We start from the raw sequence: 54,116 nt of genomic DNA on the forward strand, positions 1-54,116 counted from the left end.
GCTAAACGCTTCGTTGAGCTGGCCCGTACGCTGGAGGCCAAGCACGGCCCCCGCTTTGCGCCGCCGGACAACCTCGTCGCCATGGCCGAGAGTGGCGGCCGCTTCTATGACGCGTTGAAGAAGAAAGCGGCTTGAGTTCGGGCCGGCTCAGCCGGTTTTCTGCAACTGATCCCGGGCGGCCGTGAAGCGCACCACGCGCTGCGCGGTCGCGACCGAAAGCGCCTGGAAGGCCTCGAAATGGCCACGCATCTCTTCCGGCGGCGGCTCCTTGTCTGTCTTCGAGACCAAGAAAGCCTTGAACGTTCCCCAGCCGAACCGCAGCGAACGGATCAGGAAGAGTAGCGGGTCGGAATGCGCGCCCTGATAGGCGCTCAACACCATCTCCGCCGGCATCCCCGCCGCCCGGGCAAGGCCGACGATCGCCTCCATCACCCGGCCCTCGGAGATCCACGCGACGAGATCCGTCTCCTCCGGCTGACGCGCGCCCTTGCCGGCGAGCCAACCATCGACGGCGATGGCTGCCTCCTGCAGCGAGATCGACTCGCCGGCGACGGCCCTGGCGGCATGCGATACCGCGCGCGTGACGGCCTCGCCTCCGAACTCTTCGCCGAGCTTGCGCGAGACGCGTGCCTTGGCGGTCTCCACGAGGTGATCGATGTGAATCGCCGGGATGTCGCGGCGAAGGAGCAGGATGTTCTTCAGATCGGGATCGGCCGCGCTTTGGCTCGCGAGCGTGTCGAAGCTCTGGGGCGAGAAGCGCGCACCCTCGTTGCCCGCAACCGTTCGCAGCACTTCGCCACCGCCGCGTGCCACCAGCACGTTGGTGACCCGTTCCGAGAGCGAGCGTCGCCGCGAGATCGCCTGGAGATGGTCCTGGCTGTGCTCCTCGGCGATCCGGATGAGATCGCCCTCCGCGACCTGCACGGATCGCGACAGGATCGGACCGGCAACCGAGACGTCCGAATCGAAGGCGAGGTCACGCACCACCGAGCGCGGCGCATTGGTGATGCCGGCGACGGACTCGGACAGGGACGCCCTTGCCGCGGTCTCGACGCTCTGGGCCAGCTTGAGGATCACGGTCTCGAAGGCGGAGACCTGGCTGTCGCCGAGCCGCTCCGCCGTGTCGACGAAGAGGTCGGTCATCCTGAGGAGCATCACCCGCCGCGCCGCCGGATCGCCGTTGGCCACGGCGTATTCGACATCCTTGGCCAGGGAGATCATCATCGCATTGCGGGTACCGGCGAACCTCGTCGAGTTTTGATCGCCAGACCTTTACAAATCATCGCCGCCGGAACTCGAATGCTCACGCTTGCGTTCTGAGGACGTCCAAATCGACGGAGTTCTCGTGTCGACCCTCATACAGATCCTGATCGCGTTCTTTCTGCCACCGATCTCCGTCCTGATGACGAATGGATTCGGTCTGCAGTTCCTGCTGAACGTGCTGCTCTGTCTGCTGTTTTATCTCCCGGGCTCGTTCCACGCCCTGTACCTTCTTCTACGCGATCGGTGAGTTGGGAACTCGATCCGAAGCGCCTTCACCGAAGCGGTGAGGGGGCGCGGCTCGCCCTCAATTCTCGACCTTACGGAGGATCAGCGTGGTCCCGGTATCGGGATCACGCCGCCAGGCCCCATCGGCGGTGCGGACCAGGTTGATCGCATGGCCGCGCCTCGCCTTCAGGGTGAGGTGACCGGCGGCGTAGCGCCAGGAGGTCGGATCGAAGGTGGCGATCCCGCTGTCGCGGCAGCCTGGAAGGAGCCGGGCGGGCGAGAGGTCCTTGAGCGGCTCCCGCTCTGCCTTGGCTGCGATCGTCCGCGACTCCAGGGCGATGCGGCAGACATCCTTCTCGTTGAACCGGTCGAGGGCGTAGGTCCCGACCGACGGGCTGCCCGTCGGGACCGGCCGGAGGGGCGCAGGGGTCTCGACAGGCGCCGCCGCCTGCGGCCTCGTCAGCACGCCCGATTGCAGGACCGGCTGAGAGCCGGGAATGCCCTGGGTCGGGGCGACATCGGGAAGCCCGGAGGAGGACGGTGGAGACTCCTCTGCGATCGGGGGGGGCGGCGGCGGCAGCGTCGCCATCGTCTGCAGCGGGACGAGGCTGTAGCTGCCGCCCTTCTCATCCTTGCCGGCGAGGCTCTGCTGATCGGGGCGCGGCACGAACGAGACCAGCGGCCGCACATTGCGATCGACGATCCGGATGCCCTTCTCCGCAAAAAGCCAGCCGGCGGCCTCGGCGAGAACGGGGAGAGCGCGCCGGCAGCCGGCAGGAAAGCGCAGCACGCGGCCGTTCGGACCACTGTCGCCAGACAGCGACAGCTCACAGCGCCGGTTGCCCCCGTCGAGCGACATGTCCCAGGTGCCGACGGCATCGCCGAGGGTCTCGGGCAGGGTCTTCATGACCGGCCCCGGGGGAGGCGGCGCGGTCGCCCCTGGCGGCGCCGGCATCTCGTCCATTCTTGGGGCCGCATCCTGCGCCCGCGCGGGTGCATCCACTGCGATCAGCAGCGCACAGCCCGCCAGCGCGCCGCGGATCATGCCCGCCGGCTCCAGGGGGTTTCGGCGACAGGAGTCAGCGGACCCTTACCGTCGAACCAGGAGACGAGGTTGTCGACGACAAGCCGACCCATCGCCCGGCGCGTATGGACTGAGGCCGATCCGACATGCGGCAGAAGCACGGCGCGCTCGACGTCGATCAGCTCCTGCGGAACCTGCGGTTCCTTGGCGAAGACGTCGAGACCGGCGCTGTGGATGGTTCCGGAGCGCAATGCGTCGATCAGCGCGGGTTCGTCGATGACGGTCCCGCGGGCCACGTTGATCACGATGCCGTCGGGCCCGAGCGCGGCAAGCACCTCCGCATTCACCATGCCTTCGGTGCCGGCCCCACCGGGAGCCACCACCATCAGCACGTCGACAGCCCGGGCCAGATCCAAGAGGGTCGCATGGTAGGCGTAGGCCACGTCGCTCTGGCGCGAGCGCCCATGATAATGGATCGCCACGTCGAAGCCCTGGAGACGCCGAGCGATGGCATGCCCGATCCGCCCGAGGCCGAGGATGCCCACCTTGCGCTCGCGCAGTGTCGAGGTGAGCGGATAGGGCTTCGTGGGCCATTTGCCGGCGCGAAGGTAGCGATCGGCCTGCGGGATCTGGCGCACGGTTGAGAGGAGCAGGCCGAGAGCGAGGTCGGCGACCTCGTCGGTCAGGACGTCGGGCGTATTGGTGACGATGATGCCGCGTCGCCCGGCTTCCTTCGCGTCGATCGTGTCGTAGCCGACGCCGAAATTCGAGACGATCTCAAGCCGCGGCAGCCGGTCGAAGATCTTGGCGTCCACCGGCGTCTGGGCACCGACGGCGAGGCCGCGGACATGCGGGCCGACCTCGCTGAGGAGCGCTTCCTTGTCGGCTACCTGGTCGAGGCGATGCAGCCTGAACCGGGAGGCCAGAGCCTCCACAACCTCTGGCTGCATCGGACGGAGGGTGAGAATGTCGGGAATCGAGGTCTCGGGCACCGGTTCGCAAGTCCCGCACTGGATCTTGCTGCCGACTTACCGCTGGCCCGCAGGGCGGTCCAGCGGTCTCATCGACGCGATCCCTCAGCCCGCGTTCTCCGTGAAGGCGTCGAAGGCGCGAGCCGTGTAGACCAGGGCCGCTCCGGCATTGAGGGCAATGGCCACGCCCAGAGCCTCTGTCAGCTCCTCCTTCGTCGCGCCGGCCTTGCGTGCCGCATCGGAATGCACCGCGATACATCCGTCGCACCGTGTGGTGACGGCGACCGCGAGCGCGATGAGCTCACGGGTCTTGGCATCCAGCGTCGGCTCGGCCGGCGCAGCATTCGAAATCTGAGTGTAGCCCTTCAGGACATCAGGGTTGATCCGGCCGACCTGACCGAGGGTCTTGGTCAGGTCGCTGCGATAGGCGCTCCAATCGTTCATCGTGCGAACTCCATTCTAGCCGAGGCTGCCTGCCTACTAGTAGGTAGATAGATACGCCGGAACGCGTTTGCAAGCGCAATCGCCCGTGCGGGACGGCCTTGCCCCGGTTGCGCCAGGGGTGCGCCGGCAGGCTCTTCCGAAATGCCGCTCGGAGCACTACTAGAGGGATCTGGAATGATCCCAACTCGCGCGCCGCAACCGGCCACCACGAGGCAGGCTCTTCCAGACCCTGACCACCCTTACGTGTTCGACAGAGCCATGACCGCTCCCCGCACCCTGTACGACAAGATCTGGGACGACCACGTCGTCGAGACTCTGCCGGACGGAAACACGCTTCTCTACATCGACCGCCACCTCGTTCACGAGGTGACGAGCCCGCAGGCCTTCGAGGGGCTCCGCGTGGCCGGTCGCAAGGTGCGGGCTCCCGAGAAGACGCTCGCGGTGGTCGACCACAACGTCCAGACCTCGGACCGCTCCAAGGGCATCGAGGATCCCGAGAGCCGCACGCAGCTCGAGGCTCTGGCCGAGAACGTGCGCGACTTCGGCGTCGAGTTCTACGACGCGCTCGATCGCCGCCAGGGCATCGTTCACATCATCGGGCCGGAGCAGGGTTTTACCCTGCCGGGCCAGACCATCGTCTGCGGAGACAGCCACACCTCGACGCATGGTGCCTTCGGCTCGCTCGCCCACGGCATCGGCACCTCCGAGGTCGAGCACGTGCTCGCCACGCAGACGCTGATCCAGCGCAAAGCGAAGAACATGCGCTTGACCGTCGACGGCACCCTGCCGGCCGGCGTCAGCGCCAAGGACATCGCGCTCGCGATCATCGGCGAGATCGGTACGGCGGGCGGCACCGGCCACGTCATCGAATATGCCGGCGAAGCCATCCGCGGCCTGTCGATGGAAGGCCGGATGACGCTCTGCAACATGTCGATCGAGGGCGGCGCTCGCGCAGGCCTCGTCGCGCCGGACGCCACCACCTTCGCCTATGTCGACGGCCGCCCGAAGGCGCCGAAAGGCGAGGCCCTGGCCAAGGCGCGTGCCTATTGGGAGAGCCTCGTCTCCGACGAAGGCGCGCATTTCGACCGAGAGGTGCGGCTCGATGCGGCCAACCTCCCGCCGATCGTCTCCTGGGGCACCAGCCCGGAGGACGTGGTCTCGATCCTCGGCGTGGTGCCGGACCCGGCCGCCATCGCCGACGAGAACAAGCGGCAGTCCAAGGAGCAGGCGCTCGCCTATATGGGCCTGACGCCGGGCACGCGGATGACCGACATCACGGTCGACCGCATCTTCATCGGTTCCTGCACCAACGGGCGCATCGAGGACCTGCGCATCGTCGCCCAGATGGTCGAGGGCCGGAAGGTCCATGACGGCGTCTCGGCCATGGTGGTGCCGGGCTCGGGCCTCGTGAAGGCCCAGGCTGAGGCCGAGGGGATCGACCGCATCCTCAAGGCCGCGGGCTTCGACTGGCGCGAACCGGGCTGCTCGATGTGCCTCGGCATGAACGCGGATCGCCTCAGCCCGCTGGAGCGCTGCGCCTCGACCTCGAACCGCAACTTCGAGGGCCGCCAGGGCCATCGGGGCCGCACCCACCTCGTCTCGCCGGCCATGGCGGCGGCGGCGGCGGTGGCCGGGCGCTTCGTCGACATCCGGGAGTGGCGCGGCCAGGCCTGACACCGGATTGGCGGGTTGTGTCGTCATTTCCGGGGCGCCATAGGCGAACCCGGAATCCACCCGCGATGCATCACGGCGGGAGACGTCGAGGGCAGTTGCGGTTTCACGACGAAGCGATCGAGCAGGGTCTCCGTGTCTCGATCGGAACCCTGCATGCCCCGGCAGAGGAATGGGTCCGAGATACTCGTGAGCGACCCTAGCCCTCCCGCTACCACGCCCCGCCGGAACGAGGTGGTGGCCTATCTCATCCTGACCTTCACCGCCCTGCTCTGGGGCGGCAATGCCGTCGCCGGCAAATGGGCGGTGGGCGAAGTCTCGCCTCAGGTGCTGACGACCCTGCGCTGGGTCATCGCTTTCGGCGCACTGGTCGCTTTCGCCGGACGCAGCTCGGTCGCGGACCTGCCGAGGCTGAAGCCGCACTGGCTCTATGTGCTGCTGATGGGCGCGACCGGCTTCACGGCCTTCGCAAGCCTGTTCTACATCGCCGGCGAGACGACGAGCGCCCTCAACCTTGCCCTGATTCAGGGGCTGATCCCGGCGCTCGTGGTGCTGATCAACCTCTTCATCTACCGGATCGGCGTCACCGGCGGGCAGGCGGTCGGGCTCGTGGTCACGCTGCTCGGGGCCGTCGTCGCCACCACCCATGGCGACTGGGCGGTGCTGAAGACGCTCTCGTTCAAGTTCGGCGACGCGTTGATGGTCGTCGCCAGCGTGCTCTATGCCGGCTACGCCGTCGCCCTCGCACGCCGGCCGAAGGTCGCCGGCCTGACCTTCTTCACCGCTTTGTCGGCTGCGGCCGCGCTGACCTCCTTTTTGCCGCTGGCGGCCGAATGGGCGGCCGGCCACCTGCAATGGCCGACCCCGCGCGGCTGGCTGATCGTCGCCTATGTCGCGCTGGGCCCAACGCTGGTGGGCCAGCTCCTCTTCATCCGCGGCGTCGAGATGATCGGTCCGAACCGGGCCGGCCTGTTCGTGAACCTGGTGCCGGTCTTCGGAGCGATGCTCGCCGTGCTCGTCGCCCGCGAGGTTTTTGGGCCGACCGAGGCCCTGGCGCTGATCCTGGTGCTCGGCGGCATCGCCATCGCGGAGCGGTTCCGGGCGCGACCGCCGGGGTAAACAAACGAAGAGCGGCGAAGACCTGGTCTCCGCCGCCCCGAGAGAGGCCAGCGCCTCGTAATGTGAAGCCGCTTACGCCGTAGCCAGCCCAGCGCCCGGTTCTGCAGCCGCCGCGAGTTGCGGGCTCGACTGGGCTTCGACCACGGCCGCTGCGGTGACGTTGACGATGCCGCGGGCGGTCACCGAAGGCGTCAGGATGTGAGCCGGCTTGGCCGGACCGATCAGCAGGGGGCCGACCGGCAGGGCATCGGCCAGCACCTTCGCGAACTGGAAGGCGATGTTGGCCGCATCGAGGTTCGGGAAGACCAGCACGTTGGCCGCGCCCTTGAGGTTCGAGCCGGGCAGCACCCTGTCGCGGATCAGCTCGGAGAGCGCCGAATCCGCCTGCATCTCGCCATCGACCTGAAGCCCAGCGTCGCGGGCCTGGATCAGTTCGAGGGCGCGGCGCATCTTCATCGAGGAATCGCTGTCCGACTGGCCGAAATCGGAATGGCTGAGCAGCGCGATCTTCGGCGTCAGCCCGAAGCGGCCGACATGGCCGGCACAGGCCAGCGTCATGTCGGCGATCTCCTCCGCGCTCGGATCCTTGCGGACATGCGTGTCGGCGAGGAAGAACGCGCCCTTCTTCGTGACGATCAGGCTCATCGCCGCTAGATCACGCACGCCCGGNGCATTGCCACCAGAAATCCTTCGGGGCGATGGGGGCCGTCGAGACCGTCCTGCGCTCCGTGCCTGGGCTCGACGTGCGGGTGATCGAGTCGAGCTGCTGCGGCATGGCCGGGGCCTTCGGCTACCGGGCGGAGACCATCGACGTGTCCTTCGCCATGGCCGAGCTCTCGCTGTTCCCGGCGCTCCGCAAGGCCGGCCCCGACGACCTCGTCGTCGCCGACGGCACCAGCTGCCGCCACCAGATCCACGACGGCGTCCAACGCGACGCCGAGCACGTCGCAAGGGTGCTCGACAGGGCGCTGCTACCGGCGGCCGCGACCAAGCTGCGGACCCTGCCGGCGAGGCCACCCGTCAGGCTGGCCGCCCGCCTCCCCGAGGCCGTCTCACGGGTGCTGCTCGCCTGCCTCATGCCGTGGGGGCGTCGGCAGGCTCGCCGCCCGTAACTGCGCGATGAAGGCGCGTGTCGCCGGTCCGGCCTCGCTGCGCCGGAACGCCACCGCGATCTCTGACAGGATCTGCGAGTCCATCAGCGGCCGGTAGACGACGCCCGCGATGTGCAGCGCCTTCGACACGGAACTCGGCAGGATCGATACGCCCGCTCCCAGCGAGACATGCACCACGACGGAGGTGAGATTGCCCGGCTGCTCGGCGAGCTTCGGCACGAACTGGCCGAGCCGTCCCACTTCCAGCACGCCGGCGATCTGCTCGGGCAGGACGAAGGTCTCGTTCGCCAGGTCTGCGGGAGCGATCTCCGCCTTCGCGCTCAACGCGCTGTTCTCGTGGCAGGCGACGATGAAGGGGTCGCGCACGAGCGTCGCGGAGACGATGCCGGGCGGGTAATCCATGGGCGGCCGCAGGAAGGCGACGTCGAGCCGCCGCGTGTCCAGCATCTCCGGAAGCAGGTCCATCGCGACTTCGCGGCAGCGCATGTCCACGCCCGGATGCGCCGTCTTGAAGGCGGTGATCTGCTGCTGCAGCACGCCCGAATAGGCGGTCGAGGCTACGTAACCGATCTCGATCCGGCCCAGCTCGCCCCGGCCCGCGAGCCTCGCTGTCTCCACCGCGCGCTCCGCCTGGTGGACCGCGCGGCGGGCATCGTCCAGCAGCATTGCGCCGGCCGCCGTCAGGCCGACGGAGCGCTTCGTGCGGTTGAAGAGGCGCACGCCGAGCTCGCGTTCGATCTCCTGGATCTGCTTCGTCAGCGACGGTGGGGTGATGCCCAGCAGGTCGGCCGCCTTGGCGAAATGAAGCTGCTCCGCGACCGCGATGAAGTAGCGAAACTGGCGGATGTCCATGCGTTCACATCCGGTGCGAGGGCGATGCGCCTGCAGCTTCGCAAATGTCGTGATCCCTCGGCAACCGCGTCCGACCCGGTCGAACAACAGTCCGTTTCAAAGATCGACCGAGATCGCTCTCCCCCTCTCAGCAACCGCGGTGACGACCGCCGTCGACGCTATGGCAAAATCCCGCAGACCGCCCCCCAAGCAAATCGATAAGCACAGTTCTACTGCCAGCCTCGGCAGTTACGCTGCCGCGAGCTGCGGGCTCGACTGGGCTTCGACCACGGCCGCCGCGGTGACGTTGACGATGCCGCGGGCGGTCACCGAGGGGGTCAGGATGTGGGCGGGCTTCGCCGGGCCGATCAGCAGGGGGCCGACCGGCAGGGCATCGGCCAGCACCTTCGCGAACTGGAAGGCGATGTTGGCCGCATCGAGGTTCGGGAAGGCCAGCGTCATGTCGGCGATCTCCTCCGCGCTCGGATCCTTGCGGACATGCGTGTCGGCGAGGAAGAACGCGCCCTTCTTCGTGACGATCAGGCTCATCGCCGCTAGATCACGCACGCCCGGCGCCAGGCCGATGATGTCGCGAATCACGCGAAGCCGCGTGTCGAAGCGGCCTTCGAGGCCGCAGATCAGCGCGTCGGCCTCGCCGCGGCGCACGGCGAGCGCGCCGATCACCGTGGAGTTCGTGCGCACCAGCGTGCGGGCGAGATCGGGCGTGATGCCCTTGCGGCCGGCCACGTCGAGATAGGTGGCGACGTAATCGCGGTAGCGCGGATCGTCATCGGGATCGATCAGGTCGAAATGCTCGCCCTGGCGCAGCGACAGGCCGAAGCGCTTGACGCGCACTTCGATCACCCGCGGGCGGCCCACCAGGATCGGACGCGCGACGCCGTCCTCGACGATGGCCTGCGCGGCGCGCAGCACGCGCTCGTCCTCGCCCTCGGCATAGATCACGCGCTTCGGATCGGCCTTCGCCTTCGAGAAGAGCGGCTTCATGATGAAGCCCGAGCGGTGCACGAACCGGTCGAGCGACTCGGCATAGGCCTCGATGTTCTCCACCGGGCGGCCGGCCACGCCGGAATCCATTGCCGCCTTGGCCACCGCCGGGGCGATGCGCAGGATCAGGCGCGGATCGAACGGGCTCGGGATCAGCGATTTCGGTCCGAAGGGACGCACCTCGCCGCCATAGGCGCGGGCGACGACGTCGGAGGTGGTCTCGTGCGCGAGCGCCGCGATGGCCTTCACCGCCGCCTTCTTCATCTCCTCGTTGATCGCCGTGGCGCCGACATCGAGGGCGCCGCGGAAGATGTAGGGGAAGCAGAGGACGTTGTTGACCTGGTTCGGGAAGTCCGAGCGCCCGGTGCAGATCATCGCGTCGGGACGCTTCTCCTCGGCGAGGTCCGGCATGATCTCAGGGTACGGGTTGGCGAGCGCCATGATCAGCGGCTTCTCAGCCATCTTCTCCAGGTATTCGGGCTTCAGCACGCCACCGGCGGAGAGGCCAATGAACACGTCGGCGCCGGGGATGACGTCGGCGAGGGTCCGCGCCGCGGTCTCCTGGGCGTAGACGTCCTTCCAGCGGTCCATCAGCTCGGTGCGGCCCTTGTAGACCACGCCCTTGATGTCGGTGACGGTGATGTTCTCGACCCGCACGCCGAGGGCGACCAGCAGGTTGAGGCAGGCGATGGCCGCGGCACCCGCGCCCGAGGTCACGATGCGGACGTCCTCGAGCTTCTTGCCCGCGAGCTCCATGCCGTTGAGCACCGCCGCCGCGACGATGATCGCCGTGCCGTGCTGGTCGTCATGGAAGACCGGGATGTTCATCCGCGCCCGGCACTGCTCCTCGACCTCGAAGCACTCGGGCGACTTGATGTCCTCGAGGTTGATGCCGCCGAAGGTCGGCTCCAGGGCGCAGACCACGTCGACGAGCTTGGAGACGTCCTTCTCACCGACCTCGATGTCAAAGACGTCGATACCGGCGAATTTCTTGAACAGGACGGCCTTGCCCTCCATCACCGGCTTCGAGGCCAGCGGGCCGATATCGCCGAGGCCGAGCACGGCCGTGCCGTTCGAGAGCACGGCGACGAGGTTCTGGCGGATGGTGAGGGTGGCGGCTTCCTGCGGATCCTCGTGGATCGCCATGCAGGCGGCGGCGACGCCGGGGGAATACGCCAGCGCCAGATCGCGCTGGTTGCCAAGCGGCTTCGTCGCCTGGATCTCAAGCTTCCCTGGTCGCGGCAGGCGGTGATAGACGAGCGCTCCGGCCTTCAGATCTTCGGACATAGTATCGGCCATGGCTTTCCTTCCCACTGCCTTGCGGTCTTGCCGCGCCACGCGTGCCTGAGCCGCGTCGTTCTCGTCTTGCCGATGTGGTGCACCGCCTGCGGCAAGGGCGCAACCCGCACAACGAAACGAGACTTCACCTGCAGAAGCTGGCGAGGCGTTGGCATTACTCGATCGGCGCGTATTCCTACGGCCGGCCCCGGGTGCGCTACCCGGAATCGGGTCACCCGCTGACAATCGGTCGATACTGTTCCATCGCCAGCAACGTCCAGCTTCTGATGGGTGGCAATCACAGACATGATTGGGTGACCACCTATCCCTTCGCCGCCATGCGGGGGCTCTGGCCGGATGCAGAAGCGCCCGAGGATTACGAGCATTCGCGCGGCGGCATCACCATCGGGCACGACGTGTGGCTGGGAACCGGCTGCCTGATCCTGCCGGGGATCACCATCGGGCACGGCGCGGTGATCGGGGCCAACGCCGTCGTCACCCGCGACGTGCCGCCCTACGCGATCGTCGCAGGCAATCCGGCGCGGGTCCTGCGCAGACGCTTCGACGATGCGACCGTGGACGCGCTGCTCGACGCGGCCTGGTGGGATCTCCCGCACGAAGACGTGAATCGGCTGGTGCCGCTTCTCTCCAGTGGACGGGTCGCGGAGCTGGTCGCGGCGGCTCGGGCGGCGCGCGGCGTTGCGGTCGGGGGCTGAATCTCCTACGCCGGGCCGAGACGATCAATTCGAGCCCTCCGATGTCCGACACGCCTCCCGTGACCTTGCCCGACCGCCTCTCGGTCAATCCGAACAGCCCCTACTACGACGAGGCCTTGCTGGAGCGCGGGATCGGCATCCGCTTCAAGGGCGTCGAGAAGACCAATGTCGAGGAATACTGCGTGAGCGAGGGTTGGGTGCGGCTCTCCGCCGGCAAGACCCTCGACCGTGCCGGGAACCCGATGACCGTGAAGCTGAAAGGCCCGGTCGAGCCCTATCTGCGCGACGCGGAATAGGGCTTCATGCCGACGCCCGAGGAGCGGGCCGGGCTGCCGATCCTCGCCTTCGCCTCGCTCGCCGAGTGGGAGATCTGGCTCGCGCAAGCGCCGCGCACCATGACGGGCATCTGGCTCAAGCTCGCCAAGAAGGGCTCCGGGCTCGCCGGCCTGACCCAGCCGGAAGCCGTCGAGGGCGCGCTCTGTCATGGCTGGATCGACGGCCAGTCCGCTCCCTTCGACGAGAGCTGCTGGCTGATCCGCTTCACGCCACGCCGTGCGCGCTCGAAATGGTCCCTGGTCAACCGCGAGAAGGCCGAGGCGTTGATGGCTGCCGGCCGGGTAGGGAGGGCAGGTCTCGCCGAGATCGAGGCGGCCCGCGGTGACGGACGCTGGGACGCCGCCTATGCGCCGTCGAGCCGCATCGAGGTGCCCGCCGACCTCACCGCTGCCCTCGATGCTGTGCCGGACGCGAAACGCCAGTTCGAGAACCTCGACCGGCAGAACCGCTACGCGATCCTCTACCGCATCCACGACGCGAAAAGGCCGGAGACCCGCGCCAAGCGCGTCGCCGGCTTCGTCGCCATGCTGGAGCGGGGCGAGACGCCCTATCCGAAGAAGGCGTAGCGCCCGTCACGCCGACGCATTGGCGCGCCGCTCGCGCTCGATCCTGAACACCCGCAGGCTTCGCGTCACCATGGCCTCGATCTGGGCCGGCGTCGTCGAGCCGTGGAGCACGAGGCTGGTCAGCACCTCCGGATGCTTCGCGCGCTGCTTCGGTGTTCGGGCATGGTTGGAGACGCGGAGCGCAAACGTGTCGCGCGGAGGCGAGAGGTACACACTGTCGCCGCGCTCGTTCCGCGCCGTGACGACGAAGCCCTCGGCCTCCAGAAGCCGAACGGCCAAGGCGATGGCCGCAGGAGACGGGAGCCCGCTCACGGCCCCGCCGGCTCGATGGTGCCGATGGCGCGCCGCCCCATGGCGCGCGCCTTCAGCCTCAGGGCAGGCTTCTCGATCGCGTACCAGGACACGGCAGCGACGGCGAGCGAAAGCACGAGCGAGGCCGCCAGCAGCACCGGCAGCGAGGTGTGAGGCCAGAGCGTGTAGAGTGTCTGCTGGATCGGCCAGCCGTAGAGATAGACTCCGTAAGAGAGGTCGGCCGGCAGGTCGAGGGCAGGGCGCGCGAGCGCAGGCGCGACGGCGACCCAGATCGCCGCGTAGCATTCGGCCAGGAACAGGACGGTGCGATAGAGCAGCGTTTCCCGGAGCAGCACCGCCAGGGCGAGACCCAGGAGCGGCCAGGCTGAGAGCCGGATCCGATCACGCCAGAGGTAGAGCGCGGCGCCTCCGGCGAAGATCAGCGGCAGCCGCAGGGCCGTCTCGACGCCCTTGGGCATGACCGGGTTCACGGCCGCGACAGCGATCAGCGAGACGGACAGGCCTGCGACCAGAGTGAAGGCCAGCCAACGCCAGCGCAGAAGCCTCAGCGCTCCGGCCAGAAAAACGCCAAGATAGCAGAGCGTCTCGTATTTCAGGGTCCAGACGGTGCCGAGCGGGCTGCGGATCGGGTTGTCCTCGAACACGCCGGGCAGGCTCGCATGGCTCTTGAAGCTCGTAAGCGTGCGCAGAATGAGCCGCCAGAGATCCGGCGAGCCGTAATACTCGGCGAGCGGCAAGCGGGTCAGCGCCGCGCCGAGTGCCAGAGAGACGACGAGCGTCGCCGCGACGAGGCCAGGCAGGATACGCAGCGTGCGAGCGAGCGCGTAGTCGCGCAGGGCCCGGCGATCGAGGCTCATCGTGACGAGGAAGCCGGACACGGCAAAGAAGCCGTTCACCGCGTGCTCGCCGAGGGTGAAGCCGGTCAGGCCGAACAGCGGCTCGTCTCCGAGCCGCCCGGTCGAAAGGCTGAAGGCATGAGAAACCACCACGGCCACGGCCAGGGCGAGGCGCAGAATCGAGAAGGCGTTGTGCGGGCGCGCCAACGCCTCGGCGAGGGTCGGCGTGGGACTCATGACGGCTCGTCCCGCGTGAGGCCTTCCCGAGCGAGGGCGGCTTGCCCACGCATTGCGGCCAATGCTCCGGCCGCCGAGCCGCCATAGCGTTCCATTCCCGAGCGCCGCAGGAGGAGAGCCGAGAGCGCGGCCTTCGGCGCGTTCATCGCGAGCATCCTCAGGTTCGGATCGGGCAGCCCGTATTTGCGGGAGACGTAGGCGCGCGACCACGCCTGGTGCCAGCGCGTGCGGAAGACGCGCCCCGGCTCCGGCGACGAGGATTTTCCGCGGCCGTGCAAAGCCACCGCGTCGTGGACGTGGATGAGCGCCCGGCCAGCATCCGCAACCCGCCGGCAGAGATCGTCGTCCTCGAAGAACAGGAAGATGTTCGGATCGAAGCCTCCGAACTCGAGAAAGAAGGCGCGCTCGGCCATCAGACAGGCGCCCATCAGAAAGGGCGCGCAGGCATCCCCCTCGGGCAGGGAGCGGATGCCCCTGGGATTGTGGAGATAGGGCGAGAGCAGCGAGCGCGGCTGGAAGAAGAAGCGCCCGTCGGCCTCCATGATGCGCGGCGAGAACAGGCCGGCATCGGGGTAGGCCGCGACCGCCGCCATCAGGGCGCGCGCGGCTCCGGGCTGCAGGATCAGGTCGGGGTTGAGGATGACGACGTGGCTCGCCCCCTCCGCCGCCCGCACGCCGCGATTGTTGGCCCGGCCGTAGCCCTCGTTACGCGCGTTGCGCAGCACACGGGCGCCAGACGCCTCGGCGACCCGGACCGTGGCGTCGCGGCTGGCATTGTCGACGACAATGGCCGGGATCTGCTCGCGTGCCAGGGCCGCGAGGCAATCCGGCAGCACCTCGGCGCTGTCATGCGTGACGACGATGGCGGTAAGGGTCACGCCGTGCCCGCCGCCGCCCAGCCCTCAGGCCTTCTTCTCGGGCAGGTTCAGCCGGATATGGAGCTCGCGCAGCTGCTTCGGCGTGGCCTCCGACGGCGCACCGAGCAGCAGATCCTCGGCCCGCTGGTTCATCGGGAACAGCGTCACCTCGCGCAGGTTGATCGCGCCGACGAGCAGCATCACCAGCCGGTCGATGCCGGCCGCCATGCCGCCGTGCGGCGGCGCGCCGTACTGGAAGGCGCGGTACATGCCGCCGAAGCGGGCATGGACATCCGCCTCGCCGTAGCCGGCGATCTCGAAGGCCTTCACCATCGCGTCGGGGCGGTGGTTACGGATCGAGCCGGAGGCGACCTCGTAGCCGTTGCAGACCATGTCGTACTGCACGGCCTTGAGCTTCAACACCGCCTCGGTGTCGGCCGGGTCGAGCGCCAGGAACTCTTCGTGGCTCACGTTCGGGCCCGAGAACGGGTTGTGCGAGAAGTCGACCTTCTTCTCGTCCTCGTTCCACTCGTACATCGGGAAGTCGGTGATCCAGCAGAACGCATAGCGGTCGCGGTCGACGAGGCCGAGCTCGTCGGCGATGCGGTTGCGCGCCTTGCCGGCGAGCGCGGCCGCCTTGCCCTCGGTACCGGCCGAGAAAAACACCGCGTCGCCGGCCTTCACGCCGGCCTTCTCGGCGATGATCGCCTGGACCTCTGCAGGGATGAACTTCGCGATCGGGCCCTTGCCGGTGAGCGTGCCGCCCTCGTCCTCAAACACGACGTAGCCGAGGCCCGGCGCACCCTCGGAGCGGGCCCAGTCGTTCAGCTTGTCGAAGAACGAGCGCGGCTGGCCGGCGGCACCCGTTGCCGGGATCGCGCGCACGACACCGCCGGACTTGATCACGCCCTTGAACGCCTTGAACTCGACCTCGTCGCGGGCGAACTCGTCCGACACGTCGGCAATGATCAGCGGGTTGCGCAGGTCCGGCTTGTCCGAGCCGTATTTCAGCATCGCCTCGGCATAGGGGATGCGCGGGAAGGTCTGCGTGACGGGCTTGCCCTCGGCGAATTCCACGAACATGTCGCGGACGACCGGCTCCATCGTCGCGTAGACGTCCTGCTCCGTGACGAAGCTCATCTCGACGTCGAGCTGGTAGAACTCGCCGGGCAGACGGTCGGCGCGCGGGTCCTCGTCGCGGAAGCAGGGCGCGATCTGGAAGTAGCGGTCGAAGCCCGCGATCATCGTGAGCTGCTTGAACTGCTGCGGGGCCTGCGGCAGCGCGTAGAACTTGCCGGGATGCAGGCGCGAGGGCACCAGGAAGTCGCGCGCGCCTTCCGGCGAGGAGGCCGTCAGGATCGGCGTCTGGAACTCGAAGAAGCCGCTCTCGCGCATGCGGCGGCGCAAGGAGTCGATGATCGCGCCGCGCTTCATGATGTTGGCGTGAAGCTTCTCGCGGCGCAGGTCGAGGAAGCGATAGGCGAGGCGGGTCTCTTCGGGGTATTCCTGGTCACCGAAGACCGGCAGCGGCAGCTCGCCGGCGGGGCCGAGCACCTCGATATCGTCGATATAGACCTCGATGGCGCCGGTCGGCAGCTCGGCATTCTCGGTGCCGGCGGGGCGCGTGCGCACGCGGCCGTCGAGACGGATCACCCATTCCGAACGCACGGTCTCGGCCAGCTTGAACGCCTTGGAATCGGAATCCACCACGCACTGCGTTAGGCCGTAATGGTCGCGCAGATCGATGAACAGCACGCCGCCATGGTCGCGGATGCGATGGCACCAGCCCGACAGACGCGTGGTCTGCCCGACATCGGACGGGCGAAGCGCCCCGCAGGTGTGCGAACGGTAACGGTGCATGACGGGCTCTTGGGAATGAAGGCCGGCACCATTCACGCGGTGCCGGGCAAGTCAAGGCGCAGAGCTTGGCCAAGACGCATCCGCCCCGCCAGACGTCCACCTCGTATTGGCGGACTTCGCCTCGCAAGAGGCCGGAACCTTCGATATAGCCATCGGGGATGGACCTGATCTCGACCACGTCGGAACTCGCCGACGCCTGTACCCGCTTCGCCGCGCAACCCTTCGTCACCGTCGACACGGAGTTCATGCGCGAGACGACCTATTATCCGAAGCTCTGCCTCATCCAGATGGCAGCGCCGGACGGCTTCGCGGCGCTGGTCGACCCGCTCGCCAAGGATCTGGACCTGAAGCCCTTCGTCGACCTGATGGCCGATGAGAGCGTGGTGAAGGTCTTCCACTCGGCCCGCCAGGATCTCGAGATCATCTGGCTGATGGGCGAGTTGCTGCCGCACCCCTTCTTCGACACCCAGGTCGCGGCCATGGTCTGCGGCTACGGCGACAGCGTCTCCTACGAGCAGCTCGTCAACGACCTCGCCAAGGCGAAGATCGACAAGTCCTCGCGCTTCACGGATTGGTCGCGCCGGCCGCTCTCGGATGCCCAGCTCACCTACGCGCTCTCGGACGTGACGCATCTCGTGAAGGTCTACGAGGCGCTGGCCAAGCAACTCATCGAGACCGATCGCGGCGCCTGGCTCGACGACGAGATGGCGGTGCTGACCTCGCCCGACACCTACCGGGCCGATCCGGCCCAGGCCTGGCGCCGCCTCTCGGGACGGATGCGCAAGCCGCGCGAGATCGCGGTGCTGATGGAGGTCGCGGCCTGGCGCGAGCGCGAGGCGCAGACCCGCAACGTGCCGCGCGGGCGCATCCTCAAGGACGAGGCGGTGATCGACATCGCCTCTTCGGCGCCGCGCAGCGTCGAGGCGCTCGGCCGCCTGCGCACGATTCCGAGCGGGTTCGAACGCTCGCGCACTGGCACCGACATTCTCGCCGCAGTCGAGCGGGGCTTCGCGCGCGAGACTGCCGATATCAAGCTTCCGGAGCGCGGACGCTCGCGCGGGGGCAACGCCGCCGTCGTGGAACTGCTCAAGGTGCTGCTCAAGGCCGTAGCGGAGGCGGAGGGCATCGCCCCGAAGATCATCGCCACCGTAGACGATCTCGAAGCGATCGCGGATGACGACCACGCCGATGTGCCGGTGCTTCAGGGCTGGCGCCGCAGCCTGTTCGGCGAAAAGGCGCTGGCGCTCAAGACAGGCCGTCTGGCGCTCTCGACGGAGCACGGCCGCGTCGTCGTGCGCGAACTGGGCTGAGGAACCCGCCCGCGAGGCGCGGTGCGCGCCTTTCGCAATACTGCGCCATAGCAATGACGATGGGGCTACCCTAACTCGGGATTAAGCGGCAAAGTGCTTGCCGAAACATCCCGGTGCCCATCGCCCTTCATGTTCGAGCCGAACGAAGTCCTGCACACCCTGACCGGACGCGGCCATGTCTCGGCGGAAGGGATCGAGGCCGTTCGCGTGCGGTACCGCGTCGTGATCGAACGGCGCGAGGGGGCTATCGTCGCTACTGGCACGCTGACGGGCAGCCACGCCAACCTGATGCCGATCTGGCTGATCCCCGACTCGACGCTGCGCCTCAAGAACGGAAAGCGGATCGACATCTCGATCACCGACCTCGTCGGCGACGTCGCGGAGTTCGAGAGCACCGGCACGGTCTCGCCTCCATAGGCTGCCGGTGCCGAGAGAAGAGCGCCGTCAGCACGCTTGACGGCAGCGGGGATCGGTCCAGACTTCCAATCTGAATCAAGAATAATTCTGATCAGACGGAGGAGAGCATGGGCGAATCCCGTTCGCTGACCATCAACGGCCGCTCGCACAGCGTGAGCCCGGAGGATCCCGAAACGCCGCTCCTCTACGTGCTGCGAAACGAATTCGGTCTGCACGGGCCACGCTTCGGCTGCGGGCTCGGTCAGTGCGGGGCCTGCACGGTCCACATCGATGGGCAGGCCGTGCGCTCCTGCGTGATCCCGCTCTCCTCGCTCAAGCCCGACGCGAAGATAGTCACGCTCGAAGGCCTCGGTACGCCGGAGGCGCCGCACCCGGTCCAGGCGGCCTTCGTCGAGGAGCAGGCCGCGCAGTGCGGCTACTGCATCAACGGGATGATCATGACCTCGGCGGCTTTCCTGAAGGACAAGCAGAAACCGAGCGAGGCCGAGATCCGTCAGGCGCTCGCCGGCAATCTCTGTCGATGCGGCACCCATGCCCGGATCGTGCGCGCCGTCCAGCGCGCCGCGGCCAGCCTGTGAGCGGGGAGGGGATCATGCCTGCCACCCAATTCTCCCGCCGCAGCCTCCTGCAGGGCGGCGCCATCGTCGTCGGCTTCTCGCTGAGCCGCGCGCTTCCCGTCGCGGCCGCCTCGGGCACCGCTCCCTCGAAGCCGGTCGCACTCGACCAGGTCGACAGCTATCTTTCCCTGGAGCGCGACGGCTCGGCCATCGTCTATTCGGGCAAGGTCGATCTCGGCACCGGTGTCCGGACTGCGCTGACCCAGATGGCGGCCGACGAGCTCGACCTGCCGCTCGCCCGTGTGCGCGTGATCCAGGGCGACACCGCCCTGACCCCGGACCAGGGGCCGACCTATGGCAGCCTCTCGATCCAGAACGGTGGCACGCAGATCCGCGCCGCGGCGGCGACCGCACGGCGGCAGTTGCTTCAGCTCGCTTCCGAACGACTCGGAACGCCAACCGATACGCTCGCCACCAGGGACGGTCGCGTGATCCCTGCCGCCGGCGGCGAGGGGATCGCCTATGCCGACCTGCTCAAGGACGGCCATTTCTCGCTGAAGCTCGACAAGGACGCGCCGAGCAAGAACCCCGACGCGTTCAGTTTCGTCGGCAAGCCGGTGGCGCGCCTCGACATCCCAGCCAAGATCTACGCCAGCTTCACCTACATGCAGGACGTGACGCTGCCCGGCATGCTGCACGGGCGCGTGATCAGGCCGCCGGCCATCGAGGCGCGGTTGACGAGCGTCGACGAAGCCTCGGTCGCCGGCATTCCCGGCCTCGTGAAAGTCGTGCGCGAAGGCGACTTTCTGGGCGTCGTCACCACCAGCGAATGGGCCGCGATCAAGGCTGCGGAGAAACTCTCGGCGACCTGGTCCAAGGCCGAGACGTTGCCGGAGCAGAGCCAGCTCTGGGAGCATGTCCGCGCCACACCGGTGGTGAAGGAAGACATCACCTCCAATGTCGGGGACGCGGACGGCGCCATGGCCAATGCCGCGCGGAAACTGAAGGCGACCTACGACTTCGCAATCCATACCCATGGCTCGATCGGCCCATCCTGCGCGGTGGCGCAGCCGGAAGGCGACGCGCTCACCGTGTGGACCGCCTCGCAGATGACCCACGCCCTGCGCACGCAGCTCTCGGCGATGTTCTCGCTGCCGCCGGAAAAAGTGCGCTGCATCTATGTCGAAGGCTCGGGCTGCTACGGCCGAAACGGCCACGAGGACGCGGCCGGCGACGCGGCGATCCTCGCCCGTGCCGTCGGCAAGCCGGTGAGAGTCCAGTGGTCGCGCGCCGACGAGCATGGCTGGGACCCCAAGGGACCACCGACGCTGATCGATCTCGCGGCGGGACTCGACGACAAGGGCGCAGTGACGGCCTGGTCCTCGCAATTCCACATCCCCATGGGAGCCGCTGGCAGCGTGCCGCTGGTGGCGGCGACCCTCGCCGGCCTGCCGCACGAGACGGCGCTCGCGCCAGGCAATATCGTCCATAACTCGGCGATCCCCTACGGCTTCCCGAACGTGAAGACGGTCTGCCGTCGCCTCGCCACGACGCCGTTGCGGCCCTCCTGGATCCGGACGCCGGGACGCATGCAGAACACCTTCGCCAACGAGGCGTTCGTCGACGAATGCGCCGCAGCGGCCGGCATCGACCCGCTGGAATATCGGCTGCGATCGATGAACGATCCGCGCGGGATCGAGGTCCTCAAGCGGCTGGCCACCCTCGCGAAATGGGAGAGCCGGCCTTCGCCCAAGGGCGATGGCAGGGAGGCGGGAGGCGGCGTGCAGACCGGCCGCGGGCTCTCCTACGTGAAGTACGAACTCTACCGGACCTATGTCGCGGCTTTGGCCGAGGTCGAGGTCGAGCGCAGCTCCGGAATGATCCGTGCCAAGCGGGTCTTCGTGGTCCAGGATTGCGGGCAGATCATCAACCCGGACGGCGTGCGCAACCAGATCGAGGGCAACGTCATCCAAACCGTGAGCCGCGTGCTCAAGGAAGAGGTGATGTTCGACCGCTCACGGGTGACGAGCACCGACTGGGCGAGCTACCCGATCCTGACCTTCCCGGAGGTGCCGGAGATCGTGATGGAGCTGATCGACCGCCCCCGCGAAAAGCCCTGGGGCGCTGGAGAGCCCTCGGCCGCCGTGATCCCGGCGGCCATCTCCAACGCCGTCTACGACGCCATCGGTCTGCGCCTGCGCTCGGTCCCGTTCACGCCGGAGAAGGTGAAGACGGCGCTCCAGCGCACCTGACGGGGCGCCTCACTCCGCCGAGGCGTTCACCTCGAGCTTGTCGAGCACGGCGCCGGGGCTCGTCGCCGTGCTGAAATCGACGACACCGAGGCCGGCATCGCCCTTCGCCTTGGCGCTGATCGACAGCGTGCCGGGTTTGGCGGCGAATTTGCCCATGGCGGCGCCGATCGTCTTGGCGGCCGGCGAGTTGCCGAGGATCACCGGGATACCGATCAGGCAAGCGGTGACGTATTCCTTGCGCAGCTCGTCCGGCTTCAGGCTGAGCGACTTGGACGTCGCGTCGATGAAGCGGTCGTAGAGCCCGCCATTCTCGACCTTGATGTCGAGGGTCTTGGCGGTGGCCGAAAGCATGGCGAAACCGGAGGTGGCCGCATCCGGGTCGAAGATCTCCGGGCCGATCCCTCCGAGCGTGGCGTTGAGGTGCAGCGTGCCCATATCCTTGCCCGAGACCGAGACCTCGCGCAGAGCCAGTTCCTTCGCGCTCTCGTCCCAGGCGGAATCGGCCACGATGTTCAGGTCGAGGTCGCGATAGCCGTAAAGGCCGAGCGAGCTGAGGACGGGGAAACCCGACACGGCCGAGGCCGGCATGGTCAGACCCGAGAGCGACAGCCGGCTTGCCGTCGGCACGCCGTCCTTCGGCGGTCCGAAGGTCATACTGGCATCCCGCAGGCCGACATGAACCGTGCCGTTACCCGACTTGGCGAGGGGATCGGCGGGCGAGGGCGCCTTGCCGGGGGCCTGGTCGCTCGGGACATCGACGCTCAGCCCGGAGAGCAGCAGCGTGCCGATCAGCGGGGTCAGGCGGCGCATGTCGGCGTCCGTCACGGTCGCCGTCGCGCCGGGCTTCGACAGCCGGCGCAAGGTGGCGATGGTCGGCTCCAGCGAGAAGCCGCTCAGCGACAGCTTGGCGATGGTCGAACGCGTACCGGTGCCGGCGAAGCCGATGCCGCTCAGCGAGATCCCGGCCTCCGGGCCCGCCGCAGCGTAGGCGAGACGGTCGATGGTCAGGTCGAGCGGCTTGTCGGCCTTGGTCTCCTGCACCCGCAATCCGGTCGCCTCGACGCTGCCGACCGAAACGGCCTCGATCAGGTCCGCCGCGTTGGCCGCGGCCTTCGCGCGTGCATTCGCATCGCTGGTGGTGAGATCGAGGCCCTTGAAGGCATCGAAGGCGCCACTCCACGTGGTGGGGACCTGGCGGCCGGAGAAATCGCGCCCGGCGAGACGGGCGAAGCTGACCTGTGTGCCGCGCTCGTCCTTGAAGGCGATGCTCTCGATGGAGAAGGCGGCGTAGAGCCGCTGCCACGGCCCCTTGCCGTCGCCCGGCTCGGTGGAGAGGCGGGCGAGCGCGGCGAGATCGACATCCTCGGCCCGGAGCTTCCCGTAGGTTCCGTCGCCGTTGGCGGACTTGCCGTCCATGGCGCCGGCCACGGAAATGGCCGCGCCGGACGAGGTCAGCTCGGCGATGCGGCCGGCATGGACGCCGCGGGCGACGACGTCGCGATAGGTCGCGGATTGCCGCATCCCGCCGGTGGTCTGCTCGATACGCAGTTCAGGGATGGCGAGGCTGCCGGCATCGAGCCGGGCGAGGCGCGCCGCCCATGGCTCCTTGCCGTCGGCCGCGAGGATCGCCAGCAGCTCATCCTTCGAGAGGCGCGTGCCACTCGCCGTCATCTGCGGAGCGATCACCCGCGTGCTGCCGAAGCTCAGCACGACGTCCTGCAGCGCCACGTCCTGTACCGCGGACGCCGCCTCCTGGGCGCGGACCGGTCCGGCTGTCGGCACCGCGCAAAGCACGGCGAGACTGCAGACCGACGCGAGCACCGCCTGCCTGAGGCCGCGGCGACCGGAGGATGAAATCATGGCGTGGTCCGGAAAGCTGGATCGCGAGGAACATGCAGTCCATCGCGGCCCGCTCTCACGGGCACCATGCACTGCCGCAGAACGCTAGAGCAGGCAATTGCGCCGATGACACGGCAAAGCCCAGCTCGCCATATCGTCATCCTCGAGCACCGCGGCAGACCGGAATGACGGAGTGGTCGCCGTCCGGGCGATCAGAGCGAGAACGACGTCCCGCACCCACAGGACGAGGTCGCCTGAGGGTTTTCGATCTTGAAGGACTGGCCGATGAGATCGTTGGCGAAATCGATCACCGAGCCGCCCATGTATTCGATGGAGACCGGGTCGACGAGAACGGTGGCGCCGTCCTTCTCGATCACGAGGTCTTCCTCGGTGCGGACCTGCTCGATGTCGAATGCGTAGGAGAAGCCCGAGCAGCCACCGCCATTCACGCTGATGCGCAGCGAGCTGCCGGGCGGCTCCTGGCTCATGATCTCGTTGATGCGCTTGGCGGCGCGGGCAGTCAGCTGGATGTCGGCCATGGCGAGCTCGGCTTCGTTGCTCGATCCCGTGCGACCGCGCTGTGCGATTGTCGGACGAGACCTATGGACAAGATATGGGGTAGGCCGACACACCGCAACGCAGCGCGGCATGGGGGCGGTGCAGGACGTGGTGCAGGACACATCGACGACACGACGGCCGGGCGAACGCTGGAGGGCGGCCTACGCCACCGATCCGGCCGCGACGCGCGGGCGGCTGATCCCCGAACCGTCCTCGCCAACGCGCAGCGACTTTCAGCGCGACCGCGACCGCATCATCCATTCGAGCGCCTTCCGGCGCCTCAAGCACAAGACGCAAGTCTTCGTGCATCACGAGGGTGACCATTACCGCACCCGGCTCACGCACACGCTGGAGGTCAGCCAGATCGCCCGCGCCCTGGCCCGGGCGCTAGGCCTCGACGAGGATCTCGCCGAGGCGCTCGCCCTTTCGCACGACCTCGGCCATACCTGTTTCGGGCATACCGGCGAAGACGCGCTCGGCGCCTGTATGGCCGATTTCGGCGGCTTCGATCACAACGCCCAGGCGCTGCGCATCGTTACCCGTCTGGAGCGGCGCTACGCCGAGTTCGATGGACTCAACCTGAGCTGGGAGACCCTCGAGGGGCTGGTCAAGCATAACGGCCCGCTGCTCGAACAGGGTGGTCAGCCGACGCCGCGCTACCGCCGGGCCGGCATTCCGGTGGCGATCCTCGAATACAATGCCCTGAACGATCTCGAACTCGCACGGTATGCGGGCGCCGAGGCGCAGGCGGCGGCGCTCGCCGACGACATCGCCTACGATGCGCACGATCTCGACGATGGCCTGCGGGCGGGTCTGTTCGAGCTCGAAGACCTGCGCACGGTCCCGTTCCTGGCCGCACTGCTCGACGAGATCGAGTCCCGCCATCCGGGCCTCGAAAGCGCACGGGCGATTCACGAACTGGCGCGGCGGATCATCACGCGTTTTGTCGAGGACCTGATCGGCGAGAGCGAGCGGCGGCTGGCGGCGCTCGACCCGCGCAGCGTCGACGAGATCCGGGGGGCGCAGGCGCCGGTGGTCGCCTTCTCCGACCGGATCGTGGCGGCGGATGCCGAGATCAAGGCGTTCCTGTTCGCCAGGATGTACCGCAATCCCGATGTCATGGCGGTGCGCGAGAAGGCCAGTGCCATCGTCGCCGATCTGTTCGCCGCCTTCATTGCCGATCCGCGCCGGATGCCGGCCGAGTGGCATGCCGGTCTCGATGGAGCGGATGACGGCCGGCGGGCGCGCCGCGTCGCCGACTACATCGCCGGGATGACCGACACCTATGCCGTCCTGGAGCACGGAAAGTTCTATGCGACGACGCCGAGCCTGCACTGGCGCCCGGCGACCCGCGGCTTGCCGCTGGCGGAGTCTTGAGGGGTTCGGGGCGGACCAAGTCCGCCCCGATGCCTGATTCAGTAACCGCAGGGCGAGCGATAGGCGTAGCTGTAGCCGCAATGGCCGCAGCCGCCGTAGCTCACGCTCGGCACGTAGCTGTAGCCGCAGCCACCACCGTAGCCGTAGCTGGTCGGAGCGTAGCCGCCGTAACCGTAGGACGAGCCATAGCCGTATCCGCCATAGCCACCGTAGCCGTAGCCGCCATAGGCGCCGGCCGTGGCGAGGCCGAGACCCAGGCCGAGCCCGGCGCCGGCGAGACCGTAGCCGAGGCCGCGACCGTAGCCGTAGCCACGACCGTATCCACGACCGCCGTAGAAGCCGCGATGGCCCGCGAAGCCGCCGCGATACCCAGCGAACCCGCCATGATGGCCGCCGAAGCCACCGCGTCCATAACCACCGTGACCGTAGCCGCCACGTCCGAACCCGCCTGCTTCGGCGCTCGCCGGAATCAGGGTCAGAGCAGCGAGCGCCGCGCCCGCAACAAGAAGTGCCTTCATCGAAAACTCCCGGGATCGACCAGATTGCCCGGCCCGATCAGGGCTATCGGCAACGTCCATCTTCAATGCGGCGCTCTACTGAGATGCCGACTCATCCCCCACGAAGCGACGTCATGATGAATTGCGGAGGCTGCAGATCATGAGTGGTCAGGACCGTCCGGCCCAGGCAACGCGTGCCGACTTCGCCCATTTCCGACCAATCGCGACGCGTTGGGGGGACAACGACGTCTACGGCCACGTCAACAACGTCGTGTATTACTCATTCTTCGACACGGTCGTGGCCGGCTATCACGTCGAGACGGGCCTTCTCGACTTCGAGACCGGCCCCGTCATCGGCCTCGTCGTCGAGACCGGCTGCCGATACTTCGCGCCGATCGCCTTTCCCGACCGGGTCGAGGCAGGCCTGCGGGTGGCGCATCTCGGCCGGTCGAGCGTGCGCTACGAAATCGGCATCTTTCGCGGCGACGAGACCGAGGCCTCCGCACAGGGGCACTTCGTCCACGTCTACGTCGATCGGGAGAGCCGGCGGCCGGTGCCGCTTCCCGACAACTGGCGCGAAGGCCTGACGAAACTGCTGGTACCCGGACGGGACGAGACCGAGGCCAGCCGTTCTCCGTGACACCCCGGACGCACGTTGCTATGCCGCCGCGCTGAGACAGGCGGCCAGAAAACGGCTGCACCAGCGGACATCGATTTCATGAACATCTTCGCCCAGTTCGAGGCGCGCGTGCGCGAGGCCCTCGAAGCCCTGGTTCGATCCGGCAAGCTGCCGGAGGGATTGGACTTTTCCCGCGTCGTGGTCGAGCCGCCGCGCGATCCCTCCCACGGCGATCTCGCCACCAACGCCGCTCTGGTGCTCGCCAAGGAAGCCAAGGCCAACCCGAAGGCGTTGGGCGAGGCTCTGGCCGAGGAATTGCGGAGTGATCCGCGCGTCACCGAGGCGAGCGTCGCCGGCCCCGGCTTTATCAACCTCCGGCTGGTCCCGGACGTCTTCCACGACGTGGTGCGTACCGCGCTCAGCGACGCCGAATTCGGCCGCGCCAGACTGCCGGGTGGCCCGGTGAACATCGAGTACGTCTCGGCCAACCCGACCGGCCCGATGCATGTCGGCCATGGACGCGGCGCTGTGTTCGGTGATGCGCTCGCCAACCTGCTCGTCGCCGCCGGCCGCAAGGTGACGCGGGAATATTACATCAACGATGCCGGCGCGCAGGTCGACGTGCTCGCCCGCTCCGCCTACCTGCGCTACCGCGAGGCGCTCGGCGAGGAGATCGGCGCGATCCCCGAGGGCCTGTATCCGGGCGACTATCTGAAACCCGTCGGCCTGCAGCTCAGCCACGAGCACGGCCGCGACCTGCTCGACATGCCCGAGCAAGAATGGCTGCCGATCGTCCGCGAGGCGGCGATCCAGGCAATGATGGCGATGATCCGCGAAGATCTCGCTGCCATTGGCATCCGCCACGATGTCTTCTTCTCCGAGCGCACGCTGCAGGGCGCGAATGGCGGCAAGGTCGCCGAGTTGCTCGACGAGCTTCGCTCGAAGGGCCTCGTCTACGAGGGCCGGTTGCCGCCGCCGAAGGGGCAGCTCCCGGAGGATTGGGAGGACCGCGAGCAGACACTGTTCCGGGCCACCCAGTTCGGCGACGACGTCGACCGCCCGCTGCTCAAGTCCGATGGCAGCTTCACCTACTTCGCCTCCGACATCGCCTATCACCGCGAGAAGTGGCTGGCCGGCGCCTCGGAACTGATCGACGTGCTCGGCGCCGACCATGGCGGCTACGTGAAACGCATGCAGGCGGCAGTGAAGGCCGTCAGCGACGGCCAAGCCGTGCTCGACGTAAAGTTGTGCCAGCTCGTGCGGCTTCTGCGGAACGGCGAGCCTGTGAAGATGTCGAAGCGCGCCGGCGAGTTTGTCACTCTCCGCGAGGTGATCGACGAAGTCGGCCGTGACGCGATTCGCTTCATGATGCTCTACCGGAAGAACGACGCGACGCTGGATTTCGACCTCGCCAAGGTGGTCGAGAAGTCCAAGGACAATCCGGTCTTCTACGTCCAGTACGGCCACGCCCGCTGTTTTTCCGTGCGGCGTCAGGCGCTTGAGGCTTTCCCGAACGAGGATCTGTCCAAGGCCGCACTGGCGGCCGATGCCGACTTCTCGATCCTCACCGATCCCGGCGAGATCGAGATGATGCGGCTGATCGCGCAGTACCCGCGTGTGCTGGAATCAGCAGCCGTTGCACACGAACCACATCGAATTGCCTTCCATCTCTATGAAACCGCGAGTTCGCTGCATAGTTTTTGGAATAAGGGCAAAGACTTGCCGCAATTACGGATTGTTAATCCAACCGACCGAAAATCCACTCGTGCCCGCTTGGCCCTCGTGGAAGCCCTCGGAGGCGTCCTGGCCTCTGGGCTTGCGGTTCTGGGTGTCACCGCACCGGACGAAATGCGGTGAGCTGGCCGGGTTGGAAAGGAAGCGACAATGACGACGAACGCTCCGCGAGCGGCGATCGATTTCGACGCGTTCGAGCGTGATTTGCGTCAGACGTCTCTCGCCAGCACCGAAGCGGCGGCCCCGTCGCCGTCGCGGGCCGACCCGCTCGCCGAGCTCGCGCGCATCGTCGGCCAGGACGATCCTTTCCGTGCCCTTCTCGCCTCGCGCGGTGATCAGGCTGCCGCTCGGTCCGCGGGCGGCCGGATCGAACCGTCATTCTTCGAAAACGGCCCTGGCCAGCCCGAGGCCACTGCACAGAATTCTCCCGCCGACGCCTTCGACCACTATCTCGCCAGCGTCGAGCAGGGCGCATATGCCGACGAAATGCGCGGCGACCAGCAGGACCCGGCCGCCTTCGACGATTCGGGCGCCGGCTACCGCGCTCCCGCCAGCAAGCGGCCGAGCCGTCGGCTCGTGCAGGTCGGAGCCGGAATCGGCGTGCTCACCCTTTGCGTGACCGGCGCGCTCGGCATGAAGCTGCTGCGCTCGCACGGCTCCAACGGCGAGCCTGTGACCGTTCTCGCCGACAAGACCCCCCTCAAGATCGCCCCGCCGACGGCCGACGGGCTCGAGATCCCAGACCAGAAGAAGCAGATCTACGAGCGCAACGCCAAGGACGGCCAGATCAAGGTCGTCAACCGCGAGGAGCAGCCCCTCGACGTGGCCCAGGCCGCGCGCGCGGCAAGCGGCAACGGCGCGACCGGCACGACGCCGGGCAACACGGCTCTGCTGACCGATTCGCTCGGCGAGCCACGCCGCGTGCGGACCGTGTCTGTGAAGCCGGACACGCCGGTGACCGCCGCCTCGCAGGCCCAGGCTCAGGGCCAGCCCCAACAGCAGCAGCCCCAGCGCGTCGCCTCAGCCGATGCCGGACCGGCCTCTCCGATCCCGACCATGATGATGCCGGATGCTTCGCCCAGCACTCCGTCGCAGACGCCGGCAGCCCAGCCGCGCAGCGTGACACGCAGTCTCGCCTCGAAGCCGGTGCAGACGGCCGACGCCTCCGGCGCGACCCCTGCTATGCCCGCAGCCGAGCCAGCGGCGCCGCCCGCCCCGCCGGCCCACAAGGCGCCGCAGCGCGTCGCCTCGGTCGCGCCCGAGACCACCTCCTCCACTGACGCAGCGCCTGCCGCTGCTCCGAAGGCGACCCCGTCGACCGCCTCCGTTGGCGGCTTCTCGGTCCAGATCGGCGTGCGCGCCAGCGAGAGCGACGCTCGCGCGGCCTTCCGCCAGATGCAGGGCAAGTTCAGCCAGCTCTCGGGCAAGCCCGAACTGATCCAGCAGGCCGAGGTCGGCGGCAAGTCGATCTACCGCGTCCGCGTCGGGCCTCTGGCCAAGAATGACGCGACGAGCCTCTGCACGGAGCTCAAGGGCGCCGGCGGCCAGTGCTTCGTATCGAAGAACTGAGCGGCGCGATTTCGGCTCTCATCACCTGATTCTCGAAAGCCACACCGATCGGCAGCGTGAGCGCTTCCGGTCGGTTTCGTCTTGCGACGACTCAGAGTGAAGCCAATTCTCAATTGTTATCGTTGACGATTCGACACTTCGGCCGTTCCAAGGCTCAGGATCTCCCGCAAGTCATGACCTGCCGTGCTCTGATCCTCGGCTGTTCCGGCAAGACGCTCACGGCGCGCGAGGTCGCGTTCTTCCGCGACGCGCAGCCGTGGGGCTTCATCCTGTTCAAACGCAACATCGGCACGCCCGACGAGGTGCGCGCCCTGACCGCGGCTTTGCGCGAGACCGTCGGCCGTGCCGACGCGCCGGTGCTGATCGACCAGGAAGGCGGCCGCGTGCAGCGCATGGGACCGCCGTTCTGGCCGAAATATCCGGCGGGCGCCCGCTTCGGCCGGCTCAACGGCTCGGCCAAGGCCATGGCCTGGCTCGGCGCGCGGCTGATGGCGCACGATCTGGCTGAGGTCGGCATCAACATCGATTGCGCGCCGATGCTCGACGTGCCGGTCGAGGGCACTCACGAGATCATCGGCGATCGGGCCTATGCCCATGACGCCGTCTCGGTCGCCGAGATCGGTCGCGCCGTGGCGGAAGGCCTGATGGCCGGCGGCGTGCTGCCGGTGATCAAGCACATTCCCGGGCATGGCCGCGCCACCAGCGACAGCCACATGCAGCTCCCTGTGGTCGATGCCGACCGCGCCAGTCTCGAGGCGACCGACTTCCGTCCCTTCCAGGCGCTCGCCGACATGCCGCTCGCGATGAGCGCACACGTGGTCTACCCGCATCTCGACCCGAAGAAGCCGGCGACGCTGTCGCGCATCATCGTCGAAGACATCATCCGCGAGACGATCGGATTCGACGGACTGCTGATGACCGACGACCTCTCGATGAAGGCGCTCAAGGGCTCCTACCGCAAGCGGGCAGAAGCCGCCTTTACGGCCGGCATCGACGTCGCGCTTCACTGCAACGGCCAGGCACGGCAGATGCGCAGCGTGGTCGAGGGGACGCCCGTTCTCGCCGGGAAGTCCCTGGAGCGGGCGCAGGCTGCCCTGGCCCGGCTTTCCGCGCATAAGGACGCGTTCGACGTGGCCGAGGCGCGCAGCCGATTCGAGGCGGGTCTCGCCGCCGCGGCCTGACGCCGCGAGACGGCGCTTCAACAGCGATTTGTAACCGCCGGACCGCACGAGCGAACTTGTGTTCGCACGGGCCGATCCCTAGGTTGGCGCCAACTCTTCGAACAGGACAAGCATCGCGTCGGCAGCGGCGCGGTGCGGGATATGCGCCATGGGCAGCTTGAGTATCTGGCACTGGATCGTCGTGGCGGTGATCGTCATGATGCTGTTCGGCCGCGGCAAGGTCTCCGAGTTGATGGGCGACGTCGCCAAGGGCATCAAGGCCTTCAAGAAGGGCATGGCCGAGGACGACGAGGCGCCCAAATCGACCTCCACCCCGGTCGAGCCGGTCCGCACCATTCCGCATCAGGCCGAGCCGACCGCTGCGCCGGCGCAATCGGTCGATCGCCGCACGAGCTGAGGCTTCGAGCCCCTCCGCAGACCTGATCGGCCGCGCAAGGCGGGACGGACGTCGTCATGCTGGACATGAGTTGGGGCGAGGTGATGCTGATCGGCGGCGTCGCCCTGATCGTCATCGGGCCGAAAGACCTGCCGAAGGCCCTGCGCACCCTGGGCCAGATCACGAGCAAGGTCCGCCGCATGGCGGGCGAGTTCCAGCACCAGTTCAACGAAGCGATCCGCGAGGCGGAACTCGACGAGATCAAGCGGGACGTCGAGGGTGTGAAGCGTCAGGCCGAGAGCTTTCGGCCGAGCTTCAACCCCGTCGACACGATCCGTAACGAACTGAAGAGCGCCGTCGAGGGCCGCAACGCTGCGAAGTCCGCCGATCCGTCGCAGGGCCTGATGCAGAGCACGGCGCAGGGCGCCATCGCGAGTGTGGGCGAAGAGGCCACCGAGCGCCTCTCGCAGGGCGGAAGTTACGACGTCCCGCGACCGACCGAGCTTTCGGACGTCGTGCAGACAGAGATTGCGGAAGTTTCGCCACCGCACGCTCGAGCCAGCGAACAGAAACCTTCGGACGGCCAGCCTTCATGAAGACCGAGCAGGACGAGGCCGAGATCGAGGCTTCGCGCGCGCCGCTGCTCGAACATCTGATCGAGCTGCGCGCACGGCTGATCAAGTCGCTGATCGCCTTCGTGGTGATGTTCTTCGGGTGCTTCTACTTCTCCCGGAGCATCTACAACGTGCTGCTCCACCCCTACGTCTCGGTGGTCGGTGCGGCCAATGCCGAGCTGATCGCGACGCATTTCCTCGAACAGATCTTCACCAACATCAAACTCAGCGTCTTCGGCGCCGGCTTCCTCGCCTTCCCGGTCATCGCCACGCAGATCTATGCCTTCGTCGCACCGGGCCTCTACCGCAACGAGCGCCAGGCCTTCCTGCCGTATCTGATCGCGACGCCGATCTTCTTCATCCTCGGCGCGCTCGTCGTCTATTTCCTGGCGATGCCGCTGCTGATCTCGTTTTCGGTGTCGCTGCAGCAGGTCGGCGTGGCTGGCGAGCCGACGATCAAGCTGCTGCCGAAGGTCGACGAGTATCTCTCGCTGATCATGACGTTGATCTTCGCCTTCGGCCTCGCCTTCCAGATGCCGGTCATCCTGACCCTGCTCGGGCAGGTCGGGATCATCGACCAGGCCTTCCTCAAGGAGAAGCGCCGCTACGCCATCGTGCTGGTCTTCGTCGCTGCCGCCGTGCTGACGCCGCCCGACGTGATCTCGCAACTGTCTCTCGCGCTGCCGATGCTGCTGCTCTACGAGGCCTCCGTGTTCTCGGTGGGCCGTGTCGAGAAGCGGCGCAAGGCGCAGCGGGTGGAGGCGGGGTTGGAGCCGTAGGGCCGCCCTTGTGATGCCGGGGGCGATGCTGCAAAGCGTGCGCGACCAGGATCAGAGCGACCCATGCACGACATCCGCGCCATCCGCGAGAACCCGGACGCCTTCGACGACGACCTCGCGCGGCGAGGCCTGGAGCCGCTCAGCGCCTCACTGATCGCCCTCGACGATGCGCGGAAGGCCGCGACCTCGGCGGCGCAGGCCAATCAGGAACGGCGCAACGCGCTCTCCAAGGAGGTCGGCGGCGCGAAGAAGGCCAAGGACGAGGCCCGCGCCAACGAATTGATGGCCGAGGTCGCACGGCTCAAGGAGGACGCTTCCCGTCTGGAGACCGAGCAGACCCAGGCCGGCAAGACCCTCGACGCGGAACTGGCGAAGATCCCGAACCGCCCGAAGGCCGACGTACCCCCGGGCGCCGACGAGCACGGCAACGTCGAATATCGCCGCCACGATTCCGAGCGCGAGCGCCTCAGCGAGGGCCGCCAGCATTTCGAACTCGGCGAAGCCACCGGCCTGATGGATTTCGAGGCGGCGGCGAAGCTGTCCGGCTCACGCTTCGTGGTGCTGAAGGGCCAGCTCGCGCGACTGGAGCGCGCGCTCGGCCAGTTCATGCTCGACCTGCACACGACCGAGCACGGTTATACCGAGGTGGCGCCCCCAATCTTGGTGCGCGACGAGGCCATGTTCGGCACGGCGCAGCTACCGAAGTTCCGGGACGATCAGTTCGCCGCCGGAGATGGTTTCTGGCTCGTCCCCACCGCCGAAGTCCCTCTGACCAACCTCGTCCGCGAAAGCATCCTATCCGAGGACGAACTCCCGCTCCGCTTCACCGCGCTCACGCCCTGCTTCCGCGCGGAGGCCGGGGCGGCGGGTCGCGACACACGCGGCATGCTGCGCCAGCACCAATTCAACAAGGTCGAGCTGGTCTCGATCACGTCGCCCGAGAACTCGGCGGAAGAGCACGAGCGCATGCTCGCCTGCGCCGAGACCGTCCTGAAGAAGCTGGACCTCACCTACCGGGTCATGACGCTGTGCACCGGTGACATGGGATTTGCATCGCAAAAAACCTACGACATCGAGGTCTGGGTGCCCGGCCAGCAAACCTATCGCGAGATCTCGTCCTGCTCGGACTGCGGCGACTTCCAGGCCCGGCGGATGAACGCTCGCTACCGGGGTAAGGACGGCAAGCCAGCCTTCGTGCACACGCTGAACGGCTCGGGCATCGCGGTCGGCCGCGCCTTGATCGCGGTGATGGAAAACTACCAGAATCCCGACGGGAGCGTCACGATCCCGTCCGTGCTCCAGCCCTATATGGGCGGCCTCAACCGGATCGAAGGACCCTCGGCCTGATGCGCATTCTCGTCACCAACGACGACGGCATCCATGCGCCGGGCCTCGAGACTCTGGAGGGCATCGCCCGCCAGATCAGCGACGACGTCTGGGTGGTCGCGCCCGAGCACGATCAGTCCGGCGTCTCGCACTCGCTCTCGCTGAACGACCCGCTGCGCCTGCGACAGATTTCGGAAAAGCGTTTTGCCGTGAAGGGCACCCCGTCCGACTGCGTGATCATGGGCATCGCCCACATCCTCGCGGAGCAGAAGCCCGATCTCGTGCTGTCCGGCGTCAATCGCGGCCAGAACGTCGCAGAGGACGTGACCTATTCGGGCACCATTGCCGCGGCAATGGAGGGCACGATCCTCGGTGTCCCCTCGATCGCTCTGAGCCAGGCTTACGGTCATGCCGGCCGCGCCGGCATCAAGTTCCACTGCGCCGCCGAGCATGGCGCGCGCGTCGTACGCAAGGTCATCGAGACGGGCATCGAGCCTGGCATCGTGATCAACGTCAATTTTCCGGATTGCGAGCCGGGCGACGTGCAGGGCACCACCGTCACGGCGCAGGGCCAGCGCAACCAGGCGCTCCTGCGGATCGACGCCCGCCACGACGGTCGCGGCAACCCGTATTTCTGGCTTGCCTTCGCCAAGGCGCGGTTCGAGCCCGGCAACGGCTCGGACCTCAAGGCGATTGCCGAGAACCGGATCTCGGTGACGCCGCTGCGGCTCGATCTCACCGACGAGCCGACGCTGACGCGCTTCGCCAAGGCCTTCGAGAACTGACGGCGGGGCGCAGGCCGATCCGTCATTCCGGGGTCCGCCGCAGGCGAGAACCCGGAATTCATCCATGATGCGATAGGTTTGGCTGCCGGCTTGGCCAGTCGCGGAATTCCGGTCCCGTTGCGTGGTCCCGGAATGACGGGGCAGGGTCGAGCGAAATCCGAGCGAGGAATCAGCACCATGCCAGTCGCGGGGGAGGGAGAGGACGCCTCTGCGATCGGCGATGCGGCCTTCGTTCTGCTCCTGCGCGAGCACGGTACGCGCGAGACCGCGGTCCTGCGCGCCATGGAGCTGGTGCCGCGCGAGTGGTTCGTCCCTCCGCCGCTTCTGGCCCATGCCCGACGGGACATCGCCCTACCAATCCCTTGCGGGCAGAGCATGACGGCGCCGACGACGGTCGCTGCGATGCTCGGCCTGCTGAACGTCCAGTCCGGCAGCCGCGTCCTCGAGATCGGCACGGGCTCGGGCTACGTCACGGCGCTGCTCGTCTATCTCGGCAGCAGCCGGGTGCGCAGCATCGAGCGCTACGAAGGGCTCGCCCGCGCGGCGCGAGACCGCCTCGGCGAGGATCACGCCGGCACGACGGTCGAGACTGGCGATGGGCTCGACGCCGCGACGATCGGGGAGGGCGGCTTCGACCGCATCCTCGTCAACGGCGCCTGCGCGGACGTTCCCGCGCATCTCGCCCGCGCCCTCGCGCCGGGAGGCCGCCTCGTCGGCGCCGTCGCGACGGAACGGGGGATGCGCATCGCCGTCGTCGATCGAGCCATGGATGGCGGCTTCGGCAGACGTTTGGAGATGACCTGTCGCCTGCCCTCCCTGACCGCAGGTCGAGCGAGTGTGCTCTAGCGGTCTCTTCGCTGCCGCGACAGGTTCCCGGTTTGCGCGAATACGCTGCAATCTTGGTGAACGGGAACGGTTGTTTAACCTGAATCCCTTTTGAATGAGGTCATCAAGTTTGCGTCTGTAAGCGGGTGCGTCGATGCGTGTGCGAGGGGCGAGTCTGGGGTGGAAGACGCTATCGCGTCTCGCCCTCATCGGAATGATCGGCGGCGGCACCGCCGCCTGCTCGTCGGACGCGTCGCGCCTCAGCGACCCGTTCACCAACCCCTTCTCGTCGAACGAGCCTGCCGCCACCGGCAGCCTCGGCGAGAACGGCGAGTCCATGACATCGGCCCCGGCCATCCGCACCCCGCGCATCCAGTCGCAGGAGCTCGCCGCTCCCGGCGCGAAGATGTCCTCTCGCCCGCTCCCCGCCCCCCGCGTCGCCGCGGCCGAGCCCGTGATGAGCGCCGGCGGCAGCGTCGACGGCATGAACCCGAGCGCCGGCAAGGCCATGACGCCCCGCGTCTCGCCGACCGCTCCGCAGCCGAAGCTCGTCTTCGGCAAGGGCGCACCCGCTCAGAAAACCGAGAAGGTCATCGAGACCAAGCGCGAGGCCGAGTCCAAGAAGGCCGTCGAAGCGCGCAAGGAGGCCGAGGCCCGCAAGGAAGCCGAAATCCGCAAGGCCGCCGAGGCGAAGAAGGCTGCCGAGGCGGAAGCCAAGAAGAAGCACAGCGCTAAGGCAGAGACCAAGCCGGACGCGAAGGCCGACACCCGTCGCGAGGCCGAGGCGAAGGCCGCCAAGGCCGAGGCCGCGAAGAAGGTTGCCGAGGCGAAGGCTGCCGAGACCGCCGCGAAGGCCTCCGCCAAGGAGACCAAGCAGGCTGCCGCCAAGCCGGTCGTGAAGGAAGCGCCCGTCGTCAAGGAAGCCGAGAAGCCGGCTCCCACCAAGGTTGCCAGCGCCGATCCCGCCACCACCGCCTCGGTGAAGGCCGATTCCAACGAATCCTTCCGCTGGCCTGCGAAGGGCCGCGTGATCAATGGCTACGGCACCTCGGGCAACGAAGGCATCAACATCGCCGTGCCGGAGGGCACTCCGGTGAAGGCCGCCGAGGACGGCACCGTCGCCTATGCCGGCTCAGAGGTGAAGGGCTACGGTAAGCTCGTCCTAGTGCGCCACGCCAATGGCTACGTCTCGGCCTACGCCCATAACGGCGAGCTCGACGTGAAGCCCGGCGACAAGGTGAAACGCGGCCAGACCATCGCGAAGTCCGGCGCCACCGGCAACGTGACCTCGCCGCAGCTGCACTTCGAGATCCGCAAGGGCGCGACCCCGGTCGATCCGATCCCGCACCTCGCCAGCAACTGAACGTATTGCAGCTCAAACGAAAACGGCGGCTCCGAGAGGAGCCGCCGTTTTCGTTTCTCGGCCAGTTGTCCCTGGGCCGTCATCGCGGACCATCGCAGGCGAACACGGAAAATACCGTGTTGATGCAATTCAAGCCGCGTGGCCGCCTTCCGGCGCGGGCGGCTGCAACTGGCCGTTCGGGCTGTGCTGGTCGACGGCCTGGGGCAGCACCTTCGCGAGCGTCTCGAGCACCTGGTCGTAGGGGATGCCGAGCTTGTCCGCGATCTCCTTAGTGTGAGAGTCGTTCAGCGCGTTGCGCAGGTCGTCGGTGGTGATCGGCTGGTTCTCGCCGCGGCCGAGCCAGGAATTCACCTGCTTGCCGTAGCCGGACTGCGAGAGCTGGTTGAGCACGCCCTGCAATCCGCCGGGATAGACCCGCTCGATGATGCCGGGCAGCGCCGCGGCCGCCGCCGATCCCAGCACGCCGCCGAGAGATCCCTTGATGCTGTCGAACAAGCTCATCGCGCACGTCCTTCCGTGACCGGCCGCCGATGGCGGCGGTACAGTATCGGACGGCCAGATTACACGCAGGCGACGGTTTCGCCAGCAGGTTGCGCTCAACTCACCAATCGCTGACCCAGGCGTCCCGCGAGATCCTGGATGAACTGGAAGGCTGTGCGGCCCGAACGCGAGCCGCGCGTCGTCGCCCATTCCAGCGCCTCGGCGCGCAGCCGGTCGGGCTCGACCTCGAGGCCGTAGCGCTCGACATACCCCCGGATCATCGCGAGGTACTCGTCCTGGCTACACTTGTGGAAGCCGAGCCAGAGGCCGAAGCGGTCCGACAGCGAGACCTTCTCCTCGACGGCCTCGCCGGGATTGATCGCGGTGGAGCGCTCGTTCTCGACCATCTCTCGGGCGAGCAGGTGGCGGCGGTTGGAGGTGGCGTAGAACAGCACGTTGTCCGGCCGCCCCTCGATGCCGCCGTCGAGTGCCGTCTTCAGCGACTTGTACGACGTGTCGTCGGCATCGAAGGAGAGATCGTCGCAGAAGACCAGCCAGCGATGCGGGTCGGGGCGCAGCACCGCCATCAGGTCGGGCAGCGCCTCGATGTCTTCGCGATGAATCTCGACGAGCTTCATCGGCAGCACGCCCTCGGCCCGGCGCCCATTGATCTCGGCCTGGGCCGCCTTGACGAGCGAGGACTTGCCCATGCCGCGCGCGCCCCAGAGCAGGGCGTTGTTGGCCGGCAGCCCCTTGGCGAAACGCTCGGTGTTCTCGACGAGCATGTCGCGCATCCGGTCGATGCCCGTGAGCAGGCCGATCTCGACCCGGTTGACCTTCGGCACCGGGATCAGCCGGCGCTCGGGCCCCCACAGGAACGCATCGGCTGCGGTGGTATCGGTCTTCGGCACAGCCGGCGGGGCGGCGCGCTCCAGGGCCGTGGCGATCCGCTCCAGGAGCGGCATGAGGGTGCGGAGGTTCGGTTCGTCGGTCATGGATGTTGCGGCTGCCGTCGGTTTCCTGCGCAGTATCAAGCCGCCGGCATCGCCTCCAGTCCCTCCTGCGCAATCCAGCCGGCCGTTCGGTCGAGGGCGCGGGTCAGGCGCTCGAACAGGGTGTCGATCTCGTCGAGCTCGATGACGAGCGGCGGGCAGACTGCGATGCGGTCGCCGGCGAGGAATCGCACGATCAGCCCCTCCGCCTGGCAGAAGGCAACGCAACGTGCCGCAACGCCGGCCTTCGGGTCGTATTGCCGCTTCGAGACCTTGTCGGCGACGATCTCGATGCCGCCGATCAGGCCGATTCCGCGCGCCTCGCCGATCATCGGGTGCTCGGCGAGGGCGGTCAGGCGCGCCTGGAAGTGTGGCGCCTTCTCCGCGGCACGCTCGATGATGCGGTCGCGGCGATAGATCGCGAGGGTCTTGTTGGCGACGGCGCAGGCGACCGGGTGCCCGGAATAGGTCGTGCCGTGACCGAAGCCGCCGAGCTTGGCGCTCTCGTCGAGCATCGCCTTGTAGAGCGGCTCGTCGACCGAGATGCCGCCGAGCGGCAGGTAGCCCGAGGTCACGGCCTTGGCGAAGGAGATCGTGCTCGGCCGCATGCCGAGTGACTGGCTGCCGAACCAGTTTCCGGTGCGCCCGAAGCCGCAGATGATTTCGTCCGCGACGAGCCGGATGTCGTAGCGGTCGAGCACCGTCTGGATCGCCTCGAAATATCCGGCGGGCGGCAGGATCGCGCCGCCGGCGCCCATCACCGGCTCGGCGAAGAAGGCCGCGACGGTGTCGGGGTCCTCGGCGAGGATCTGCGCTTCGAGCGCGTCGGCGAGCCGCTGCGAGAACGCCGCCTCGCTCTCGCCGGGCTCCGCACCACGGTAGTGATGGGGGCATGCGACATGCAAAAAGCCGGGGAGCGGCAGGTCCCAGTCGGCATGATTGGCGGGCAATCCGGTCAGCGAGGCGGTAGCCACCGTGACCCCGTGATAGCCCTTGCGATGAGAAAGAATCTTTTTCTTACGAGGGCGTCCGAGCGCGTTGTTCATGTACCAGATGAGCTTCACCTGGGTGTCGTTCGCCTCCGATCCCGACGAGGTGAAGAAGATCTTGGAGGTCGGGACCGGCATCAGTTCCTTGAGCGTCTCGGCCAGCTCGATCGCCGGATCATGACTGCGGCCGGAGAAGAGATGCGTGAAGGGCAGGCGCGCCATCTGCTCGGTGGCGGCCTCGACCAGTTCTTCGTTCGAATAGCCGAGGGCCGTGCACCACAGGCCGGCCATGCCTTCGAGATAGGGCCGCCCATCCGTATCGCAGACCCAGACGCCGTGGCCGCGCTCCAGCACCAGCGGCCCGGTTTCCCGGAAGGTCGCGAGGTTGGTGTAGGGGTGGATGAGCGTCTCGACGTCCCGAGCGGCGATGTTCGAGAGCATGGCTGGCGGTCTCGTCGGCAAAGATGGGGGCCGCCACACTAACGGCCCGATGCACGGTCAGTAACCCGAGCATCTGCCCTTCTGCCAAAACACCGCACGCGATGCTCGATCCCGCCACCATCGTTGCCACGCCCGCCACCGGGCGCGCCTGTGGCGCCTGCACGCTGTGCTGCAAGGTCTACGACGTGCCGGCCGTGGAGAGCGTCGCCGGTCAATGGTGCCGCCATACCAGGACCGGCAAGGGCTGCGGCATTCACGCGACGCGGCCCGACCATTGCCGCAACTTCCATTGTCTCTGGATGACCGAGAGCTGGCTCGGCCCGGAATGGAAGCCGGACCGCGCCAAGATGGTGCTGACGCTCGATCCGGTTACCCGCTTCATGAACGTGCAGGTCGACCCCGGCCAGCCGAACGGCTGGAAGCGCGAACCGTATTACGGCCAGTTGCGGCGCTGGGCCGCGGCTTCGCTGCCGCTCAAGCGCCACGTCCTGGTTCACGTGAACAAGATCACGACGGTGGTTCTGCCCGACCGAGACGTGCTGCTCGGGACCTTCGCCGACGGCGACCGCCTGGTCGCGCGCGAGCGGATGACGCCCTCCGGGCTGACGGCCGATGTCGAGAAGGTCGGCCTGTCCGCCTGAAGCCGGGCGTCAGACCATGCAGCGGCCGGGCACCATGCGGCGTGCCTCGGGGCCGACGAGCGAGCTGAGCGGCGCCTCACAGCCTTCGCGTGTCATACGGCGGGGCTTCGGCAGCATCTCACGCTCGCTGGCGCTCTGCCCGACATTCGCAGGAGTGGTGCGCGGGGCAGGGCGCGCCTGTGACGTCTCGGAGGCCGTCTCGCGATGGATCGGGCTGATGGCCAGCGACGCCGGACGCGTGCCGGGAAGCGAGGTCGCGAGCCGGGCGGCGGCCGCAGCAGCCTGCGGAACGACCAGCCTGTCGGCGCTTGCACGCACCGAGGGAAGCACGAGGAGCGTGAGGATCGCTGCCGGTCCACCAACGCCGAGAAGGAAGCCAGACCGGAGCATCGCGATGCACTCCAAAAGAGAGCTTGACAGGTTGTCATTACAACTCCGGTGCGTCGGCTCGGTTCCTCGACTGTTACGTTTCCGTTAAGCTTTCGTTTTCCGACCGTTTCGACTTGATACCTGTAGTCTCTCCGAGCCCGGTTATCCCCGCTCTGCGCGTTGCAAAAATGCCGCGTCGATCAAAAATTTTGCGCAGCGGCTATCCATGGGAGGAACCGGCCGCGCCCGGTACCGTTGTGTCATCACCCGGCCACCTGGTCCTCCCCGCATTCCCCTTGTGCATCGGCCGGAACCTCATCGACGGGCTGGAGATTTCCAGCCCGTTTTTTCGTGCGCGCTGAGCGGCACACGGCATAACGAAAAGCCCCGGCGGATGATCCGCCGGGGCTTTATATGTCGAAGGAAACGTGGCGACGCCCAAACGGCTCAGGCCGACTTCGCCTCGCGGCGGCGGGCGCTCTGCTGGAAGAACAGCGCCTGGCTGATCACCGCAGAGACGTTGGCGGGCTGGAACGGCTTGGCGATGAGGAAAGCCGGCTCCGGGCGCTCGCCGGTGAGGAAGCGCTCGGGATAGGCGGTGATGAAAATCACCGGCACCTCGAAGGTCTTCAGGAGATCGTTGACGGCGTCGAGGCCCGAGGAGCCGTCGGCGAGCTGGATGTCGGCCAGGATCAGCCCGGGACGCTTGCCGTCGGATGCGAGCTTCACGGCCTCGGTACGGGTGCGGGCAACGCCGATCACGTTATGGCCGAGACCCTCGACGAGCGCCTCCAGATCCATGGCGATCAGCGGCTCGTCCTCGATGATGAGGATGTCGGTGGCCATGTCGGCGGCGAGTTCGCGGCCGGCCTCGTCGACCAATTCGCGCACCTCGGTGACGTCCACGTCGAGGATGATCGCCGCGTCTTCCTCGGAGAAGCCCTCGAGGCAGGAGAGCAGGAAGGCCTGGCGCGGCAGCGGCGTGATCTGCCCGAGACGGATCTCGGCCGGAAGATCGTGCTGGACCTGCTCACTGCTTCCGTTGACGGAGAGCGAGTTCCAGATGCGGGTGAAGACCCGGAAGAGATCGGCCTTGACGTTGGTGCTGCGTCCGAGCGTTTCCGGCTCGTTGACCAGCGTTTCGAGCGTGGCGGCCACGTAGGCATCGCCGGCGACCTGACTGCCGGTGAGCGCCCGGGCGTAGCGGCGCAGATACGGCAGATGCTGCACGACGAGTTGTGCTGTCGACATGAGTTCCCCTGAGCCTTCGCCGCTCTTCGTGTTGCTTCCGCCCTAACGCGAACCGCCGCGCTCCGTTCCGCGCCCCAGCGGAACTCGCGCCGAACCGAGGCGTTTCCGCACGAGCCATGACTCAAGTTCAGCCGTAAAACAATCACGGCCGACGCCGCTTCAGAAGGCGTCCAGGGGATCGAACCGGATGACGGAAGACAAGAAGGCCGGCGGCCTCCGCGCAGGAGGTTCGTTGACGGCCTCGCCTATGCCGGAGCCAGTCCGCCCACTCGGAAAACAGGCCCACCGGCGGATCGGTGTCCATTTGCGTTCGATGTACGAGTCCGTCGTTCAACAGCCGATCCCGAGCCGCTTCACCGATCTCATCGCCCAACTCGAGGACGGCCCGGCAGAGGCCTCGGATCAGCCGTGACGACGGGACCTCTCCTCGGAGAGGCCCCGGCAGTCTCGGGCGCGGTACGACCTACAGGGTCGGCGAGCGCCCGCGCATCAGGCCGATGACGGCCGAAATCGCGAACAGAACGATCGCGACGAAGAAGACGAGCTTGGCGGCTTCCATGGCCGTACCGGCGATCCCGCCGAACCCGAGCAGGGCGGCGACCAGGGCGACCACGAGGAATGTTACGGCCCAACCGAGCATGTGCTGGTTCCTTCTTGAATAGTCGGCGCGGCACGGACCGCGTCCTCTTGAAGGAAATAACGTCAAGGTTCGAGATACAGTTCCTCTGCTGGCAATGATGCGCGAGGATTGTTTACGTAGTGGTCAGCCTCTAATCGCCGCGGACGGCTCGCACGAAGGCACGGGCAAGAGGCCGAGGTGCCTCGCAGGCGGCGTCTCTTGATCTTGCTGTGGTCCTCTGGCCTATCATGTGTTCGGCGCAAATCACGGCTGCAGCCGGAACCGACTGGCACGGAGCCGGGTTCGTCACCATCTCGGGAAGGACACGTTGTGGGAGCCGTGATGAAGCAGACCCGATCAGCCTCCGCGAAGCGCCAGCCCAGCATCGGCAAGTGGATCGATGCCGCGGCCGAAGGTCTCGGACGCCTGCTCGAGGCGCTCGGTCCTCAGCCGCAGCTCAAGCCGATCCCGGTCAAGGTGCGTTCGGGGCGCACACCGGGCGGCCGCTGAGCGCCGTCCCGATGTTTCGAATGAGCTTCGACGCCGCTGGAGAGACCAGCGGCGTTTTTGTTTTCTGAGCCGAGATCTCGAGGAGTGCGGGCCGTCAAGCGGCCGAGCAGGCGCGCCTGCGCAATCTTCCGGGTACGTGAGCGGCAGCAGACCCGAGTTTTTCACCACATCCGGTCCGCTCCCTGATTGCAGCCGCGCTTTGCGCTCGACTAAGCCTGCACGGAGCAGCTCGCGGTCGAGGGAGGGCAGACCGCTGTTGCGGTCCACCGGCCTCAGGTCCCCGATCGAACGACCTGCCGGCGCGGAGTCTCGTCCAGATGGAATTCGGCAAGCGTAGGCAGCCCGACTGTCCGGCGGCCCTCGTGTCGGGCGGCAAACCCGCTCAACGCCAGCGCATCGTCCGAACGGCTCTGGCCGGCCTGATCCTCGGCTTCGGCGGCGTCACTGCGGGCACGAGCCTCGTCCAGGCGTCTGATCGGGGCGGCGTGTTCGACTTCTTCGGCCAGCTCTTCGGTGCACCACAACGCCAGGTCGAAGCCTACCCGGCGGAGATCCGCCCCGCGCCCCGTCGCTATTCGTCGCTGCCGGATGCCCGCCGCGTGACCGAGACGCGCCAGCGCCATTATTCGCCGCGGCCGGTCTCCCTCGTCGATCTGGACGGGCGGTCGAAGCGAGCCCAGGCCCGGCGCAAGGGCAAGCCCATGGCCGCCGGTCTATCGGACAGGCCCGTCTCTGCGAGCGGTCCCCTGAGCGTATGCGTACGCACCTGCGACGGCTACATGTTCCCGCTCGGTGCCCGCCACTCCCAGCAGGAGGTGCCGACGCATGAGGCCGCCTGCGCCGCCGCCTGCCCGGACGCGCCGACCGCCCTCTACACGCTGCCCTGGGGCAAGACCGAGCTCGACCAGGTCGTCAGCCTCAAGGGCCAACCCTATCTCGCGGCAGCCTGGGCGAACGTCTACAAGACGAAGCGGGTGGAGAGCTGCAACTGCCGCGCCCCAGGCAGCACCGCGGCCCCACTCTCCATCGAGCACGATCCCACCATTCGACCCGGCGACATCGTCGCCACCGAGACCAGCGCTGCCGTGGTGACGCGCCTGTCGAAAGGCGACGTCGAGGTCGAAGACTATCGCAGCACGAAACGGCTGAGCCCGGCCGGGCGCCGCTTCGTCGAGTTGCGTATCGGCGCCCTGCGGCGGGACGCCGCCGAGCGCTCGTTCCGGCGCTCCATGCGGACGGTCACGGCCGCGAACGACCGCGTCCGCGTCGCAGACGCCTCGGGCGCCCAGGTCCGCATCGGATCGGCAGAGGGCGAGCCGGCGCTGAAGACAACCGGTTTCGCGCCCGTGCGGGTGCTGGTCCCGTCTCCCTTCGTGTACTGAGCGCGACCGGGCGATTTGTGGTTCGCCGCGGTCTGTCGTAGGCGGCCGGCGACCCGTTCCCAACCTCCGCGACAGACATGGCGACGACCGACACGACCGGCACAGCAGCGCCGGAACCGGCTTTCGATCCGGCTCTTCCGGCCAGCGGCACGCTCGAGCAGCTGACGCCTCTCGTGCGCCGCCGGATCTGCGCCAATGGCGGCCCGTTCACGGCGAGCGGCACCTGCAGCTATATCGTCGGGCGAGGCGAGGTCGCGGTGATCGATCCCGGCCCGGACGATGCGGACCACGTCGCCGCGCTGGTCTCCGCCACCAAGGGCGAGAGGGTCTCGGCCATCGTCGTCACGCATACCCATCGCGACCACTCACCGGGCGCGCGCCGCCTCCAGTCGCTGACCGGGGCGCCGATCGTCGGATGCGGACCTCATCGCGCCGCACGCGAGCTGGCGGAGGGAGAGTTCCCGCATCTCGACGCCAGCGCAGACCGCGAGCATCGGCCGGACCGCGAACTCGGCGATGGCAGCACCGTCACCGGCGAGGGCTGGACACTGACGGCGCTCGCCACGCCGGGCCACACGATGAATCATCTGGCCTTTGCGCTCGCCGAGGAAAACGCCCTGTTCTCCGGCGACCACGTCATGGCATGGTCGACGACTGTGGTGGCGCCGCCCGACGGGTCGATGCGCGCCTATATGAGTTCCCTCGACAAGCTGCGCGACCGGCCCGAAACGATCTTCTGGCCCGGCCATGGCGGCCCGGTGCGCGATCCACGTCGCTTCGTCCGCGGCCTCGCCGGCCATCGGCGGCAGCGCGAGGCGGCGATCCGCGCACGCATCGCGGCCGGGGACCGCGACATCCGCGCGATCGTGCTCGCCGTGTACCAGGGGCTTGCCCCGGCCCTGCGCGGCGCGGCCGCGCTCTCCGTCTTCGCGCATCTCGAGGACATGGTCGCCCGTGGTCTCGTGCGCAGCGACGGGCCGCCTCGCCTCGATGGGGTTTTCGAGCCGGCGTGAGTCCGCGTCTCGACGAAGGGAAAAAGCATGACGGTGTCGAGCGACGACGAGCTGACGGCGCTGAAGCTGATCGGGCGGATCGTGGCCGATGCGCTGGCAACGATGGGCAAGGCCATCGAGCCGGGCATGACCACCCGCGAGCTCGACGCGATCGGGCGGCGGGTCATGGAGGCGGCCGGGGCGCGGCCGGCCCCGGAACTGGTCTACGGCTTTCCCGGGGCGACCTGCATCAGCGTCAACGAGGAGGTGGCCCACGGCATCCCCGGGGATCGCCGGATCATGCAGGGAGACCTCGTCAATATCGACGTCTCCGCGGAGAAGGACGGTTATTTCTCGGATACCGGCGCATCCTTCGCGGTGCCGCCCGTGACGCGAAAGGTCGAGCGGCTCTGCAAGGACGGTCGCCGGGCGATGTGGACCGGCCTGCGCGAGGTCGGTGCCGGCAAGCCGCTGGCCGGCATCGGCAGGGCCGTCGGCGCCTTCGCCAAGAAGAACGGCTATACGCTGGTGCGCAACCTCGCGAGCCACGGCGTCGGCCTGTCGCTCCACGAAGAGCCCACCGAGATCGCGACCTGGCCCGATGCCTCCGAGCGCCGTCTCATGGAGGAGGGGCTGGTCTTCACCGTCGAGCCGTTCCTGTCGCTCGGCGCTACCTTTGCCGAGGACGGCGACGATCCCTGGACCCTCTACAGCCAGCCCAACGCGCTCACCGTCCAGTACGAGCATACCGTCGTCGCCACGCGCAATGGGCCGCTGATCCTGTCGATGCCCAGCCAATAGGGCAGGGGCTCGTCGTCTACTTCAAGGCGATGGCGAGGTTGGCGACCTCGTCGAGATAGGCGCGGATACGGTCGGCGTTGTCGCCGAGGTCGCGCGCGCCGAGGCGCGTCGCCGAACGCACGTCGATGCGCGCCCCGTCGGCCCGCGGGCGGACCCGCACGGTGATGTCGGCGGGAAGGTTGAGGACCCGGCTGCGCGCGATCGCCTCGATCCGTCCGTTGCCGACGCGGCCTCCCGGACGGATTGCCTCCACGATCTGCCACTTGCGGTTCACCGCCGCCTTGCGGGCTAGCTCGAAGGCCTCGTCGGGTTCGACATCGAGGGTCAGCGGCGCGATCTGCGTATACGCGGCGCGCTGGGCCTCGCGCGCTTGCGGGCCGGGATCGGGCGGATAGCGCCCATCACGCGCCGCGAAGGCCACCCGCGAACGGGAGAAGGCCGGGGGCTGGTCGAGATCGGTGGAGACGTCGGTGATGGCCGGCAGGCGCAGGCCACGCAGGGCGGCATAGGCGGGATAGGCCAGCACCAGGGCGGCGATGAAGACGCCGAGGATGGCAGCGCCGATGCCGCGCGCCCCCTCGCGCCAGCCCCGCACGAAGGCGAATCCGGCAAAGACGAGGGCCAGCCCCGCCAGCACGACGCCGCTGCCGAGAACTGCCAGCGCCGGACCCGGTTCCGCGCGCTGGCTGCGCACCATCACGAGGGCGATGACGCTCACCAGGGCAGCGAAAAAGGCCATGCTTCGGGCATAGCCGCCGGCGCGGGTGACGGGATCCTGGATGGGCTGTCGGCGCATGTGGCGGAGTCGGCTGTGGATCCGAGGCCTGTCGAAACTCGGACGCACGCTACAGGGCGGTGAACACCCACGCCAGTGAGCAAGGCTGCGACTGCCGCGCCCGAATGGGCTCTGCTACAAGCCGGAGATCATGCCGAGCCAGAACGCCCCCATCGATCACCCCGCCGAGACGTCGGCGACCGATCCGATGCGGGTTTGGTTCCGTTTCGTCCGGCTGCACCGCCGGGTCACGGCCGCGGTCGGCGCAGAGCTGCGCGCGCTCGGATTGTCGATCCCCCAGTTCGACGTGCTTTCGACCCTCACGGAGCAGGAGGGCCTGACCCAGCAGGATCTCGCCGGCCGGCTCTATGTCACGAAGGGGAACGTCTCGGGGCTGATCGACCGGCTCGTCGAAGCCGGTATGGTCGAGCGACGCGCCATTCCAGGCGACCGACGCTCCCACGCACTGCATCTCACCGAGGTGGGATCGAAACTGGCGAAACAGGGGCTCGCCGTGCAGACCGCCTATGTCGGCCGCACGCTCGGCCGGCTCGATTCCGGCAGTATCGCGGAGCTCGAACGACTCGTGCTGCTCTGGCGCGAACACGCACGCAGCGACACTTCGGCAGCCTGATCAGTCAGGCCAACCCAAGTCGCAAGGCATCATCCGCGAACTGGAGACCAGCAGGCGTTAGGCCGGCCCCAGCTTCACGGGTCTGACAACATCATTCGCCGGCGCGGCCGGTCGACTGACCTCCCTTGCGACCGGCTGTCGAGGCAAGCTCGCGGTCCTGGGAGAATGAGCGCTTGTCGGCGGGCACCGACCGACCGCCCTTGCTGGCGATTTCACGCTGCCGCTCTGCGTTCATCGACGCAAAGCCTCGCTTCGAGGTGGAATTACCGGATGCCATCAGCGCCTCCTCGGCTAAGTTTTCACAACCGGACAACCGGCAGCCAATTCGATGGTTCCTTGGCTGTATCCGTGCCCGAGACCCGAAACTCAGTACCGTTCACTCGTTTGGCGGGTCGCCAAGCTTGGGACATAGGAAGTCAAGCGTGAGCGGAAACCGGCAGATTGCAAAAAAGTGCATGTTCGCGCGAAGTTGAGGTGCATAACCTCACATACCGGGCGCAGCGGAGCGGATCTGGCGGTGTTCGAGATTTTTGACAGGCAGGACGTCAGCCGCTACGCGCCGCATGATCGGCCGGCCGGAGCGCATCGTGACGCGCGGCTGTCGGCAGGGGATCATCCAGACAGATCATGACGCTCGACACCGAGGTCTCATCCCTCAAGCAGGTGCCGCTGTTTCGCGAGGTTGAGCCGTCGCGGCTGAAGCTCCTCGCCTTCACCAGCGAGCGCGTGAATTTCGAGAGCGGGCAGCGGTTCTTCTCGCAGGGCGACGAATCCGACGCGGCCTTCCTGATCCTGGAAGGCTCGGCGGCCGTGTCCCTGGACGGCCCGCAGGGCGCCGTTCAGCTCGCCCTGCTGGGCGCGGATGCGCTGGTCGGAGAAATGGGCATCCTCGCCGACCAGCCGCGCTCGGCAACGGTGATCGCCGAGAGCGCCGTGACGGCGTTGCGCATCGACCGCGGCGTGTTTCTGGAATTGCTGGCCCAGTTTCCGCAGATCGGCATCGCGGTCATGCGCGAACTGGCTCTGCGGCTCGAGCAGACGAACCGCCAACTCGCCAGCCGACCGGGCGGCGACCGGTAAGCAGGCCGGCAATCACTCGTAACTGATGAATTCCATCAGCGAGCCGTCCGGATCGCGAAAATAGACGCTGCTTCCTGGACCCGCCGCCCCGTTGCGGTCCACCGGCCCGAGTTCGACCGGAACACCGTGCCGGGCAAGATGCGCCATGGCCTCCTCGATCGGGCCGGACCAGCGAAAGCAGAGATCGCTGCCGCCGGGCTCAACCGGCTTCGCAGCGACGGGATCGCCGATCTGCCCCGGACCATGCACGTTGAGCTGGATTCCGCCGAAGCGGAACCGCACACCCTTGCGGAACGGCACGACCTCGGCGCCGAGCACGTCGCGATAGAAGGCCGTGGACCGCTCCCAGTCCGAAACGTGGATCACGCAATGGTCGAGATGGATCGCCGGGCTGAGGCCGGCCACCGGCGCGGGGCCGGATTCATCGAGGAAAGTCTGTGGGTCGGCCATGCCTGTCCTGCTCCCGCTTTTCACATCGAAATCGTCGTCGCTGCGCTCTGCCACGAGACGAAATAGGGCAGCCGCCGCCGCAATTGCGCGCCCTCTTCCCCGGTCCCTGAGGCCTCGAAGACACAACCTCCTGGGTCGAGGCCGGGTATCGAAGGGGCCCGAGACCGACCCGCAAAGGCTCCGAACCGATCGATGCGCGCCAGCCGGATCCTCTTCGCCCTCCTCGCCATCGTGCCACTGGCGGCGTGCCAGTCCCGCATGCAGAGCGCAGGCCTTGACGACGAATCGGCCTGGTACACCGGCACGATGCCGGACAAGCCCTATGACGTTCCCCTCGTCGATACGTCGCGGCTCGATCCGAAATTCCGCCGCCAGACCGTCCGCTACACCGGCGCCGAGAAGCCCGGCACCATCGTGGTCGACATCGACAAGCGCCAGCTCCAGCTCGTGCAGGAAGATGGTTCGGCGCTCCAATACGGCGTCGGCGTCGGCAAGCAGGGCTTTTCCTGGAAGGGCGAGGCCCGCGTCGGCCGCAAGGGCGTGTGGCCGGATTGGAGCCCGACCACGACCATGGTCTCGCTCAATCCCGACCTGCCGCGCACCCTCAAGGGCGGCATCGACAACCCTCTCGGCGCGCGCGCGCTCTACCTCTACCAGGGCAACCGCGACATTCTCTTCCGCATCCACGGCACCAACGAGCCCTGGAGCATCGGCGAGCAGATGTCGTCCGGCTGCGTGCGCATGCTGAACGAGGACATCGTCGATCTCTACCAGCGCGTGCCAGTCGGAACGACGGTGCTGATCAAGCGCAGCGGCAAGTACCGCGGCGCGTAGCGCCCCGACGCGTCTTCGCCAGGCGAGACGCCCGCGCATTGGACCAAAGGGACCGGCGCGCCCGAATACAGGGCCGCCCCACCATGCTCATGCATGGCTTCCTTCGCTCGAAGGAAGAATACGGCCGTCCTAAGCCTTGACAAAAATCCTATTTTGTGATTGATGTCTGAAACCAACCTCCCGTCACCATCGGGGGAGCACCGCGGGGTCGAGGGCGGGGCTCCTGGGAGATTTGGGCGATGCCCGCGTCGGCAGTCTCACCCGCTGCCGCCCCGGGCGGGAAAGGTCGACGCAAGGTCTGCCCGGGTCGTGGCGGGGTTCGGCGAGGAAATGCGCCGGGCTTTGGCCGACCCCTCCTGGGCGACACCGAGATGCTGTCGGCACCGTCCATTACGAGGCGGTGCGCACGGAAGGAGGTGCCACGCAACGGTTCGGGGATGGGGGCTTCTCAGGGAGCCCGGCACCCGAACGAGTTGAGCGACAGGTCGACATCACCGAAGAGCATCGCGACGTAAAACCGGCCCGGCAGCCTCTCACGAAGGGCTCTCGGACCGCGGGACGCCGGGGACCCCCGCCTCTCGTGATCACGCGTGTCGACATGGGTCCGCGGCGTCCCGCGTCTCCCCGATCCGACACTTTTCGGGCCATGCCTCCGGCGGAAAGCCGCGCGGGGACGAGAGCGCCTGCGCGGTCCCTTGGCGGGGAACCAGACGAGCATCCATGCGTCTTCCAAGGCGGCCAAGCTTGGCCGCGCGGAGCCTTTCGATGACCATCACCGTCGCTCATCTGCAGCCGATCATCGCGATCCTGGCCGGCATCCTGATCCTCGTCATGCCGCGGCTGCTCAATTACATCGTCGCGATCTACCTGATCGCAGTCGGCGTCATCGGCCTCGGCCTGTTCCGGCATCTGTCCTGAGCGGCGACATCGGGGGAAAACCGTTACTGGATCGGGCCGGGACGCGAGCCGTTCATCTTGCATTGCATCATGAGGTGGTCCAACCCCCGCAACGAGGCCAAGCCCTTTGCCGGCGACACCACGATCTGACGGACGAGACAGATGACGAAATGGGTCTATTCCTTCGGCGACGGCAAAGCCGAAGGTGAATCGGCGATGCGCAACCTGCTCGGCGGCAAGGGCGCGAACCTCGCCGAGATGTGCAATCTCGGCCTGCCGGTGCCTCCCGGCTTCACCATCACCACCGAAGTCTGCACGGCCTACTATGATAACGGAAAGACCTATCCGGCAGAGCTGAAGGACGCCGTGAAGGCGGCCCTCGACAAGGTCGGCGCCATCACCGGACGCACATTCGGCGATGCGTCGAAGCCGCTGCTGGTCTCGGTTCGCTCGGGCGCCCGCGCCTCGATGCCCGGCATGATGGACACGGTGCTCAATCTCGGCCTGAACGACCAGACGGTCGAGGCCCTGGCGAAGGACGCCAACGACGAGCGCTTCGCCTACGATTCCTACCGCCGCTTCATCACGATGTACTCGAACGTCGTGCTCAACGTGGAGCATCACGCCTTCGAGGAGGCGCTGGAGCACTACAAGGAAGAGAAGGGCTTCGACCTCGACACCGAGCTCGCCGCTGCTGACTGGAAGGCCCTGATCGGCACCTACAAGACGATCGTGAAGAAGGAGCACGGCTCCGACTTCCCGCAGGGAGCCGAGGACCAGCTCTGGGGCGCGATCAGCGCCGTGTTCGATTCCTGGATGATCCCGCGCGCGAAGAAGTACCGCGAGCTGAACAACATTCCCGAGAGCTGGGGCACGGCCGTCAACGTCCAGGCCATGGTGTTCGGCAATATGGGTGACACCTCGGCCACCGGCGTCGCCTTCACTCGCAACCCGTCGACCGGCGAGAGCGCGCTCTACGGCGAGTTCCTGATCAACGCCCAGGGCGAGGACGTCGTTGCCGGCATCCGCACCCCGCAGGACATCACCGAGAAGGCCCGCCAGGAGGCCGGCTCCGACAAGCCTTCCATGGAGAAGGCGATGCCGGAGAGCTTTGCCGAGCTGACCCGCATCTACGGGATCCTCGAGAAGCATTACCGCGACATGCAGGACATGGAGTTCACCATCGAGAATGGGAAACTCTGGATGCTGCAGACCCGCAACGGCAAGCGCACGGCCAAGGCGGCCCTGCGCATCGCCGTCGAACTCGCGGGCGAGGGCCTGATCTCGAAGGAAGAGGCCATCCGCCGGATCGAACCGGGCAGCCTCGACCAGCTCCTGCATCCGACCATCGACCCGAAGGCCGAGCGCAAGATCATCGCCACCGGCTTGCCGGCTTCGCCCGGTGCGGCAGTCGGCGAGATTGTGTTCAATTCCGAGGATGCCGAGGCCGCCCGCAAGGCCGAGCGCAAGTGTATCCTGGTGCGTGTCGAGACCTCGCCCGAGGACATCCACGGCATGCATGCCGCCGAAGGCATCCTGACGACGCGCGGCGGCATGACCAGCCACGCGGCCGTCGTCGCCCGCGGCATGGGCAAGCCCTGCGTCTCCGGCGTCGGCTCGATCCGCATCGACTACAAGGCCCAGACCCTGACCGTCGGCGGCGTCACGCTGAAAGCCGGCGACAAGCTCACCATCGACGGATCGACCGGCCAGGTGATCCAGGGTGAGGTCAAGATGGTCGAGCCCGAGTTGTCGGGCGAGTTCGCCGCCCTGATGGAGTGGGCGGATGCCGCTCGCACCATGAAGGTGCGTACCAATGCCGACACCCCGAGCGACGCCCGCGCTGCCCGCAACTTCGGCGCCGAGGGCATCGGCCTCTGCCGCACCGAGCACATGTTCTTCGAGGGTGACCGCATCGTCGCTGTCCGCGAGATGATCCTCTCCGACGATGCCGAGGGCCGTAAAGCGGCGCTTGCCAAGATCGAGCCCTACCAGACCGACGATTTCGTCGAGCTGTTCACGATCATGTCGGGCCTGCCCGTGACGATCCGGCTGCTCGACCCGCCGCTGCACGAGTTCCTGCCGCATACCGACAAGGACGTGACGGAATTCGCTCACACAGTCGGCGTCCCCGAGGAGCGGGTTCGCGCCCGCCTCAAGGAACTCGACGAAACCAACCCGATGCTCGGCTTCCGCGGCTGCCGGTTGGCGATCGCGTATCCTGAGATCGCCGAGATGCAGGCCCGCGCCATTCTCACCGCCGCTGCCAAGGCGGCGAAGCAGACCGGCAAGCCGGTCACGCCGGAGATCATGGTGCCGCTCGTCTTCACCAAGGCCGAGTTCGATATCGTCAAGGCGCGGATCGATGGCGAGGCGAAGAAGCTCGGCAACACGGTCGAGTATCAGGTCGGCACCATGATCGAGCTTCCGCGCGCAGCCCTGCGCTCGGCCGAGATCGCGGAATCGGCGGAGTTCTTCTCCTACGGCACCAACGACCTGACCCAGACCGCGCTCGGCATCTCGCGCGACGATGCCGGCACCTTCCTCGGCTCCTACACCAAGGCCGGCATCATCCCGTCCGACCCGTTCGTGACGATCGACCGCGACGGCGTCGGCGAGTTGGTGAAGATCTCGGCAGAGCGTGGCCGTTCGGTCCGCAAGGGGATCAAGCTCGGCATCTGCGGCGAGCATGGCGGCGATCCCGCCTCGATCGCGTTCTGTCAGGAGGTCGCGCTCGACTACGTGTCGTGCTCGCCGTTCCGCGTGCCGATTGCGCGCCTCGCGGCCGCTCAGGCGGCCCTCGGTGAGGGCGGCAAAAACGCCTGAGGAGCTGCCGTTTTCAGGCGCAGAACGCCTGGACTTTAGGCAAGCGGCGACGGGCGATTGTGCAACGGCGCAAGGCGGTTAACGCTGCCTTAAGCCTGTTTCGCGCTTCGCCGTGGAAGCTTTGCAATATTTTTTGTTCGGCACCGTCGAACCCCTGTCGCTGCGGCACGTTAACTGCTAGCGAAGCCGCGTGCGCGAGCGCACTTGTCGGCTGTCCGACCGGGGCTCGCGGGACCTCCTACGATGTCTGATCCGACCTCGACTTCCGCGATCCTCGACGGTCGCGTACCCGACGGCAGCCGCGCGATGCAGACCGCCTGTCTCTTGGCGCTGGGCTGCTTCGCCACGGCACTCACAATCTTCGTAGTGACCCTGCTGGTCTGGGATCACAACGACCGTATGGCCGGGCGCATGATCATCGGCATGCAGAAGGGCAATGGCTATCTTCCGATGGTCGCCTCTCAGTTCATCGCCACGCACGGGCAGCCCAAGGGCTTTTGAGCACGCGTCTG

Annotated in this window: 57 protein-coding genes and 2 pseudogenes (1 of these 59 cut by a window edge); 36 read left to right on the forward strand and 23 right to left on the reverse strand. The window is 67.5% G+C overall.

Annotated elements, in window-relative coordinates:
- Positions 1–135, forward strand: the final stretch of a protein-coding gene (locus HCU64_RS18355) for a 3-hydroxyacyl-CoA dehydrogenase NAD-binding domain-containing protein (protein WP_233385622.1). 2,070 nt of this gene lie to the left of the window's left edge; only the last 135 of its 2,205 coding nucleotides appear in the window; the start codon falls outside the window, past its left edge; it ends in the stop codon at positions 133–135.
- A gap of 12 nt (positions 136–147) precedes the next feature.
- Here HCU64_RS18355 and HCU64_RS18360 read toward each other — a convergent pair whose 3' ends face one another.
- A complete protein-coding gene (locus HCU64_RS18360) occupies positions 148–1,224 on the reverse strand; it encodes a DUF2336 domain-containing protein (protein ID WP_233385623.1) in 1,077 nt (358 codons plus the stop codon).
- 121 nt (positions 1,225–1,345) lie between these two features.
- On the opposite strand from HCU64_RS18360, the gene HCU64_RS18365 reads away from it, so the two are divergent.
- Complete coding sequence (locus HCU64_RS18365) at positions 1,346–1,510, forward strand: YqaE/Pmp3 family membrane protein (protein WP_233385624.1); 165 nt, start codon at positions 1,346–1,348, stop codon at positions 1,508–1,510.
- A gap of 57 nt (positions 1,511–1,567) precedes the next feature.
- Here HCU64_RS18365 and HCU64_RS18370 read toward each other — a convergent pair whose 3' ends face one another.
- From HCU64_RS18370 to HCU64_RS18380, 3 genes are all read right to left on the reverse strand, one after another.
- Positions 1,568–2,533 (reverse strand): AprI/Inh family metalloprotease inhibitor, encoded by a 966-nt coding sequence (locus HCU64_RS18370; protein WP_233385625.1) that lies wholly within the window; start codon positions 2,531–2,533, stop codon positions 1,568–1,570.
- Positions 2,530–3,462, reverse strand: coding sequence for a 2-hydroxyacid dehydrogenase (locus HCU64_RS18375; protein WP_233385715.1), 933 nt, complete (start codon positions 3,460–3,462; stop codon positions 2,530–2,532). The genes HCU64_RS18370 and HCU64_RS18375 overlap by 4 nt, the downstream gene beginning before the upstream one ends.
- A 126-nt stretch (positions 3,463–3,588) precedes the next feature.
- The gene (locus tag HCU64_RS18380) at positions 3,589–3,927 is read right to left on the reverse strand and encodes a carboxymuconolactone decarboxylase family protein (protein ID WP_233385628.1); all 339 of its coding nucleotides are present in this window, start codon (positions 3,925–3,927) and stop codon (positions 3,589–3,591) included.
- 258 nt (positions 3,928–4,185) lie between these two features.
- On the opposite strand from HCU64_RS18380, the gene leuC reads away from it, so the two are divergent.
- Positions 4,186–5,601, forward strand: a complete 1,416-nt coding sequence (gene leuC, locus HCU64_RS18385; protein ID WP_233385629.1) for a 3-isopropylmalate dehydratase large subunit — start codon at positions 4,186–4,188, stop codon at positions 5,599–5,601.
- A 153-nt stretch (positions 5,602–5,754) separates the two neighbouring features.
- Positions 5,755–6,717 (forward strand): DMT family transporter, encoded by a 963-nt coding sequence (locus HCU64_RS18390; RefSeq protein WP_442785982.1) that lies wholly within the window; start codon positions 5,755–5,757, stop codon positions 6,715–6,717.
- Positions 6,718–6,789: 72 nt separating this feature from the next.
- Here the strand turns inward: HCU64_RS18390 and HCU64_RS18395 are convergent.
- Positions 6,790–7,374: pseudogene (locus tag HCU64_RS18395) on the reverse strand (phosphate acyltransferase); the annotation flags it as partial.
- A gap of 14 nt (positions 7,375–7,388) precedes the next feature.
- Between HCU64_RS18395 and HCU64_RS18400 the strand changes: the two are divergent.
- A pseudogene (locus tag HCU64_RS18400) lies at positions 7,389–7,694 on the forward strand (FAD-binding oxidoreductase); the annotation flags it as partial.
- Between the two features lie 75 nt (positions 7,695–7,769).
- On the opposite strand, the gene HCU64_RS18405 reads toward HCU64_RS18400, so the two are convergent.
- On the reverse strand, positions 7,770–8,681 hold the full coding sequence (locus HCU64_RS18405) for a LysR family transcriptional regulator (protein ID WP_233385633.1): 912 nt from the start codon (positions 8,679–8,681) through the stop codon (positions 7,770–7,772).
- Positions 8,682–8,909: 228 nt separating this feature from the next.
- On the reverse strand, positions 8,910–10,964 hold the full coding sequence (locus tag HCU64_RS18410; RefSeq protein WP_233385634.1) for an NADP-dependent malic enzyme: 2,055 nt from the start codon (positions 10,962–10,964) through the stop codon (positions 8,910–8,912).
- Between the two features lie 77 nt (positions 10,965–11,041).
- On the opposite strand from HCU64_RS18410, the gene HCU64_RS18415 reads away from it, so the two are divergent.
- The 3 genes from HCU64_RS18415 to HCU64_RS18425 are packed head-to-tail and all read left to right on the forward strand — an operon-like array spanning position 11,042 to position 12,561.
- Complete coding sequence (locus HCU64_RS18415; RefSeq protein WP_233385716.1) at positions 11,042–11,659, forward strand: CatB-related O-acetyltransferase; 618 nt, start codon at positions 11,042–11,044, stop codon at positions 11,657–11,659.
- Positions 11,660–11,700: 41 nt separating this feature from the next.
- Entirely contained in the window at positions 11,701–11,955 is a 255-nt protein-coding gene (locus tag HCU64_RS18420; RefSeq protein WP_233385635.1) for a DUF3297 family protein, read from the forward strand.
- A 6-nt stretch (positions 11,956–11,961) separates the two neighbouring features.
- The gene (locus HCU64_RS18425) at positions 11,962–12,561 is read left to right on the forward strand and encodes a YdeI/OmpD-associated family protein (RefSeq protein WP_233385636.1); all 600 of its coding nucleotides are present in this window, start codon (positions 11,962–11,964) and stop codon (positions 12,559–12,561) included.
- A 6-nt stretch (positions 12,562–12,567) separates the two neighbouring features.
- Here HCU64_RS18425 and HCU64_RS18430 read toward each other — a convergent pair whose 3' ends face one another.
- Genes HCU64_RS18430 through aspS form a run of 4 tightly spaced genes read right to left on the reverse strand, consistent with a single transcriptional unit; the run spans position 12,568 to position 16,663 of the window.
- Positions 12,568–12,873, reverse strand: coding sequence for a hypothetical protein (locus HCU64_RS18430; protein ID WP_233385637.1), 306 nt, complete (start codon positions 12,871–12,873; stop codon positions 12,568–12,570).
- Positions 12,870–13,946: an acyltransferase family protein gene (locus HCU64_RS18435; protein WP_233385638.1), complete on the reverse strand. Its 1,077-nt coding sequence runs from the start codon at positions 13,944–13,946 to the stop codon at positions 12,870–12,872. Before HCU64_RS18435 ends, HCU64_RS18430 begins: the two co-directional genes overlap by 4 nt.
- Positions 13,943–14,845, reverse strand: a complete 903-nt coding sequence (locus tag HCU64_RS18440; protein ID WP_442785984.1) for a glycosyltransferase family 2 protein — start codon at positions 14,843–14,845, stop codon at positions 13,943–13,945. Before HCU64_RS18440 ends, HCU64_RS18435 begins: the two co-directional genes overlap by 4 nt.
- Positions 14,846–14,848: 3 nt before the next feature.
- Positions 14,849–16,663 (reverse strand): aspartate--tRNA ligase, encoded by a 1,815-nt coding sequence (gene aspS, locus HCU64_RS18445; protein ID WP_233385640.1) that lies wholly within the window; start codon positions 16,661–16,663, stop codon positions 14,849–14,851.
- Positions 16,664–16,821: 158 nt separating this feature from the next.
- Here aspS and rnd point away from each other — a divergent pair, with 158 nt between their 5' ends.
- The 4 genes from rnd (at position 16,822) to HCU64_RS18465 (ending at position 21,199) form a co-directional block, all read left to right on the forward strand.
- Entirely contained in the window at positions 16,822–17,973 is a 1,152-nt protein-coding gene (gene rnd / locus HCU64_RS18450; protein WP_233385642.1) for a ribonuclease D, read from the forward strand.
- Between the two features lie 129 nt (positions 17,974–18,102).
- A complete protein-coding gene (locus HCU64_RS18455; protein WP_233385643.1) occupies positions 18,103–18,390 on the forward strand; it encodes a hypothetical protein in 288 nt (95 codons plus the stop codon).
- 107 nt (positions 18,391–18,497) lie between these two features.
- Entirely contained in the window at positions 18,498–18,968 is a 471-nt protein-coding gene (locus HCU64_RS18460; RefSeq protein ID WP_233385644.1) for a (2Fe-2S)-binding protein, read from the forward strand.
- A 14-nt stretch (positions 18,969–18,982) separates the two neighbouring features.
- Positions 18,983–21,199: a xanthine dehydrogenase family protein molybdopterin-binding subunit gene (locus HCU64_RS18465; RefSeq protein ID WP_233385645.1), complete on the forward strand. Its 2,217-nt coding sequence runs from the start codon at positions 18,983–18,985 to the stop codon at positions 21,197–21,199.
- A gap of 9 nt (positions 21,200–21,208) precedes the next feature.
- Here HCU64_RS18465 and HCU64_RS18470 read toward each other — a convergent pair whose 3' ends face one another.
- Both HCU64_RS18470 and erpA read right to left on the reverse strand, forming a co-directional pair.
- Positions 21,209–23,059 (reverse strand): hypothetical protein, encoded by a 1,851-nt coding sequence (locus HCU64_RS18470; RefSeq protein WP_233385646.1) that lies wholly within the window; start codon positions 23,057–23,059, stop codon positions 21,209–21,211.
- Between the two features lie 191 nt (positions 23,060–23,250).
- Positions 23,251–23,577 (reverse strand): iron-sulfur cluster insertion protein ErpA, encoded by a 327-nt coding sequence (erpA, locus tag HCU64_RS18475; RefSeq protein WP_233385647.1) that lies wholly within the window; start codon positions 23,575–23,577, stop codon positions 23,251–23,253.
- 109 nt (positions 23,578–23,686) lie between these two features.
- On the opposite strand from erpA, the gene HCU64_RS18480 reads away from it, so the two are divergent.
- Positions 23,687–24,973 (forward strand): deoxyguanosinetriphosphate triphosphohydrolase, encoded by a 1,287-nt coding sequence (locus HCU64_RS18480; protein WP_233385649.1) that lies wholly within the window; start codon positions 23,687–23,689, stop codon positions 24,971–24,973.
- A 38-nt stretch (positions 24,974–25,011) separates the two neighbouring features.
- On the opposite strand, the gene HCU64_RS18485 is transcribed toward HCU64_RS18480, so the two are convergent.
- Positions 25,012–25,491, reverse strand: coding sequence for a hypothetical protein (locus HCU64_RS18485; protein WP_233385651.1), 480 nt, complete (start codon positions 25,489–25,491; stop codon positions 25,012–25,014).
- A gap of 139 nt (positions 25,492–25,630) precedes the next feature.
- Here HCU64_RS18485 and HCU64_RS18490 point away from each other — a divergent pair, with 139 nt between their 5' ends.
- From HCU64_RS18490 to HCU64_RS18540, 11 genes are all read left to right on the forward strand, one after another.
- Positions 25,631–26,110 (forward strand): acyl-CoA thioesterase, encoded by a 480-nt coding sequence (locus tag HCU64_RS18490; RefSeq protein WP_233385653.1) that lies wholly within the window; start codon positions 25,631–25,633, stop codon positions 26,108–26,110.
- A 78-nt stretch (positions 26,111–26,188) separates the two neighbouring features.
- Positions 26,189–27,946 carry an arginine--tRNA ligase gene (argS, locus tag HCU64_RS18495; protein ID WP_233385655.1) on the forward strand — a complete coding sequence of 586 codons (1,758 nt, stop codon included), beginning with the start codon at positions 26,189–26,191 and terminating at the stop codon, positions 27,944–27,946.
- Positions 27,947–27,973: 27 nt separating this feature from the next.
- Positions 27,974–29,392: an SPOR domain-containing protein gene (locus tag HCU64_RS18500; RefSeq protein WP_233385657.1), complete on the forward strand. Its 1,419-nt coding sequence runs from the start codon at positions 27,974–27,976 to the stop codon at positions 29,390–29,392.
- Positions 29,393–29,565: 173 nt separating this feature from the next.
- Complete coding sequence (gene nagZ, locus HCU64_RS18505; protein WP_233385658.1) at positions 29,566–30,573, forward strand: beta-N-acetylhexosaminidase; 1,008 nt, start codon at positions 29,566–29,568, stop codon at positions 30,571–30,573.
- A gap of 148 nt (positions 30,574–30,721) precedes the next feature.
- Positions 30,722–30,970 carry a twin-arginine translocase TatA/TatE family subunit gene (locus HCU64_RS18510; RefSeq protein WP_233385659.1) on the forward strand — a complete coding sequence of 83 codons (249 nt, stop codon included), beginning with the start codon at positions 30,722–30,724 and terminating at the stop codon, positions 30,968–30,970.
- A gap of 56 nt (positions 30,971–31,026) precedes the next feature.
- Positions 31,027–31,545 (forward strand): Sec-independent protein translocase protein TatB, encoded by a 519-nt coding sequence (tatB, locus tag HCU64_RS18515; RefSeq protein WP_233385660.1) that lies wholly within the window; start codon positions 31,027–31,029, stop codon positions 31,543–31,545.
- A complete protein-coding gene (gene tatC, locus HCU64_RS18520; RefSeq protein ID WP_233385661.1) occupies positions 31,542–32,342 on the forward strand; it encodes a twin-arginine translocase subunit TatC in 801 nt (266 codons plus the stop codon). Before tatB ends, tatC begins: the two co-directional genes overlap by 4 nt.
- A gap of 63 nt (positions 32,343–32,405) precedes the next feature.
- Entirely contained in the window at positions 32,406–33,689 is a 1,284-nt protein-coding gene (serS, locus tag HCU64_RS18525) for a serine--tRNA ligase (protein ID WP_233385662.1), read from the forward strand.
- A complete protein-coding gene (gene surE / locus HCU64_RS18530) occupies positions 33,689–34,453 on the forward strand; it encodes a 5'/3'-nucleotidase SurE (protein ID WP_233385663.1) in 765 nt (254 codons plus the stop codon). The genes serS and surE overlap by 1 nt, the downstream gene beginning before the upstream one ends.
- A gap of 177 nt (positions 34,454–34,630) precedes the next feature.
- Entirely contained in the window at positions 34,631–35,299 is a 669-nt protein-coding gene (locus tag HCU64_RS18535) for a protein-L-isoaspartate O-methyltransferase family protein (protein WP_233385664.1), read from the forward strand.
- Positions 35,300–35,432: 133 nt separating this feature from the next.
- On the forward strand, positions 35,433–36,641 hold the full coding sequence (locus HCU64_RS18540; protein ID WP_233385665.1) for a M23 family metallopeptidase: 1,209 nt from the start codon (positions 35,433–35,435) through the stop codon (positions 36,639–36,641).
- Positions 36,642–36,770: 129 nt separating this feature from the next.
- Here HCU64_RS18540 and HCU64_RS18545 read toward each other — a convergent pair whose 3' ends face one another.
- From HCU64_RS18545 to HCU64_RS18555, 3 genes are read right to left on the reverse strand one after another with little or no spacing between them, the layout of a single operon-like run.
- Entirely contained in the window at positions 36,771–37,331 is a 561-nt protein-coding gene (locus tag HCU64_RS18545) for a YidB family protein (RefSeq protein WP_325169994.1), read from the reverse strand.
- On the reverse strand, positions 37,238–38,116 hold the full coding sequence (locus tag HCU64_RS18550) for an ATP-binding protein (protein WP_233385667.1): 879 nt from the start codon (positions 38,114–38,116) through the stop codon (positions 37,238–37,240). The genes HCU64_RS18545 and HCU64_RS18550 overlap by 94 nt, the downstream gene beginning before the upstream one ends.
- A gap of 35 nt (positions 38,117–38,151) precedes the next feature.
- A complete protein-coding gene (locus HCU64_RS18555) occupies positions 38,152–39,543 on the reverse strand; it encodes an aminotransferase (RefSeq protein ID WP_233385668.1) in 1,392 nt (463 codons plus the stop codon).
- Between the two features lie 101 nt (positions 39,544–39,644).
- Between HCU64_RS18555 and HCU64_RS18560 the strand changes: the two genes are divergently transcribed.
- Entirely contained in the window at positions 39,645–40,184 is a 540-nt protein-coding gene (locus tag HCU64_RS18560; protein WP_233385669.1) for a hypothetical protein, read from the forward strand.
- A 9-nt stretch (positions 40,185–40,193) separates the two neighbouring features.
- On the opposite strand, the gene HCU64_RS18565 is transcribed toward HCU64_RS18560, so the two are convergent.
- Both HCU64_RS18565 and HCU64_RS18570 read right to left on the reverse strand, forming a co-directional pair.
- Positions 40,194–40,574: a hypothetical protein gene (locus HCU64_RS18565; RefSeq protein ID WP_233385670.1), complete on the reverse strand. Its 381-nt coding sequence runs from the start codon at positions 40,572–40,574 to the stop codon at positions 40,194–40,196.
- Positions 40,575–41,000: 426 nt separating this feature from the next.
- Positions 41,001–41,804: a response regulator gene (locus HCU64_RS18570; protein ID WP_147046735.1), complete on the reverse strand. Its 804-nt coding sequence runs from the start codon at positions 41,802–41,804 to the stop codon at positions 41,001–41,003.
- Between the two features lie 187 nt (positions 41,805–41,991).
- On the opposite strand from HCU64_RS18570, the gene HCU64_RS18575 reads away from it, so the two are divergent.
- On the forward strand, positions 41,992–42,216 hold the full coding sequence (locus HCU64_RS18575) for a NepR family anti-sigma factor (RefSeq protein ID WP_442785983.1): 225 nt from the start codon (positions 41,992–41,994) through the stop codon (positions 42,214–42,216).
- 51 nt (positions 42,217–42,267) lie between these two features.
- Here the strand turns inward: HCU64_RS18575 and HCU64_RS18580 are convergent, their stop codons facing one another.
- Entirely contained in the window at positions 42,268–42,444 is a 177-nt protein-coding gene (locus HCU64_RS18580) for a DUF1328 domain-containing protein (RefSeq protein ID WP_003599466.1), read from the reverse strand.
- 321 nt (positions 42,445–42,765) lie between these two features.
- Here HCU64_RS18580 and HCU64_RS18585 point away from each other — a divergent pair, with 321 nt between their 5' ends.
- The 4 genes from HCU64_RS18585 to map all read left to right on the forward strand — a co-directional run bounded on the left by HCU64_RS18585 (position 42,766) and on the right by map (position 46,108).
- On the forward strand, positions 42,766–42,933 hold the full coding sequence (locus tag HCU64_RS18585; protein WP_233385671.1) for a hypothetical protein: 168 nt from the start codon (positions 42,766–42,768) through the stop codon (positions 42,931–42,933).
- Between the two features lie 317 nt (positions 42,934–43,250).
- On the forward strand, positions 43,251–44,315 hold the full coding sequence (locus tag HCU64_RS18590) for a DUF2865 domain-containing protein (RefSeq protein WP_233385672.1): 1,065 nt from the start codon (positions 43,251–43,253) through the stop codon (positions 44,313–44,315).
- Positions 44,316–44,392: 77 nt separating this feature from the next.
- Positions 44,393–45,328 carry an MBL fold metallo-hydrolase gene (locus HCU64_RS18595; RefSeq protein ID WP_233385674.1) on the forward strand — a complete coding sequence of 312 codons (936 nt, stop codon included), beginning with the start codon at positions 44,393–44,395 and terminating at the stop codon, positions 45,326–45,328.
- A gap of 27 nt (positions 45,329–45,355) precedes the next feature.
- Entirely contained in the window at positions 45,356–46,108 is a 753-nt protein-coding gene (gene map, locus HCU64_RS18600; RefSeq protein ID WP_233385675.1) for a type I methionyl aminopeptidase, read from the forward strand.
- A 16-nt stretch (positions 46,109–46,124) separates the two neighbouring features.
- On the opposite strand, the gene HCU64_RS18605 is transcribed toward map, so the two are convergent.
- A complete protein-coding gene (locus HCU64_RS18605; protein WP_233385677.1) occupies positions 46,125–46,904 on the reverse strand; it encodes a DUF1499 domain-containing protein in 780 nt (259 codons plus the stop codon).
- 130 nt (positions 46,905–47,034) lie between these two features.
- Here HCU64_RS18605 and HCU64_RS18610 point away from each other — a divergent pair, with 130 nt between their 5' ends.
- Positions 47,035–47,517, forward strand: coding sequence for a MarR family winged helix-turn-helix transcriptional regulator (locus HCU64_RS18610; protein WP_233385679.1), 483 nt, complete (start codon positions 47,035–47,037; stop codon positions 47,515–47,517).
- Between the two features lie 91 nt (positions 47,518–47,608).
- Here HCU64_RS18610 and HCU64_RS18615 read toward each other — a convergent pair whose 3' ends face one another.
- Positions 47,609–47,794 carry a general stress protein gene (locus HCU64_RS18615; RefSeq protein WP_183506406.1) on the reverse strand — a complete coding sequence of 62 codons (186 nt, stop codon included), beginning with the start codon at positions 47,792–47,794 and terminating at the stop codon, positions 47,609–47,611.
- Positions 47,795–48,144: 350 nt separating this feature from the next.
- On the opposite strand from HCU64_RS18615, the gene HCU64_RS18620 reads away from it, so the two are divergent.
- Positions 48,145–48,597: a Crp/Fnr family transcriptional regulator gene (locus tag HCU64_RS18620; protein WP_233385680.1), complete on the forward strand. Its 453-nt coding sequence runs from the start codon at positions 48,145–48,147 to the stop codon at positions 48,595–48,597.
- A 12-nt stretch (positions 48,598–48,609) separates the two neighbouring features.
- Here the strand turns inward: HCU64_RS18620 and HCU64_RS18625 are convergent, their stop codons facing one another.
- Positions 48,610–49,047 carry a VOC family protein gene (locus HCU64_RS18625; RefSeq protein ID WP_233385681.1) on the reverse strand — a complete coding sequence of 146 codons (438 nt, stop codon included), beginning with the start codon at positions 49,045–49,047 and terminating at the stop codon, positions 48,610–48,612.
- A gap of 192 nt (positions 49,048–49,239) precedes the next feature.
- Between HCU64_RS18625 and HCU64_RS18630 the strand changes: the two genes are divergently transcribed.
- From HCU64_RS18630 to HCU64_RS18645, 4 genes are all read left to right on the forward strand, one after another.
- The gene (locus HCU64_RS18630; protein ID WP_233385682.1) at positions 49,240–49,881 is read left to right on the forward strand and encodes a L,D-transpeptidase; all 642 of its coding nucleotides are present in this window, start codon (positions 49,240–49,242) and stop codon (positions 49,879–49,881) included.
- 765 nt (positions 49,882–50,646) lie between these two features.
- A complete protein-coding gene (locus HCU64_RS18635; protein ID WP_147046745.1) occupies positions 50,647–50,799 on the forward strand; it encodes a DUF3096 domain-containing protein in 153 nt (50 codons plus the stop codon).
- Between the two features lie 141 nt (positions 50,800–50,940).
- Positions 50,941–53,604 (forward strand): pyruvate, phosphate dikinase, encoded by a 2,664-nt coding sequence (gene ppdK, locus HCU64_RS18640; RefSeq protein WP_233385683.1) that lies wholly within the window; start codon positions 50,941–50,943, stop codon positions 53,602–53,604.
- Positions 53,605–53,847: 243 nt separating this feature from the next.
- The gene (locus HCU64_RS18645; RefSeq protein WP_233385684.1) at positions 53,848–54,105 is read left to right on the forward strand and encodes a hypothetical protein; all 258 of its coding nucleotides are present in this window, start codon (positions 53,848–53,850) and stop codon (positions 54,103–54,105) included.
- Positions 54,106–54,116 lie beyond the last annotated feature (11 nt).

The sequence above is a fragment of the Methylobacterium sp. C25 genome, from assembly GCF_021352225.1.
Classification (GTDB): domain Bacteria; phylum Pseudomonadota; class Alphaproteobacteria; order Rhizobiales; family Beijerinckiaceae; genus Methylobacterium.

Bases quoted from the DNA above. Each gene is read 5' to 3' on its own strand.
- map (WP_233385675.1), top strand. From the start codon at position 45,356: ATGACGGTGTCGAGCGACGACGAGCTGACGGCGCTGAAGCTGATCGGG.
- leuC (WP_233385629.1), top strand. From the start codon at position 4,186: ATGACCGCTCCCCGCACCCTGTACGACAAGATCTGGGACGACCACGTC.
- HCU64_RS18620 (WP_233385680.1), top strand. From the start codon at position 48,145: ATGACGCTCGACACCGAGGTCTCATCCCTCAAGCAGGTGCCGCTGTTT.
- HCU64_RS18500 (WP_233385657.1), top strand. From the start codon at position 27,974: ATGACGACGAACGCTCCGCGAGCGGCGATCGATTTCGACGCGTTCGAG.
- argS (WP_233385655.1), top strand. From the start codon at position 26,189: ATGAACATCTTCGCCCAGTTCGAGGCGCGCGTGCGCGAGGCCCTCGAA.
- HCU64_RS18630 (WP_233385682.1), top strand. From the start codon at position 49,240: ATGCGCGCCAGCCGGATCCTCTTCGCCCTCCTCGCCATCGTGCCACTG.
- HCU64_RS18560 (WP_233385669.1), top strand. From the start codon at position 39,645: ATGCTCGATCCCGCCACCATCGTTGCCACGCCCGCCACCGGGCGCGCC.
- HCU64_RS18595 (WP_233385674.1), top strand. From the start codon at position 44,393: ATGGCGACGACCGACACGACCGGCACAGCAGCGCCGGAACCGGCTTTC.
- HCU64_RS18610 (WP_233385679.1), top strand. From the start codon at position 47,035: ATGCCGAGCCAGAACGCCCCCATCGATCACCCCGCCGAGACGTCGGCG.
- HCU64_RS18425 (WP_233385636.1), top strand. From the start codon at position 11,962: ATGCCGACGCCCGAGGAGCGGGCCGGGCTGCCGATCCTCGCCTTCGCC.
- surE (WP_233385663.1), top strand. From the start codon at position 33,689: ATGCGCATTCTCGTCACCAACGACGACGGCATCCATGCGCCGGGCCTC.
- HCU64_RS18575 (WP_442785983.1), top strand. From the start codon at position 41,992: ATGACGGAAGACAAGAAGGCCGGCGGCCTCCGCGCAGGAGGTTCGTTG.
- tatC (WP_233385661.1), top strand. From the start codon at position 31,542: ATGAAGACCGAGCAGGACGAGGCCGAGATCGAGGCTTCGCGCGCGCCG.
- HCU64_RS18570 (WP_147046735.1), bottom strand. From the start codon at position 41,804: ATGTCGACAGCACAACTCGTCGTGCAGCATCTGCCGTATCTGCGCCGC.
- HCU64_RS18380 (WP_233385628.1), bottom strand. From the start codon at position 3,927: ATGAACGATTGGAGCGCCTATCGCAGCGACCTGACCAAGACCCTCGGT.
- tatB (WP_233385660.1), top strand. From the start codon at position 31,027: ATGCTGGACATGAGTTGGGGCGAGGTGATGCTGATCGGCGGCGTCGCC.
- HCU64_RS18645 (WP_233385684.1), top strand. From the start codon at position 53,848: ATGTCTGATCCGACCTCGACTTCCGCGATCCTCGACGGTCGCGTACCC.
- HCU64_RS18545 (WP_325169994.1), bottom strand. From the start codon at position 37,331: ATGGGCGACGACGCGCGGCTCGCGTTCGGGCCGCACAGCCTTCCAGTT.
- serS (WP_233385662.1), top strand. From the start codon at position 32,406: ATGCACGACATCCGCGCCATCCGCGAGAACCCGGACGCCTTCGACGAC.
- HCU64_RS18550 (WP_233385667.1), bottom strand. From the start codon at position 38,116: ATGACCGACGAACCGAACCTCCGCACCCTCATGCCGCTCCTGGAGCGG.
- HCU64_RS18435 (WP_233385638.1), bottom strand. From the start codon at position 13,946: ATGAGTCCCACGCCGACCCTCGCCGAGGCGTTGGCGCGCCCGCACAAC.
- HCU64_RS18460 (WP_233385644.1), top strand. From the start codon at position 18,498: ATGGGCGAATCCCGTTCGCTGACCATCAACGGCCGCTCGCACAGCGTG.
- HCU64_RS18540 (WP_233385665.1), top strand. From the start codon at position 35,433: ATGCGTGTGCGAGGGGCGAGTCTGGGGTGGAAGACGCTATCGCGTCTC.
- HCU64_RS18565 (WP_233385670.1), bottom strand. From the start codon at position 40,574: ATGCTCCGGTCTGGCTTCCTTCTCGGCGTTGGTGGACCGGCAGCGATC.
- aspS (WP_233385640.1), bottom strand. From the start codon at position 16,663: ATGCACCGTTACCGTTCGCACACCTGCGGGGCGCTTCGCCCGTCCGAT.
- ppdK (WP_233385683.1), top strand. From the start codon at position 50,941: ATGACGAAATGGGTCTATTCCTTCGGCGACGGCAAAGCCGAAGGTGAA.
- HCU64_RS18360 (WP_233385623.1), bottom strand. From the start codon at position 1,224: ATGATGATCTCCCTGGCCAAGGATGTCGAATACGCCGTGGCCAACGGC.
- HCU64_RS18420 (WP_233385635.1), top strand. From the start codon at position 11,701: ATGTCCGACACGCCTCCCGTGACCTTGCCCGACCGCCTCTCGGTCAAT.
- nagZ (WP_233385658.1), top strand. From the start codon at position 29,566: ATGACCTGCCGTGCTCTGATCCTCGGCTGTTCCGGCAAGACGCTCACG.
- HCU64_RS18375 (WP_233385715.1), bottom strand. From the start codon at position 3,462: ATGCAGCCAGAGGTTGTGGAGGCTCTGGCCTCCCGGTTCAGGCTGCAT.
- HCU64_RS18485 (WP_233385651.1), bottom strand. From the start codon at position 25,491: ATGAAGGCACTTCTTGTTGCGGGCGCGGCGCTCGCTGCTCTGACCCTG.
- HCU64_RS18625 (WP_233385681.1), bottom strand. From the start codon at position 49,047: ATGGCCGACCCACAGACTTTCCTCGATGAATCCGGCCCCGCGCCGGTG.
- HCU64_RS18605 (WP_233385677.1), bottom strand. From the start codon at position 46,904: ATGCGCCGACAGCCCATCCAGGATCCCGTCACCCGCGCCGGCGGCTAT.
- HCU64_RS18635 (WP_147046745.1), top strand. From the start codon at position 50,647: ATGACCATCACCGTCGCTCATCTGCAGCCGATCATCGCGATCCTGGCC.
- HCU64_RS18585 (WP_233385671.1), top strand. From the start codon at position 42,766: ATGAAGCAGACCCGATCAGCCTCCGCGAAGCGCCAGCCCAGCATCGGC.
- HCU64_RS18490 (WP_233385653.1), top strand. From the start codon at position 25,631: ATGAGTGGTCAGGACCGTCCGGCCCAGGCAACGCGTGCCGACTTCGCC.
- erpA (WP_233385647.1), bottom strand. From the start codon at position 23,577: ATGGCCGACATCCAGCTGACTGCCCGCGCCGCCAAGCGCATCAACGAG.
- HCU64_RS18410 (WP_233385634.1), bottom strand. From the start codon at position 10,964: ATGGCCGATACTATGTCCGAAGATCTGAAGGCCGGAGCGCTCGTCTAT.
- HCU64_RS18555 (WP_233385668.1), bottom strand. From the start codon at position 39,543: ATGCTCTCGAACATCGCCGCTCGGGACGTCGAGACGCTCATCCACCCC.
- HCU64_RS18370 (WP_233385625.1), bottom strand. From the start codon at position 2,533: ATGATCCGCGGCGCGCTGGCGGGCTGTGCGCTGCTGATCGCAGTGGAT.
- HCU64_RS18465 (WP_233385645.1), top strand. From the start codon at position 18,983: ATGCCTGCCACCCAATTCTCCCGCCGCAGCCTCCTGCAGGGCGGCGCC.
- HCU64_RS18390 (WP_442785982.1), top strand. From the start codon at position 5,755: ATGCCCCGGCAGAGGAATGGGTCCGAGATACTCGTGAGCGACCCTAGC.
- HCU64_RS18590 (WP_233385672.1), top strand. From the start codon at position 43,251: ATGGAATTCGGCAAGCGTAGGCAGCCCGACTGTCCGGCGGCCCTCGTG.
- HCU64_RS18480 (WP_233385649.1), top strand. From the start codon at position 23,687: ATGGGGGCGGTGCAGGACGTGGTGCAGGACACATCGACGACACGACGG.
- HCU64_RS18455 (WP_233385643.1), top strand. From the start codon at position 18,103: ATGTTCGAGCCGAACGAAGTCCTGCACACCCTGACCGGACGCGGCCAT.
- HCU64_RS18405 (WP_233385633.1), bottom strand. From the start codon at position 8,681: ATGGACATCCGCCAGTTTCGCTACTTCATCGCGGTCGCGGAGCAGCTT.
- HCU64_RS18535 (WP_233385664.1), top strand. From the start codon at position 34,631: ATGCCAGTCGCGGGGGAGGGAGAGGACGCCTCTGCGATCGGCGATGCG.
- HCU64_RS18615 (WP_183506406.1), bottom strand. From the start codon at position 47,794: ATGGCATCCGGTAATTCCACCTCGAAGCGAGGCTTTGCGTCGATGAAC.
- HCU64_RS18470 (WP_233385646.1), bottom strand. From the start codon at position 23,059: ATGATTTCATCCTCCGGTCGCCGCGGCCTCAGGCAGGCGGTGCTCGCG.
- rnd (WP_233385642.1), top strand. From the start codon at position 16,822: ATGGACCTGATCTCGACCACGTCGGAACTCGCCGACGCCTGTACCCGC.
- HCU64_RS18580 (WP_003599466.1), bottom strand. From the start codon at position 42,444: ATGCTCGGTTGGGCCGTAACATTCCTCGTGGTCGCCCTGGTCGCCGCC.
- HCU64_RS18510 (WP_233385659.1), top strand. From the start codon at position 30,722: ATGGGCAGCTTGAGTATCTGGCACTGGATCGTCGTGGCGGTGATCGTC.